The sequence below is a fragment of the Cupriavidus sp. WS genome (assembly GCF_000395345.1).
Taxonomy (GTDB): Bacteria; Pseudomonadota; Gammaproteobacteria; order Burkholderiales; family Burkholderiaceae; genus Cupriavidus; species Cupriavidus basilensis_B.
Genome location: NZ_AQPL01000133.1, coordinates 1 through 57,671, shown reverse-complemented (window position 1 = coordinate 57,671; position 57,671 = coordinate 1). Strand labels below are relative to the sequence as shown.

Genomic DNA, 57,671 nt, shown 5'->3' with positions numbered 1-57,671 from the left:
GGGGCGCCGCAGGCGGGAGAGGAAGGCAAGGCGGCCGGCGGCGAAGGTCTTGATCTGTTCCAGATTCATGAAGCGAGCGGCGGACGGCGGCGCGGCCCGGCGCGCGGCCGTCCAGCCGTCAATGGAAAGGCCTGCATCCTACCAAAAACGCACCGCGGCGCAGCGGGGTGGCGCCGGCGCCGCCTAATCGAAGCGATGCTCGACCAGCATCAGGCTTTCGTCCGTCTTTTCCCAGCGCGTGGCATAGGTGGCATCGAAGCGCACCACGCGCCGCAGCTCGGGCGCGTACCACGCCACCGCCGTGTAGAGCACGGAACTCTGCGCGCCGCCGGAGGAAAAGCCGTAGAAGGGCCGCATCACATAACCCTTGTAGCTGATGCGCAGCACGCGAAAGCTGCCCGCCGGCACGGTGATGGTGGACTCGCCGGTGGCCTCGCCGCTGAGTTCGGTGCTCAGCTCGGAGCCGGGCTGCTTGTAGCTGTACTTCCAGCGCTGGCCCGGCTTGACGTTGTCGGGCACCCAGCCGTGCGGCGGCGAGGCGGCATCGAACTCGCCGCCGCTGGGCGTGACGAGCCGCTCCAGGCGGCCATCGCGGCTCTCGATGCGCGCGCCCTGGTTGAAGGTCACGCGCTCGCCGTCGATCCTGTCGACGCGGTAGACCACCTCGCGCCGCTTGCGGGTGAGCTTGTCGAGCAGGTCGTAGCGCCAGACCTCGCCCACCGCCGGCGACTGCTTGCCGGCCACGACGGCGCCCGCTTCGTCGACCGCCGCTGCCGCCGCCGGCCCCGGCGAAGCGGCGGGAGCGGCGGGCGGAGGCGACTGCCGGTAGCTGGCCATCGCCGCCACGCCGCGCTCCCTGGCCGCCGCGATCCAGCCCGCGGGCACGGCCTTGAGCAGCTTGTCGCCCGCATCGGCGCGCCCCGCGATCACGCCCACCAGCCGGCCGCTGTCGTCGAACACGCCGCCGCCGGACGAGGCCGGCATCTGCGCCGTGACCTCGATGCGGTCCAGCTTGCCGTCCGCGCCGGCATGCAGGCCCGCCACGCTGCCTTCCTGCAGCGCGACGCCCGCGGCGTCCGGGCTCGCGGCCGCCACCACCTTCTGGCCAAAGGACGGCGCCGCCGCCGTGGAGACGGCCACCGCCGGCGCGCTGAAATTGGCCACGCGCAGCAGGCACAGGTCGCGCTCAACGTCGGGCGCTTCCAGCGTGGCGTCATAGCTCACGTTGTCGCGGCGCACGGCGATGCCGCGCGCGCCGGCCAGCACGTGGCAGGACGTGACGAGTTGCCCGGCCCCGATCACCACGGCCGAGCCCGAGGACAGCGGCGCGTTGTTCTGGCCCGTGGTGCGCACCCCGTAGACGCTGGGGGCGAGCCTGACGAGCAGTTGCGCGCTGTCGAGCGCGTGGGCGCTGGCGGCGGCAAGCAGGAGCGCCGCGGGCGCGAGGGACAGCGCGGCGCGGCGCGGGGTGCGGGTCGTGATGGTCATGGGCGGGGAAAGAGAAAACCGTGGTCCCTGGATGGGAGAAGCGAAGCGCCGCCTCATCGGGCCGGCATCAGGTAGCGCAGGTCGTCCATGCGCACCGTGCCGGCGTCCGCCGGCGCGGAGGGCGCCGAGCGCGCGGGAACGACAGCGGCGGCGACCGGCGCCGGGACAGGCGCGCGGACAGGCGCCGGAATAGGCACCGAGACAGGCACAGAGACAGGCACCGGAACAGGCGCAGCGGGAACCGCAGCGGCAACGCCGGCCCCGGCCGTGCCGGCCGGCGCGGAGCCGGTGGCTGACATCGACACAGGCAGATCGCCCGTGTAAGCCAGGCTGGCCAGTTCCGCGCGCGCGCCGTCGGGATATTCCTCCCGCAGCACCACGTGGCCGGCGAACAGGCCAAAGTCGATCGAGGTGCGCAGATATTTGGTCTCGCCCGCGGCCAGCCGGAAAGACAATGTGGTTTCGACCTCGGTCGTGGCCGAAGCGACGAAGCTGCCGGGCTTGCGGTCGACGAAGAAGAAGCCGCCGGGACGGCTGCGCCCCACGACCTCTTCGTCGATGCGCAACTCCGGCTGGATGGCGGCCCCCATCATCGACGCGGAGCGCAGGAAGAAGATCCGGCCTTCGCCCGCGCGCAGGGGCGGCATGGCCTGTTGCACGTCCTGGAAAGACGGCCCCGAGGCGCAGCCCGACACCAGCCATGCAGCCGTGCCGGCCGCCAGCAATACCCCTTTGATACCCATGTCCCGATACCCGCCCGTCTGGTCTGGTTCTGCGTTTTTCGTTGTGGCCGTATTCTGCAGCGGCCATGCGGATTGGACAAGGGCGCGGCCGGCCGCGGCTGCCTCACTCCCCGGCGAAGGCGGCCTCGGCACGCTGCGCGAGATAGCCGCGCAGGTCGGCCGGCCACGGCGCGAGCAGCTGGTCGAAGCGCGCGCGGTCTCCCGCGAACAGGGCGCGCGCCACTTCCTCGAAATTGGCCTCGCCGCCGGCGGCCGCGGCCATGAAGCGATAGCCGGCCTCCTGGGCGTGGCGGATGCGGTCCTTGCCCGCGCCGGCGCGGCGCGCCTCGTCCACCAGCCTGCGCAGCACCACCGAGGCCCCACCCGGCTGCGCGCCGAGCCATTCCCAATGGCGCGGCAGCAGCGTGACCTCGCGCGCCACCACGCCCAGCCGGGGACGGCCGGGGCCGCGCGTCGCGCCGGCTTCGTCCGCCGGCGCGACGGCGGTAACGACGGTGGCGGCGGCGGACGCGGCCTGCTCCGCGGCGGCGATGCGCGCGGCCACCTCGTCGGCGCCGCCGCGGAAATCGACTTCCGCCTGCTGGCAGTCGTCGTCGCAAAAGATCAGCACGCCGGCGACCGGCTGGTCCGCGAAACGTTGCCTGACCTGCCGCGCCACTTGCGCGAGCGGGCCCGCGGCGATGCGCCGGCTGCCTTCGAAGGCGGTGTACTGGACTGGCTGGTTCTCACTCATGACGGACTGGCGTTGCCGCGGAAGATGGACGATGGCGCCAATATTACCCGGGTGAAATTGGATCGTCAATATTACCCGGGTAAAAATAGAGGGACGGCACGGGTACGCCAGGCCGCACAGGCGGCCACATTCAAATTACCTCAATGACTTGTTGATATTTCCGTCACGCACGCCCGCGCCACCTGCCTAAACTTGCTTTCACCGGCGGGCAACACAGCCAGCCGAAGCCAGATCCCGCAGTTCAAAATTTCGCAATCATCGAGGACATCGCCATGAGCGCCATCGCCACCAAGATCGCCATCGTCTACCACAGCGGCTACGGCCACACCGCCAGGCAAGCCCAGGCCGTCGCCCGCGGCGCCGCCGGCGTGGACGGCGTGGAAAGCCTGCTGATCAGCATCGACGACATCGACCAGCACTGGGACACGCTGGAAAACGTGGACGGCATCATCTTCGGCGCCCCGACCTACATGGGCAGCGCGTCGGCGCAGTTCAAGGGCTTCATGGACGCCACCTCGCGCAACGTCTTCGCCAAGGGCGGCAAGTGGGCCAACAAGGTGTCGGCGGGCTTCACCAACTCGGCCTCGCGCTCGGGCGACAAGCTGGCCACGCTGCAGCAGTTGTCCATCTTCGCCGCGCAGCACGGCATGCACTGGGTCAACCTGGGCCTGCCCCCGGGCCACAACAACTCCAAGTCGACCGAGGACACGCTGAACCGCCACGGCTTCTTCCTCGGCGCCGCGGCGCAGTCGAACGCGGACGAGAGCGCGGACGTAGTGCCGCCGCTGGCCGACCTGCGCACCGCCGAACACCTGGGCGCGCGCGTGGCGGAAGTCGCGCGGCAACTGGCCGTCGGCCGGCGCGCGCTGGCGGCGGTCAAGCAGGCTGCCTGAACCTGACGCACGGGCACCCGCGGGCACGCCACGGGCGCCGCCGCCGCGCATGGCGGCGGTGAAGGCAGGGGCCGGGCACCGGACAATACCGGTGCCCGGCCCCTTGTCCGTTCAGAACAGTTTCGAGAACAGCCAGAACAGGCAGCCCGACAGCAGGATCGCCGCCGGCAGCGTCAGCACCCAGGCCATCATCAGGTTGCGGATGGTGGACATCTGCAGGCCCGAGCGGTTGGCCGCCATCGTGCCGGCCACGCCCGACGACAGCACGTGGGTGGTGGATACCGGCAGGCCGAAGGCATCGGCCGCGCCGATGGTGGCCATCGCCACCAGTTCGGCGGACGCGCCCTGCGCGTAGGTCAGGTGAGTCTTGCCGATCTTCTCGCCCACGGTGACGACGATGCGTTTCCAGCCGACCATCGTGCCGAGGCCGAGCGCGATGGCGACGGCCACCTTGACCCACAGCGGGATGAACTTGGTCGCGGCGTCGATCTCCTGCTTGAACGCGGCCAGGTTTTCCCTGGTGGTGGCGTCGAACTTGACGGTGCTTTCCTTCTCCAGCAGGCGGATGGCCTCGGAGGCGAGATACATCTCGTTGCGCACGTTGGCCACCGCGGCGGCCGGCACGCCCGCCAGGCTGTCGTGCGCGCGCACCTGGTCGCCGATCCCGCCGGCGACGACGGCCAGCGCCGGCACCACGCCGGCGTTGAACTCGTGGGTGCGCAGGTAGGTCGACAGCACGCCGCGCGGATCGGACGGCGCCGCCGCCGGCGCGGGCACGCTGTGCCGCAGGGCTTCGCTGGTGACCTGGGCCACGGCGGCGAAACGGGTCGTCTCCTCGACCGGCATGGCGCGGTTGAGCGCATACGACAGCGGCACGGTGCCGACCAGGATCAGCATGATGAGGCCCATGCCCTTCTGCCCGTCGTTGGAGCCGTGCGCGAACGACACGCCGGTGCAGGTGAGCACCAGCAGGCCGCGGATCCACAGCGGCGGCGCCTTGTTGGCGACCGGCTCGGCATACAGCTCGGGGCGCCGGACCAGCGCGCGCAGCAGCAACAGCAGGATGGCCGCGCAGCCGAAGCCGACCAGCGGCGAGAGCAGTAGCGAGTAGCCGACCTTGATCGCCTGCGGCCAGTCCACGCCGCTGGTGCCGTCGCGTCCGTGCATCAGCGCATTGGCCACGCCCACGCCGATGATCGAGCCGATCAGCGTGTGCGACGACGACGCCGGCAGCCCGAGCCACCACGTGCCGAGGTTCCAGATGATGGCGGCGATCAGCAGCGCGAACACCATCGCGAAGCCGGCCGCGGAACCCACCTGCAGGATCAGCTCCACCGGCAGCAGCGAGATCACGCCGAACGCCACCGCGCCGCTCGACACCAGCACGCCAAGGAAGTTGAACACGCCCGACCACATCACCGCGAACTGCGGCGGCAGCGAGTTGGTGTAGATCACCGTGGCCACGGCGTTGGCGGTATCGTGAAAGCCGTTGACGAACTCGAAACCCAGCGCGATCAGCAGGGCAACGCCGAGCAGCAGGAAGGGCAGCCACGTGGTCGGCATCGACGCCGCCGAGGACAGGTCGTGGACCAGGCTCATGCCGGTGTAGGCCACGCCCGCGGCGACCAGCAGCAGGAAGGCCAGGCCGGTGAGCTTGCCGGGCCGGTGGTCCAGGTTGGGGCGCATGCGCCCCGCATCGGCGATGGGCGCCGTTTCGATCGTGTTGCTCATGTTCCGCTCCCCCTTGCGCAAAGATGAAGCGCCATCCTCCTGCCGGAGCATGACACTCCCATGACGCGCGTCTCATGCGCATCACAAAGGGGGCGGACTATTTCCAGGCGGAACCGGGTGCGCGGCCGGCCTGCGGCCGGCATTTCCGCGGCGGTTTCAGGGCGTGGGCCCGGGGCGGGCCAGCAGGCGGATCAGCCCGTCGATCTCGCCCGCGCAGGCCTTGGCGGCGCGCGCCTCGGCGGCGCGGTAGAGGCGGATCACTTCCTCGCCGACGGGCGTGAGCACCGTGCCGCCGCCCTGCGAGCCGCCGTGCTCGGAATCGACCGCCGGCTGGGCCAGCGAGCGGTTGATCTCGTTGAGCAGGTCCCACGCCCGCTTGTAGGACATGTCGAGGCGCTTGGCCGCGGCCGAGATGGAGCCGCAGGCGCGGATGGCTTCGAGCAGGGCGATCTTGCCGGGGCCGATGGCGATGGTATCGCCGAGCATGATGCGCATGCGCAGGAGCGCCTGCGGTGCGTCCGGGCTGACGGTGGTACGGGAGCGGGCTAGTTTGACCATGACGCGATGGTAACTCGGCGCGGCCCCGCGGCGGTATCGATGCGCACCCGGAACGCGCCCGCCGCCGTCCCGATATGTGCGCCGGGCGCTATGTTAGAGTCGACATAACGCCGGCCGCGCCCCCGCGAGCGCCGCGCCGGCAGCCGGGAACGCCGCCACGCGGCGCGCCCGCGGAACCACGGGAGGAATCCAGATGCGCAAGCCGAACGGTCCGCTGTCCGCATTGTTGTGCGCCGCCCTCGTGCCGCTGCTGCTGTCGGCATGCGGCGGCCCCAACATCTCCGGCGGCGCGGTGGCGCCACCGGCCCCGGCCGATGGCCAGTTGCAGGTGGCCGGCGCGCTCGACCGCCCGGCAACGCTCACGCTGCCCCGACTCCGCGCGCTGCCCGCCGTCACCCAGACCGTCAGCTTCGCCAGCAGCCGCGGCACGCAGACCCATACCTACGTGGGCACGCCGCTGTGGAACCTGCTCGACGGCATGGGCATCCAGGCGGACCCGGCAGCCAGGAACGACGCGCTGGCGCGCTATGTGCTGGCCACCGGCGCGGACGGCTACCGGGTGGTCTTTTCCCTCGCGGAACTGAAGCCGGACTTCGGCAACCGCGCCAGCCTGGTGGCCTATGGCGAGGCCGTGGACGGCGCGGCGGCGCCGCTGGCCGCCGGCGGCCCGCTGCGCGTGACCGCGCCCGGCGACGGCGAGGGCGGGCGCTACGTGGCCGGCCTGCGGCGGCTGGAAGTGCGCGCGTCCGGCTCCACGGTGGCCGCGGCGGGCGGCGCCCCCTCGACCCGGATCGCGGTGAGCGGGGCGGTCAGGCAGCCCGGCAGCTTCGACCTCGCCGCGCTCAAGGCACTGCCGGCGGTGACGCGCACGGTCGGCGCCCACACCTATACCGGCGCGAGCCTGTGGGACCTGCTCGATGCCCGGGCCGGCCTGGCGCCCGGCGCGGCGAAGAACAGCATGCTGGCGATGTACGTGGTGGCCACCGGCAGCGACGGCTACAAGGCGCTGGTGGCGCTGGGCGAGATCGCGCCCGGCTTCGGCAACCAGCCGGACCTGATCGCCTACGAGATGGACGGCGCGCCGCTGGGCGCCGGCGGCTTTGCCCGGCTGGTGATTCCGGGCGACGGCAAGCCCGGCCGCCACGTCTCCAGGCTGGTCAGCCTGGAGGTGTTCGCGGCGCCGCCCGCCCGCTGAGCCCGCGCCGGGCTCAGGCGCGCACGGCCAGCAGCACGCTGGAGGCCTTGAAGATGGCGACGGCCGCGCCGCCCTGCTTCAGGCCGAGGCCGCCGACGCTCTCGTTGGTGATGATGGCCACGATCTCGCCGCCTTGCGGCAGGCCGATGGCGACCTCCGAATTGACGGCGCCGGTCTTGATGCCCGACACCGTGCCCACGAGCTGGTTGCGGGCCGACAGCAGCGTGCCCGGATCGGGCACGCCGACGATCACCGACGAGGCCTTGATCAGGGCGGTGGCGTCCTTGCCCACGGCCAGCCCCAGCCGCCTGGTGCTCTCGCCGGTGATGCTGGCGACGATGCGCACGCCGCCGGCAATCTCCAGGTCGATCTCGTCGTTGACCGCGCCCTGGCGGATGGCGCTTACCTTGCCGTCGAGCTTGTTTCTTGCGCTGATATTCATCTTCCCCTCGATTGGTCGATTGATCGATTGGTCGTTTCGGCGGCCATCGCTCTGGCCGCAAGGACGCCGGCGCGCGCGCCGGCGGTGAGCCGGGCACCCAGCCAGCAGATATTACCGCCTTTGCGCGCGGCTTCCGCCGGTCCGGCGCGGCTCCGCACATCCGTTATATTCAATGGTATATTTCGCCGAGACGGCGGGACCCCGCGCCTGGCTGCCACGCGGCGCGGTGCCGGGCCTGCCCTTTTCCACGCGAGGTATCGCATGCACGCTCCACCGTTTCGCCTGGCCCGCGCCAACGGCATCGAGACGGCGCTCGGCAACCAGCCGGCGCCCCTGGCCTGCTGCGCGCCGGCGGCGCCGCAGGCACGCCCCGCGCGGCGCCGCGCGCGCCTGGCCGAGCTGGACTCGCACCTGCACTGCTCGATCATCGGCACGTGCATGACCACCGGCGAGCTGCGCAAGCTGGTGCCGCGCTTCGTGGCGCTGGACCGGCAGCGCGCCACCGACCTGGAAATCCACCACGAGGCGGTCAAGCTCGCCGGCGCGGGCGGCGACGGCTGCAAGGCCCTGCAGAAAGCGCTCGACGAGCGCTATGCGCAGGCCCTGCGCCACTTCAACGCGGCGCGCGACGCCGACGCCGTGCTCAAGCTCTGGCAGGAAGCGGTGGCCAGCGGCGACATTCCGCCGGCCTACTGGGCCGTGATGACCCATCCGGAAGCGAGCAGCCCGGTGCGCCAGGCCGCCTTCGGCGAGGTGCACATGCTGTCGCACCTGGTGGGCGCCGCCAACCGCGCCGACATCCGGCGGCTGATGGCGCTGGAGGAAGACAACGCCGCGCTGCGCGCCAAGCTCGAGCGGCAACAGGAACGCCTGCAGGAAATGAGCGCGCGGCATGACGCGCAGGCGCGCGAGCTCGCGGCGCTGGGCGAGCGGCTCGCCCACGCCAGCGCGCGCGCCTGCGCCGAGGGCACGCCGGCGCAGGCGGAGCTGCGCGCGCTGCGCGACGCGCTGGCCGAGCACGAGCGGGCCGCCGCGCTGCACGCGAGCCGCCGCGAGGCCGCGGAGCAGCATGCGCTGCGGGAGCAGGAAGCGGCGCAGGCGCTGCGCGCGCAGCGCGACGACGCGCTGGCGCAACTGGCCGCCAGCCACGCCGAGACGCGCGCGCTGGAGCAGGCCGTGCTCGCGGCCGGCGGCCAGGACGGCGAGCCGCGCGGGCGCCATCCGGGGCTGCGCCACCTGGAGGGCAAGCGCATCGTGTACGTGGGCGGCCGCCCCGGCTCCAACAACGCGCTCAAGGCGCTGGTCGAATCGACCGGCGGCCACCTGGTGCTGCACGACGGCGGCATCGAGGACCGCAAGGGCCTGCTGGCCGCGACGGTGGCGCGCGCCGACATGGTGGTCTTCCCGGTGGACTGCATCGACCACGATTCGATGAACATGATCAAGCGCGTGTGCGAGCGCCACCAGGTCGCCTACCATCCGCTGCGCACGGCGAGCGTGGCCAGCTTCGTGGAGCTGGCGAGCCGCGTGGCCGTGCCGCCATCCGGCCACGCGGACACCACCGCCGCGTCGCGCGCCGTGGCGCTTGCCGGCGCGCAAGCGCCGTGATGCGTCTCCCGCATCCTTGCTATCCTTCGGGCCGGCGCGCCATGCGCTTGTCCTCTCCGGCCGCGCCGGCGGCCTGAATCCGGCCGCCATCCCGGGCCGGCGCGTGAACGCCCGCCTGCGGCCCGCCGCGCACCCGCTTCGCCACACCCGCCCGCGGCGCATGCATTGACGCGCGGCCGGCGCAGCTGGCCGGCGCGCGGCCCCGCCCTCCCCGCTCCGGCGCAGGCCATTCCGAATGGCATCGGCGCGGCGCGCGCCGCGCCGGAATGCGCGAGCTGCCTGCCCGTTGGCGGAACGTCCCTCGCCGCGCGCACAGGCGGCAAACAGGGCCTTCGCATTGCGATTGGCCGACATGCCGCGCCGCTGCGCGAGCATCTCGGGAGATTCCTACAGCACAGCAATGTGATTGGGAATTTTCCCCTCCTACATTGGGAAATTTCCCAAAATCATGTCGGAAATGGCGGGATAAAGTCCTGCGTGTTATCGGCATGTTCCGCCCGGACCCGCTCGCGCGCCGTTCTGGCGACCCCACATGACAAGCCACCCGTCCTTGACCGCGCCGCGCAGCCGACAGGCATTGCGTGGGCTTCCGGCGTGCCTGTCCGCCGTCTTTCGCCGGCGAACGCACGAGCCGGCCTCCCACTCCAGGCCGCCGTCGCGCCACGGACGGCCCGGCGGACGTGGCCGGCACATTGCACTGCCCCGGCCACGCCATCGGCAATGACATGTGCTCACGAGGCGCCGTCAGCACAAGTACATAACCGCACCTGAAACAGCACATGCGCATTGACCGACGCTTCCGGCTGGTTGCCGCCTTCATCTTCGTGACCACGCTGGGTCTGGCGGGCTACCTGCTGCTGCTGGAATGGCGGACCTACAACGATGCGCAGGAGACCGGGCCGATGCTGAACCTGTTCCGCGCGGTGCTGGTCGCGGCCGAGAAGGCCTCGGCGGAGCGCGGCCCGTCCAACGCCGTGCTGGGCAGCGACACGCCCGCGCCGGAGAACAAGCTGCACGACCTCGAACGCGCGCGCGCCGAGACGGACAGCGCCATGATGGCAGCCATCGCGGGCCTCGAGGCTTCTCAGTGCGACCATTGCTCGGCCAGCGCCAGGCAGATGCGGCAGACGCACGCGCAACTGCGCGCCGCGCGCGCGCACGTCGACCGGCTGGTGCAACTGCCGCGCCCGGGGCGCTCCACCGACCGGCTGTGCACGGTGCTGAGCACCATGTTTACGGCCACCACCGACATCATGCAGATCTCCGACGAGGTCATGTTCGACCTGATCCGCGCCGAGCCGCTGACCGCCGAGCATGCCGGCATCGCGCGCCTGACCGCCGAGCTGCGCGAGCAGGCCGGCCGCGCCGGCTCCGTGTTCACCCCGGCGCTCACCGCGCGCCGGGCGCTGTCGGTCGACGAGCAGCGCGCGCTGTGGACGGAGACCGGCAGGATCCGCGCGCTGGGCGAGCTGGTGATGATGCGCACGCGCGACGACAAGGCCGCGCGCCGCGAATCGCTGCTGGCCATGCATGAAATGGGCTCGAGCTATTTCACCGACGGCCTGGCCTATCTCAACGAGATCGCCACGCTGCCGCCGCACGACCTGCGCTACCCGACCACCGCGGATTTCGCCGAGCGCTACGTGCCCACCATGAGCGCCATCATCCGCGTGCGCAATGCCGAGCTCGCCTCGGCCGAGCACATCATCCAGGCGCAGGATGCCATCGCCGGCAGCCGGCTGCGCGTGCTGTGCGGCGTCATCGGCATCGCGCTGCTGGCGCTGGCCGTCATCATCGTGCTGTTCGCGTACCGCGTGATCCGCCCGCTGTCGGGCGCGACCGACGCCATCCGGCGCATCGCCGGCGGCGACTACAAGGTGTCGCTGCCGTCGGCGCGGCGCAGCACCCAGATCGGCGCGCTGCTGCATTCGGTGCAGGTGCTGCGGCGCGCGGCCATCGCCAAGGACGAGCTGGAGGCCGACCGCGACCTGCTGATCCGGCAGTTGCAGGAAGCCGCCGCGCAGGAGCGCGCGCAGGCCGAGGCGCTGATGCAGGCGAGGGATGCCGCCGAGGCCGCGCTGCACGCCAAGGACAGCTTCCTGGCCATGATGAGCCACGAGATCCGCACGCCGATGCATGGCATGCTGGGCCTGCTGGAGATGCTGATCGACACCGGGCTGGACGAGCACCAGCGCCACCTCGCGCAGGTGGCCAACAGCTCGGGCGAGGCGCTGCTGCAGATCCTCAACGACATCCTCGACTACGCCAAGATCGGCGCCGGCAAGATGAAGATCGTCGAGGCCGAGACCGACATGCGCGAACTGGTCGAAGGCGCGGTGTTCCTGCTGTCCGGCAATGCCTACGAGAAGGGCCTGCGGATGAACATCTGCATCGACTCCGGCATCGCGGCGCGCTACCTCGCGGACACCGCGCGCATCCGCCAGATCCTGCTCAACCTGATCTCCAACGCCATCAAGTTCACCATGCAGGGCAGCATCAGCGTGAGCGCCACGCTGGTGGAGAGCGCCGGCGCGCACGAGACCATCGAGATCACCGTGAGCGACACCGGCATCGGCATTCCGGCCGAGTCGCTGCGCCGGCTGTTCGAGCCGTTCGAGCAGATCGACGGCCATTCCACGCGGCGCTTCAGCGGCACCGGCCTCGGGCTGACGATCTGCCGGCAACTGGCCGAACTGATGGGCGGCCAGCTCGAGATCAGCAGCAACGAGGGCAACGGCACCTCGGTGACGTTGCGGCTCGCCCTGAAGGTCGATTGCGGGCGCCATGCGTTCCCGCAACTGGCCGGCCGCGACATCGCCATCGACGTGAGCGACGCGGCCGCGGTGATGGCGCTCAAGCACTATGCCAGCGCGGCCGGCATGCGGCCGCTGCTGACGGGCGAGGCGGGCGCGCACGGCAAGCCGGATGGCCACGACGCGCCGCTGCGCATCGTGGCCGCCCGCGGCGCCCGCGCGCGCGCCGGCGACATCCTGCTGGCCCACCAGGGCAGCCAGCCGGCCGACGCGCCGGACGGCGGCCCGGTGGTGCTGCACGACAACCCCATCGCGTGGAGCGCCTTCGTCGCCGCGTGCCAGGAAGCGCTGCTGCGCGGCAAGGGCGGCAACGCGGTCGCCGCGGCGCCACCGGACAACGGGCCGGCGCCGTCGGACAAGAAGACCGCGCGCATCGTGGTGGCCGAGGACCATCGCGTCAACCAGTTGCTGCTCAAGATCCAGTTGCGGCAGCTCGGCTACGACAACGTGGTGATCTGCGACGACGGCGAAGGCGCCTGGAAGGCGCTGCACGCCGAGCCGGCGGACCTGCTCATCACCGACCTCTACATGCCCGGCATGGACGGCTTCGACCTCGCCCGGCAGGTGCGCGCCACCGAAGGCGGCAGGCACACGCCGATCATCGCGGTGTCCGCGTCCACGCTGGCCGAGGAGGAACACCGCAGCCGCGCCGCCGGCATCGACATCTTCCTCGGCAAGCCGGCCTCGATGCAGGAGCTGAAGCAGGCGATCCGGCGCGCGCTCGCGCTGCACTGAGGCGACGCGCGCGCGTCATCGCCATCATCTCGCCGCCGTCCTTGCCTGCCCCGCCGCCCTGCCCGTCCCTCCCTATTCGGCCACCGCGCCCGAGAAGCGCGCCGGCATGATCCAGCGCTCCAGGCAGGCGCGCAGGACATGCAGTTGCGCGGGCTTGAACAGGCATTCGTCCATGCCGGCGTCCAGGCAGCGCTGCATTTCCTCCGCCTCGGTGCTGGCGGTGATGGCGACGATGGGCAGGTGGCGCCGCCCCTCCGCGTCGTCGCCCGCTTCGGCCGCCTCCTGCGCGCGCACCCGCCCCGCCAGTTCGTAGCCGTTCATGACCGGCATGTGGCAGTCGGTGATCAGCAGGGCGTAGCTGGTCCTGCCGAGCGCGGCCAGCGCCTCGCCGCCGTCGCCGACCGCGTCGCTGGCGTAGCCGAGCACCTTGAGCTGGCGCTGCAGCAGGATGCGGTTGGTGGGATGGTCCTCGGCGATCAGGATCAGCCGCCCCTGCGCCAGCGCCAGCTCGCGCGACACCGCGGGCACCTGCGCCGGCGCGGCGGCGGGCTCCGCGCCGCGCGCCGCCTGGCTGCCGACGGCGGCCAGCGAGGCCGCGCGCAACGCGCGCCACGTCAGCGGATTGGCGCTCAGGCGCACGTCCGAGCGCGTGAGCCGGTAGCCGGCCAGCTTGGGCTTGTCGGTGATGCGGATGGCGCCGGACGCGGGCGCCTCCGTGCCGTCGTCCAGGAACAGCAGGTCGAAGCCCGGCTCGCCGGCGCCATCCACGGGCGCCGGCTGCCGCTGCTCCACGGTCTGCGCGCCGGCGGCGCGCAGCAGGTGCGCGATGCCGCGCGAGACCTGCGCATCGGCCACGCGGATCGCGGCGCGGCGCCCGGCCAGCGGGCGGACCGTATAGGCCATGTCCCTGACCGGCAGCGCGAGCCGGACTTCGGCCTGCGTGCCCGCGCCCGGCGCGCTGGCCAGCGTGATCTCGCCGTGCATCAGCACCAACAGCCGGCGGCAGATCGACAGGCCCAGGCCGGTGCCGCCGAAACGCCGCGTGGTCGACGAGTCCGCCTGCATGAAGGGCTCGAACAGCCGCGCCTGCTTGTCCAGCTCGATGCCGACGCCGGTGTCGCTGATGCGGAACACCACGGTCTGCCTGCCGTCACGCTCGCCGGCCGCCTCCACGGCAAGCGTGACGGTGCCGTGCTCGGTGAACTTGATGGCGTTGCTGAGCAGGTTGAAGAGGATCTGGCGCAGGCGCACGCTGTCGCCCAGCACCACCGCCGCCACGTCGTCGCTGACGTCCAGCCGCATCAGCAGGCCCTTGTCGTGCGCGCGCGTGGCGAGCAGGCCGAGGGCGTTGTCGCACAGCTCGCGCAGGTCCAGCGGCAGCCATTCGATGTCGATGCGGCCGGCCTCGATCTTGGAGTAGTCGAGGATGTCGTCGAGGATCTGCAGCAGCGCGCCGGCGGAGTCCTCGATCATGCCGACCGTGGAGGCCTGCTCGCGGCTCAGCTCGGTATGGCCGAGCAGCTCGACCAGTCCGAGCACGCCGCTCATGGGCGTGCGGATCTCGTGGCTCATCATGGCCAGGAAATTGTCCTTGGCGCGCGAGGCGGCCTCGGCGATGTCGCGCGCGCTCGCCAGCGCGGCGGCGCGCTCGTGCTCCTCGGTGGTGTCGGTCCAGTAGCCGTTCCACAGCGTGGTGCCGTCGTCCTCGCGGCGCGGCACGGCGTGCAGCCGGGCCCACTGGAAGCCGCCGCGGCCGCGCAGGCGGACCTCGTGGTTGACCGCCTGCAGCGCCGCGCCGGCGCGCGTGACCGCCGCGCGCAGCGGCTCGGCGTCGTCCGGATGGACGCAGGCGCGCACGCGCGCGCTGTCGGCCATCATGTCCTCGGCATCGAGCCCGAACAGTTCCTGCGTGTTGCCGCTGACCCAGACGAAGGCGAAATGCCCGTCGCGCGCCTGGCGCATCTGGAACACCGTGGCCGGCAGATGGCGCGTGACGTCGGTCAGCCGCGCCTCGGCCTCGCGCGCCTTGAGCTCGGCGCGGCGGATCTCCGAGACCTCCACCGCCGAGAAGATGACGCCGCCCGCCTCGGACTCGTTCGGGGCGAACGGCTGCAGCCAGCACAGGAAGTGCCGCGCGTGCCCGGACGCGGCCTGGAAATCGAGCGCGATATGGTGCATCTCGCCGGCTTGCATGGCGTCGCGGATCGCCTGGTCCAGCGTGGCGCTGATGTCGGCGCCCCACACCGCGGCCTCGTTCTGCAGGCGGCCGACGAGGCGCTCGCGCGTCACGTCCAGCAGCGACAGGAAGGCCGCGTTGATCGCCAGGTAGCGCCCGTCCTTGTCCATGACCGCGATCGGCAGCGGCACGGCGTCGATCAGCGTCGACTGGAAGCGCTGCTGCACCGAGACCTTGCGCTCCACCGCGCGCCGGCCGGCCGCCTCCTTGCGCAGCAGGTACTGCGAGCGCAGCAGGACGGCGACGATGCACAGCAGCGCCGCGATCGGCAGCCCGGCGCGCTCCAGGATCTGCCGCCACGACGGCTCGAGCACGTAGCTGGCCGCCATGTAGCGCTTCTGGATGTCGAGCCGGCGCTGGTCCTGCAGCGCCGACAGCGCGCGGTTGACCAGCGGCAGCAGCCGCTCCGACAGTGCCGGCGACACCGCGAAGCCGATGTCCAGCAGGCGCTCGCCCGAGCCGATCACGCGCAGCTTGCCGGCGAAGCTGCGCTGCAGCTCGACGTCCGCCGAGGCAAGGTCGTCGACGTAGACGTCGGCGTCGCCGTCCGCCACGCTTTGCAGCGCGGCGTGCACGCTGGGCGCGGTGGACAGCAGCGCGCCCGGCACCCCGCGCCTGACCACCCCGCCGGCGCCGCCGGCCGCGGTGACAACCACGCGCAGGCCGGCGAGTTCCCGCAGATGCCCGACCGCGGGCGCCGACTGCCGCCCGACGATCACCACCGGGAACGCGGCGTAGGGCCGCGAGACCGGCAGCCGCCGCAAGCCGGGGTCGTTCGGGGCCGCCACCGCCATCAGGTCGAGCGCGCCGTCGTGCATGGCGTCCACGGTCTTGCCGAAGTTGCCGGACGGCACGCGCTGGAAGCGCAGGCCGAGCGCCTCGCCGAGATAGCTCAGGTAATCGAGCGCGATGCCGCTCGGGCGGCCGCTGTCGTCGAGATAGCTGTAGGGCGGCAGGCCCACGTCGAAGCCCACGCGCAGCGGCGGCAGCGCGTTGAGGAAGGCGCTTTCCTCGGGCGTGAGGAAGAACTGGTCGGCGTCGTCCTGCTGCACCAGGCGCGCGTTGATCCATTTCGCCAGCAGCATGAGGCGGCGCTCGCGCGGCACGCGCGCGAGCCCTTCGTCCACCCGGTCGCGCAGCGCGGTGGCCGCGGGCGGGAAGGCGAAGTGCACGGCGCTGCCCGGTTCGCGATAGGCGTTCACCACCGAGAGCGCGTCGAACTCGCGGCGGGCCAGCGCGTATTCCGCCACCGGCTGCACCGCCGAGTAGAAGTCCGCCTTGCCCGCCACCACCGCGCGCAGGCCGTCGGTGACGTCGCCCACCGGCACCAGCGTGGCGCCGGGATACCGCGCGCGCACCACGCTTTCCATGTAGAACCCCGGCTCGGCCGCGAAGCGGACGCCTTTCGAGCCCGGCGACAGCACGCCGGCCACGTGGTCGGCGGTGCGCCCCACCACCACGGTGTCGCCCTCGAAATACGGCGCGGAATAGAGCAGGCAGCGCGTGCGCGCATCCGTCTTCGCCATGCTGATCAGGAGGTCGATCTCGCCGGCGCAGGTGGCGGCGATCAGCGCCGGGATGTCGGGATAGGCGTGCTCGACCAGCTCGAGCGCCGGGTTGCCGAGCGCCTCGCGCAGCAGGTCGACGCCGTATCCGCTCGGCTGCGCGCCGCGCGCGAACAGGAAAGGCGGCAGGCCCTGCCTGACCGTGCCGATGCGGATGACGGCCGGCACCGGCCCGGGCGCCGCGGCCGGGCCGGCCGCGCCAGCGGCCGCAGCCGCCGCGCCGAACGCCGGGCCGGCGCAGCACGCCAGCAAGACAAGATGAACCAGCCACCGCCGCCAGGCCTCGCCCGAGGTCCAGGTTTTTTCCATGAGTCGGTTGTCCTATGTCGCCGCGGCGCGTTGCGCTCCCGCGTGGCCGCCCGCTCCGTGCGCCGGGAGCCGCATGGCCGATGGCTTTGCATGATAGCGCCTCCGCCGCGCCGATGGCCGGGCTTCCCGGCACGGTACGAAGCCGCGCCGGCGCGCCGCGCGGACGCCGTTTGCGGCGGCGGCGGCGCCCGCGATCTGATCTTGCGCAAGGCGCGGGGAGAAAACCGAAGTATTCCGACTTGTTTACGGAAATTTCCGGGCTCGGTACGAAGGCATTGACGCTACCTTGTACCTCGGCCGCCGGGCGTCATCGCGCATGCGACGCCGCGCGCGGGCCGACAGACTCAGAGGTTGTCTTATATGAAAGTCGCACTACTGGATGCCAACCCGGCAAGCTCGCAGCCGGTCGCCGAGCTGGTGACAGGCGCCGGATTTCCCTGCCACTGCTATGAAGAACGGGCCGCGCTGATCCGCGACCTGCGCGACCACGTCTTCGACATGATCCTGGTCGCCGGCGAGCTGCCGGACGGCAACGGCACCGAGGTCGTCAGGATGATCCGCTGCACCTTCGCCTTCCAGACGCCGGTGATCGTGGTCTCGCCCGGCGCCAGCCACCACGAGATCATGGAGACGTTCGCGGCGGGCGCCGACGACTACTGCTGCGCGTTGCGCCCGGCCGAGCTGCTGGCCCGCATGGTGTCGCACTACCGCCGCCACCACAGCGCGCAGCCCTCCCGCCAGCGCCTGATCCACCTCGGCGACTACGTGCTGAACATCGACCGGTACAGCGCCACGCTGCGCGGCAAGGACATCCGCCTGACGCCCAAGGAATTCGGCCTGGCGTGGCTGCTGTTCTCCTCGCCTTCGCAGGTGCTGCCGCGCAACCACATCGAGACGATGGTGTGGGGCCACGTGCTGCCCGCCATGTCGCGCGCGCTGGCGGCGCTGATCGCGCGCCTGCGCCGGGTGCTGGAACTGCGTTCCGCCAACGGCATCACCATCGCGTCGATCCACGCCCTGGGCTATCGCCTCGACGTCCAGGAGGCGGCTCCGGCCGGATGGCATCCGGCCGGGCGCGGCGCGCCCGGCGACGTGCCGGCGCGCATGCCGCCGCCGACGCCGGCGCCCGGGGAATACGCGCTGCCCGCCGGGCTCGGCGCGCCCGGGTAGCTGGCGCAGCGGCGCCGACAACCGGCGCGGGCGCGCGCCGGACAGAGTTTCTTAACCAAGGGAATCAGCGAGGAAATCAGGAAATGAAGAAGACAATCGTTGCGACGGCGGCCGCGGTCCTGGCAAGCGGCGCGTGGGCGCAGAGCGCCGTCACGCTGTACGGGGTGGCCGATGCCGGCCTGGAGTTCGTCAACCGGCAGAACGGCAACGGCGACAAGGTCTACCGCCTGCAGTCCGGCAGCGCGCTGACCGGCTCGCGCTGGGGCCTGCGCGGCGCGGAAGACCTGGGCAGCGGGCTGAAGGGCATCTTCGTGCTGGAAAGCGGCTTCGACCTCGACGACGGCAGGGCCGGCGACCGCCTGTTCGGCCGGCAGGCCTACGTCGGGCTGGAGACCCCGCAGGGCACCGTCACGCTGGGCCGCCAGCAGACACCGATGTACGACTTCGCGCTGCAGTACGACCCGATGGCCGCCGTCAGCAGCTATTCCATCTACGGCATGGACAGCGACTTCGGCGCGCGCGCCGACAACGCCATCAAGTACCGCGGCCAGTCCGGCGGACTGACCGTGTCGGGCCTCTACAGCTTCGGCTACGACGGCCAGGGCGGCACGAATGGCGAAGTCCCCGGCCACTGGAAGGTGGGCCGCGAGTATGCCTTCGGCCTGAACTATGCCGTGGGCCCGCTGGCCGCGGGCGCGGTCTTCGACCAGAAGAACGGCGACACCATCGCCTCGCGCAACCGCCACGACCAGCGCGCCACCATCGCCGCCAGCTATGCCTTCGGCCCGGCCAAGGTCTTCGCCGGCTACCGCTGGCAGCACCTCGGCTTCACCTCGGCGCTGGGCAACGGCACGGCTCACCTGGGCTGGGCCGGGGCCAGCTACCGGCTCACGCCCGCGGTTTCGTTCAGCGGCGCGGTGTACTACCAGGACAACCGCGGCACCAGCGCGGACCCGTGGCTGCTCTCCGCCGGGGGCAACTACGCCTTGTCCAAGCGCACCGACCTGTACCTGAACATGGCCTACGCGCTGAACAAGACCGACCGCTCGCGCGGTTTCATGTCGGACACCAGCGTCAACGGCAACGGCCAGGTCTCGCCGGGCGACAACCAGTTCGGCGCCAGCTTCGGCATGCGGCACCGCTTCTGACGGCACGGCCCCGGCCTGACGGATTGGCCGGGTTGCCGCGGACGCCCCGGTGCGATGCCACGGCATGCACCGGGGCGTGCGGCTTTCGGCGGTCCGGCGGCGGTATCGGCGCCGGCACGCGCAATGCGCGCAACATGCGCCAGCCATCACAGCGGCGGCGCGCGGCATGTGCGCCTTGTCGCACCGCCCCCCCGCCCGCTATCGCTCCGCCAGGCAGTCGTTCATGTGCTCGATGGCCGGCTCGAAGAGCGCCAGCAGGGCCAGCACGCCGTCGGCGTCGCGCCGGCGCGCGGCCGCTTCCAGGCGCGCGCAGAGCGACACCACCGCGCGGGACTCGAGGATGCGCGCCGAGCCCTTGAAGCGATGCGCCAGCGAGGCGGCCTCGTCCCAGCGGGACGCGACGCAGGCATCGCGCAGCAGCACGAGGTCGTCGCGATTGGTGTCGACCAGGCTTCTCACCAGCTCCGCGATCATGTCGGGGTCGCCATCGGACAGCGTCTCGATGGCCGGCCAGAATGCGGCCTCCTCCTCGGCGCTGATCGGCATGAGCCGATGCCGCACCAGTTGCCGCACGAGTTCGTGCTCGCGCACGGGTTCCGCCAGCGTGCCGCCGAAGCGCGGGTCGGCCGGCCCCGCCGACACCGCCAGCCACAGGGTCGGCCCGGCGCCGTCCGGGTCCGGCGCCACGCCGGCCGGCAGCGCGCCGTCGGCGGGCAGCCGCACCACCACCAGCCGCCAACCCTCGCCCAGCGGGCCGGGCGAGGACAGCGCATGCGCGGTCGCCTGGAAACCCAGGCCCTCCATCAGGGTGGCGAGGCCGCTGTCTTCCGCCCAGTCCGTCGTGTCGCCGATTAGCAATGCGCGATGCATGATCCGTAGTCCTTGAAGCTGCGTCGATGAAATTCCGGCACCGTCACGGCACCACATGACAGCGCCGTGCGAAGTCTACCAACTCCACCAGCGTCGCGACACGCAGCTTGGCCATGATGTGGATCTTGTGGCTGCTCACGGTCTTGTTGCTGATGAACTGCAGCTTGCCGATGGCGGCATTCGACAGCCCCCGCGCCAGCAGTTGCAGGATGACGATCTCCTTGTCGGTCAGCTGCTTGAGCCGGTCGTTGTCGTCGCGCAGGTCGGGCGGCACGGCCTCGGCGTCGCCCACTTCCGGCGGGAACAGCGTGTAGCCGGCCATCACGGCATCGACGCAACGCATGATCTCGTCCACGTCCTGCAGCTTGCTGACGAACCCCTTGGCGCCGAGCTGCATGGCGCGCGGCGCGAACGTCAGCGAATCCTGGCCGGACAGCACCAGGATGCGCACGTGCGGATGCATCGCCCGCAGGCGCGGGATGACCTCCAGGCCGTTCACCTTGGGAATATCGAGGTCGAGAATCACCAGGTCGGCCGGGTACTCCTTCGCGATGTCCAGCGCGGACTGACCATTGTTGGCCTCCAGCACCCGGCTCACGCCCAGCACCTGCGAAAGCCGCGTGCGAATGACCATGCGCATCGCTGGATGATCGTCAACTATCAACACCGTTGTCATTGCGCAGTCTCCGTTCAGAAAAATTTGCGCTATCTGCCGCGGAAGCACGCGGAATGCGTGATCCTTGTCTTCCGATTCTGCGATAAAGCGCCTGAGGCAAGTATGGGAAACCCCTGCTTTCGCTGCGGAAAGATCGCCATATGGCATGCGGCATGTCGCGTCCGCACGGACGGCGCAGCGCTGCGCCGCAGCGGCGGGCGGAAAGCGCCGCATGCCGGCACGGCACCTTCGCCCTGGCCCGGCAGAATCCTCCCGCCTCTGTTCGGGAAATGTCCGAGCCCGGCTGCAAGGCCGCTGCGACATACTTCATCCCTCGACTTTTCACGGCCGCGGGGCGGCCCCATCGCGGCGGTCCCGCCGGACGCCAGACGGCCACCAGGGACGCGCGCACGCGCGGCATGCCCCGGGCCTTTCGAAACGACCGCCAAGGAGCCAGATGAAGAAAAGCAAATCTGCAGGGCCGGGAAACCACGGCGACCCGCTGCGCGCGACCCGCGGCAGCATCTCCGACCTGCGCATGGTGGTGACGCTGCGCCCCGACCAGGAAATGACCATCGACAGCCTGGCCGACGCCCTGCGCCACAACGGCGAGTGGCTGGCGCGCGCCAGCATCTGCCTGGCCGCGTTGCGCGAGGCGGGCGCCGTGCCCGTGCGCGCGGTGATCTCGGACGTAAGAAAAGGGGCCGTCGCGCTCGATTTCTACGTCAACGACGACATCGCCCACTGCGCGCGCCTGACGCGCTCGGTCCACGCCGTGCTGGCCAGGGAATTCAACCGCGTGCTGCCACCATCACTGCTGATCGCGGTGCGGCCCCTGCTGGACGCCGCGCCGGAGCGGCGCCGCGCGCGCAGCCGGCCGGACGAGCTCGCCGCCTCCGCAGTCATGCTGGCCGAATCCGCCTCGGAGGCGAACCGGCGCATGTCGGCCATCTGCGCCTACCTGGCCGCCTTCCACGAGGCCAGGCAGGTCGGCGAGATTGCGTGTCCCGAGCAGCAGAACCTGCTGGCCGACCACCACGAAGCGGTGGACTGGCGCCTGCGCCTGCACCAGTCGGAGCAGGCGCGCTCGCTGGCCGAGTCGCTGGCCTTCCTCCAGCGCACCTACAACGAGGCCGCTTTCGACCTCGACACGCCGTTCCGCGAATACCAGGCCCTGCTGCAGCGGGAAGTGATGCTGGCCTTCCGCGAGGACCTCGCCTCGTTCTCCGCCGGGCAGCGCGCGTAGCGGCGGCACGGTTGCCGGGCGACGCCTTTGCATGAGGGCGCCGGCATACGCAGCGCCGGCATTTGTTTCGTTATCGGCACGAATATGAAATCATTGAGTTAGGAATTTCCCTCAATAACTAGGATAAATCCTATATTTCTAGTGCTTCCCGCAGCGTAATATTTTATTCACACGCATTGCGCATGCGACTTGCCAAATTTCTGCAATGGCTAGCTGAAATCGCTCTCCCCTTTTCCCCCGCCAACATCCGCCCCTCCCGGGCGGATTTTTTTGAGATTTCCGTCCTTCCCATGACCGCATGGATGGCCTCCTATCCTGTCTCCTGGCGCCGTACGCGCCTTCTCTTGGTTCCGACTTCCGCCGAAATCGCCGCCCCGAAGGCAACGATCTGTCCCAACACAAACCCATCCCATATTTAGTACTTGTACTACGTTTAAAGTCAAAATCTCGTTCTGGTCAGATAGTTCGGAACATTGACTTATCCGAAAATTCATTCAGAGCACCGCAGCAGTACTACCTCTGTACCAAGCGGGGCTTTAACGGGTAGTTCCGGATCTTCCACTTTTCCCATTTCTTGTCATGAAAAATACCCTTCTTGCTTCTGCCATCGCCGCCGCAGCAGCAGCGGCTGCATTCGCCCCGGTCGCCAACGCCTACGACGGCACGATCGAAATCACCGGCAACATCGTCGCCACCACGTGCCAGATCAATGGCAGCAACGGCCCCACCGACGTGACGGTGCCGCTGCCCCCGGTATCGGCCAACGCGCTGTCGACCCAGGGCGCCACCGCCGGCCGCACGCCGTTCTCGATCACGCTCTCCGGCTGCCAGGGGGGTTCGGCCACCAAGGTTTCCACCAGCTTCGAAGCCGGCCCGACGGTCAACAGCACCGGCCGCCTGACCGTGGACGCAGGCGGCGCCAGCGGCGTCGAAATCCGCCTGCTGAATGCCACCCAGGGCGTGATCAACGCGGGCACCGCGCTGACCGGCCAGAACTCGCCGGCCGTGAACATCGTTGGCAATGGCGCCACGCTGAACTACTTCGCCGAATACTTCGCGACCGGCACCGGCACCGTCACGTCCGGTGCCGCGAACTCGCGTGTCCGGTACTCGCTGGTCTACGAGTGATCGACAGCCGGCCGGCGTTGCGCGGAAGACGGTCCGGCGCCTGACCCCGCCGCCGCAAGGCGAGGCCTTTCAAGCCGTCTCGGCAATGCCGAGACGGCTTCTGAGGAAACGTGTTGCCCAAGTAAGCAAATCAATCGGTAGCAAAGATGAAACCCTCCATTTTTCTCGGGCCTCTCATGGCGGCGGCCTTCACCGTGGCGGGCGGGCTGGCCACCCCGGCGCAGGCGAGCGTGGTCATCACCGGCACCCGCGTCATCTTTCCGGCGCAGGAGCGCGAGGTCACGGTCAGGCTCACCAACGACGGCAAAATCCCGGCGCTGGTGCAGAGCTGGATCGACACGGGCGACGCCGACGCCTCGCCCGACCAGATCGACGTGCCGTTCGTGCTGACGCCGGCGATGTTCCGGCTCGAGCCCGGCAAGGGCCAGACGCTGCGCGTGATCTACAGCAAGGAGCCGCTGCCGCAGGACAAGGAATCGCTGTTCTGGCTCAACGTGCTCGAAGTGCCGCCAAAGCCGGAGCTCGGTGAAAACACCAACCGCCTGCAACTGGCCTTCCGCACGCGCATCAAGATGATGTTCCGCCCGGCCGCGCTGGCCGGCAGCGCCGACGACGCGCCGGCGAAGGTCACATGGGAGCTCGTGCGCGGCGAAGGCGGCAAGGGATATGCGCTGAAGGCGACCAACCCGAGCCCGTATGTGGTGAACCTCGGCAGCATCTCGCTCCTGGCCGACGGCCGGGACCTCAACGCCGGCAAGGGCTACGTCCTGCCCGGCGGCTCGCGGACGTTCGCGGTCGAAGGCCTTGCGGCGCCGCCGGCCTCGGCCGTGTCCGTCAACTACAGCGCCATCAACGACTGGGGCGGTGCCGTGCAGGGCAAGCAACCGTCCGCGGTCAGGCTGGCGCAGTAGGCGCGTGCGGGCGGGGCTGGCAACCATGCCAGTCCCGCCCGGACCGCGCGGACGCTTCCCGCTTTCCAGACAGATCCAGTCCGTATCCGCCGCGTGCAGCCAGGGCTTTCGTGAACAGCCCGCACCGGCAGGCGGCGGCCAGGTCCCGGAGGACCCTGGCAAGCCCCGCTCGGCCGTGCATCCGGTCATGCCGATGCCAACGGCTTTTATCAAGGAGCAAGTAGTCATGACCCCCGCCCGCGATGGCGCCTTTCATTTCCGCCTCAAGCCATTGTGCGCGCTGGTACTGTCGAGCCTGGCCGCGTGGCAGTCCGAGGCACTGGCCGAGGCGGGCGCGCCCGCGGCGAGGCAGGTCGCGCAGGTCGAGTTCGACAGCGGGTTCCTGGTGAAAGGCAACGCCCGGCACGTGGATCTGTCGCGCTTCGAGCACGGCAACGTCGTGCTGCCCGGCGTCTACAGCCTCGACATCTACGTCAACGGCAGCCGCGTGAGCCGCGCCGACGTGCCGTTCAGGCTCCTCGGCGACGGCGACCGCGACGCGCAGGCCTGCTTCGACGGCAAGCTGCTGCAAGGCATCGGCATCGATTTCCGCAAGCTGTCGCCCGAAACGGCGTCGCGGCTCGCGGTCGCGGGCGCGTGCCTGCCGCTTGCCGAGGTAGTGCCCGACGCCAGCGTGAGCCTGGACTTCGGCGACCAGCGCCTGGACATCGGCGTGCCGCAGGTTTCGCTGAGCCGCAGCGCGCGCGGCTACGTGAGCCCCGACCTGCTCGACTCCGGCGTGACGACCGGCATGCTCGGCTACAACCTCAACGTCTACAGTTTCAAGAGCCGCGGCGCCAGCATGCAGACGCAGGGCTACCTCGGCCTGAACGCGGGCTTCAACGCGGGCAACTGGCATTTCCGCCACAACGGCTCCTACAACTGGGACGCGAACGGGCGCAGCGTCTACCAGAACGTCGCCACCTATGCCCAGCGCGACCTGACGAAGCTGGCTTCGCAACTGACCATCGGCGAAGCCTACACCAGCGGCGAACTGTTCGACTCGACCGCTTTCCGCGGCGTGCGCATCGCCACCGACGACCGCATGCTGCCCGATTCGCTACGCGGCTACGCGCCGACGGTGCGCGGCGTCGCCAACAGCAATGCCCGGGTGACGATCCGCCAGAACGGCATGACGATCTACGAGACCACGGTCGCGCCCGGCGCGTTCGAGATCGACGATCTCTACGCCACCGGCTACGGCGGCGACCTGAACGTCGCCGTGACCGAGGCGGATGGCTCGGTGCGCTCGTTCTCGGTGCCGTATGCCGCCGTGCCGCTATCGCTGCGGCCCGGCGTCAACCGCTACAGCGTCGTGGCCGGCACGGTGCGCGACCCGTTGAGCTCGCGCAACCCGCTGTTCGCCCAGGCCACCTGGCAGCGCGGCATCAGCAACCTGCTGACCGGCTACGGCGGCGTGACGCTGGCGCAGGGCTACGGCTCGGCGATGCTGGGCGGGGCCTTCAACACGCCGTTCGGCGCGCTCGGCGCGGACGTGACGCAGGCGCTCACCTCGCTGCCCGGCCAGGGCCGCTTCAGCGGCACGAGCACGCGCATCAGCTATTCCAAGCTGGTGCCGCAGACCCGCACCGACGTGGCGATCGCCGCCTACCGCTACTCCACGGGCGGCTACTTCGGCCTCAACGAGGCCATGCTCGCGCGCACGCGCGCGGAGAACGGCCAGAGCATCGACAGCGTCTGGCGCCAGCGCAACCGCGCCTCGGTCACGCTCGGCCAGCAGCTCGGCGAGCGCGGCGGGCGGCTCAACCTGACCGCGTCGACCGCCAACTACTGGAACCGCAGCGGCTCGGACATCAATTATTCGGTCGGCTACGCCAACACCTACAGGAACATCGCCTTCGGCGTGTCGGCCATGCGCCAGCGCAGCGTGGACGGCCGCATGAGCACGATGTACTACGCCAACATCACGATCCCGCTGGGCAAGCAGCGCCCGCTGACCGTGACGGGCAGCGTCTCGCACGACAGCCGCGGCAGCACGCAGGCACAGACCTCCGTGTCGGGCTCGGCCGGCGCCGACAGCAACTTCTCGTATGGCCTGAGCGTGAACCACAGCTCGGGCGCCGGGCAATCCAGCACCGACGGCAGCGCCAACGTGCTGTACCGCAGCGCGTATGCGGATTTCAGCGGCAGCATGGGCGCCGGCGCCGATCGCCAGCAGGCCTCGCTCGGCGTGCGCGGCGCGGCGGTCCTGCACCGCGGCGGCATCACGCTGTCGCAGCCGCTGTCCGACACCTTCGCGATCGTCGAGGCGCCCGCCGCCGCGGGCGCGCGCGTGGCCAACGCGCCCGGCGTGCGCATCGACAGCCGCGGCTACGCGGTGGTGCCGTACCTGACGCCGTACAGCATGAACACGGTGGCGCTCGACCCGAAGGGACTGTCCACCGACGTGGAACTGCGCGAGACCAGCCAGCAGGTCGCGCCGCGCGCCGGCGCGGTGCCGATGCTCAGGTTCGAGACCATTTCGGGGCGCTCGGCGCTGATCCGGGCGCTGCGCGACGGCAATGCACCGCTGCCGTTCGGGGCGTCGGTGCGCGACGAGACCGGCCAGGAAGTCGGCGTGGTCGGCCAGGCCGGCAAGATCTTCGCGCGCGGGCTCCGGGACAAGGGCGTGCTGAAGGTCTCGTGGGGCAGCGGCGATGCGTCGGCCTGCCGCATCGACTACACGCTGCCGGAGCGCAAGAAGACGGACAAGGGCAGCAGCTATCAGCAGATCAAGGCCGGCTGCGCGTCCATCGCCACGGCGGCGGCCACCGTGACCACCGGCGCGCCGGTGGTACGCCGATGAGCGCGCCGTGCGCGGCGCGTGCCTCCTGGCTGGTCATATCGAAACCTGGGCAAGGACATCATGAAAAGACTCTTCTTCTGGCTGGCGTTGCTGAGTTCCGCGCTGACGACGGTCGATGCGATGGCCGACTGCAATGTGATTCCGTCAACGGATCACAAGCCGTTCCGCTACAGGCTGAGCAACTTCAACCCGCCGGCCTTCAATCCGAACGTGGCGGACGGCACCCTGCTCTACTCGGGGACGCACGACTTCATCCCGGAAAACAGCGGACCGACCGGTTGGACCTGCGATCTCCGACTGGTCAATTACGGCGGCCGGGGAAGCCTGGGACCCCACGACACCTTGTCCACACCGCTCAAGGGTATCGGCTTGCGGATGCGCTATGCCTTCGACCCCAGATGGTGGCCGTACTCTGAATCAAGCGCGGCCGTCGGCCTCAGTGAAGGCTACACCGTGCAGTTGGTCGTCGAGCTCGTCAAGGTCGGCCCGATCACCGCGGGTGGCACGCTGAACGGCGTGGTTGCGGCAAAATGGATTCATGACGGCACGGTGAAGGCAGCCGAATACCTGATCGACAATGCCCCCATCAGGCCGCTCGTGCCCACCTGCTCACTGCAAAACAACCATATCCCGGTGTCGCTGGACAAGGTCGACATCAGTCGTTTCAAGGGCATCGGTTCGGCTTCGGACGACCAGCCATTCCACGTCAGGCTATCCTGCGCCGGCGGCAGTGCCGGGACCGAGACCAACATCCATGCGACGCTGACCGACGCGAACGATCTGGCCAACCGCGGAGATACGCTCAAGCTGTCGCCGGGATCGACGGCGAAAGGCGTGGGCATCCAGATACGCAAGGACGGCACCGTGCTCAAGTACGGCGCCGATTCCCGCGACCCGGCCAATCCGAACCAGTGGCCCGCCGGCCTGGCGGCGAACGGCCCGTTCGACATTGCCCTGACCGCACGCTACATACAGACCGAGGCCGAGGTCGGGGCGGGCACGGCAAACGGCCGGGCAACGATCACCATGAGCTATCAATGATGGTCATGCGGCACGGGCATTTGCCGCCGTATTGAAAGACGAATCCGATTGCTCCGGCCGCCCGGCCGGACGGACATGGCGCCCCGGGACCACGTTCCCGGCCCCACGGATTCGGCATCGCCCCGGCATCTTTTTCCTCCAGTGCCCGCCCCCTCGCACGGCGGACCTCTTCTCCCCCGGCTCCCCGACTTGCGCCGGCGCACGTTTGCCGGTCCCGGTCAACCAGCCGGCCCCATCATCGAACTTGTCCGAAATCGGTTCTTGCGCAAAGCGCGCATAGCCATCGATTTCATACTCACCCTATATGGACGCCATAAATATCGTTCATGTCAGATAGAAAGGGAAACGTCATTGACCGAAACTCTGTGCTTGAGCCTGCCCTTGGCAACACGGCAGCCCTCCCCGTCGACAGGCGCTCTGGCCCGCTTCCGGACAGGCCTGGAACGCATGTCGCCGCCGTTGCCCGCGCGCGTTTGCGCCGGCATCGCCCGCGCAGGCAGCGCGCGCGGCCGGACCACTCATACCAAGAACGATCGATGAACCCTATGAAGCCACCACCCCTGACCGGCCTGCCCGCGCCGCCATTGCCGGCGCAGGGCCCATCCACGGAAACCGCGCCCTCGCCATGCGCCGCCGCCATGCCGGGCTGGACATCCATTCCATCTCACCACTGAGACACCGGCAATGCGTGAAGACTCCAGCTTTCCGCCGGAAGGACCTGCCGTGAAAACGCAACAACCCTTGACTGTGTATCGCGTGCTGCTCGAATTCTCCGACCTGAGCAAGGTGAATCAGCAGGTCTTCATCGAACTGATGAACGACTTCCTGATGATCTCGCCGCAGCGGCGCCGCGAATTCATCGAGCAATGGCGCGTGGCGCTGGACCGCCACGCCACAGCCGACACCGAACACAGCAATTGAATTGAGGATGGCGTCTCCCGCTGCGGCGGCGAGCCGCGCCATCCGGGACGCAAAGCAGCAGCCGGCCGGCAGCCAGGCTGCGCAGCACAGCCTGGCCAGCAAGAGAGCAACAAGAATATTCCTAAGCCAGCCGCCGCCAGAGCCGCGTCTCGCCCATCGATGAAACAATTTCTTGGACTCTTCCTTGATTGTTTCTCCTTTTAACCTTCGCACGGGGATGACCGCCGCCCCCGGAGGGAGCTTGCCAACGGTTTAGGGGAAATTCCCGTTAAACTCGTACAGTCATTTAGGATTTGTCAGACGGCTGCTCCCTCGGTCATCATGCGTCCGCCCTCGCGCCCGAAGTCAAACCCGCCATCATTGCCACGTTCCGCGCCGTGGCAGCCGGGGTCAAGGAGTGAAAACATGCAAGAATTTTCCATCAGAGTGATCGTCGCGGACGACCATCCGGCGGTGGCCCTGGGAATCAGTTATGAACTGCAGAAGATCGATGCCGCCAAGCTGGTGGCAACCGTGAGCAACTCGACCGAACTGATCGCCACGCTGGACGCGCATCCGTGCGACGTGCTCGTGACCGACTACGTCATGCCCGGCGGCAAGTACGGCGACGGCCTCGCGCTGGTGTCTTTCCTGCGGCGCCGCTACCCGGCGCTGCGGCTGGTGATCTTCACCATGATCGACAACCCCGGCGTCATCCGGGCCATCCTGCAGCAGGGCGTGAACTGCATCCTGAGCAAGTCCGACGCCATGTCCCACCTGCTCGCCGCGGTCCATGCGGCCCATGTGGAAGGCAAGTATTTCTCGCCCTCCATCAAGGAAATGCTGGAGGACGACCAGCCGGCCACGCAGTCGCGCCCGCTGACCCCGCGCGAAGCCGAGGTCGTGCGCCGCTTCGGCTCGGGGCAGACCATCAACGAGATCGCCGCCCAGTTGCATCGCAGCAAGCAGACGGTCAGCTCGCAGAAATCCAGCGCCATGCGCAAGCTCGGCATCAAGCGCGACGCCGACCTGATCCGCTACGCCACCGACGGCAACCTCGCCGCGTCGGAGAACTCGCTGGCGGGATAAGCGGCCGCGCCGCAACACCGCCCTCATGGGAAGGTAAACGTGAATTCCGCCGAGCCGCCGGCATACCCGGCCTTCATCTCGGCAACCGTGCCGGTGCGGAGGTATTGCGCCTGCAGTTGAATCGTCGCCGTATCGCCCGAGCGCGTCATCACGTACTTCGTGGCCACGTTCGGATTGTCGAAGGCGATGCGCGCACCGCTCGACCTGTTCGTCATGATGATGCCGAAGCCCTCGGCCAGGCTCTGCCCGCCGGGCGCGTAGAGTTGCAGGATGGTCTTGTCGGTGGTCGGCTTGTTGGACTTGTCGCGGAAGCTGATCGTGGGCTTGGCGTTTGCCGTGCAATTGTTCAGCGTGATGGCGAACGGCACCGGCGTCGAGGTGCTGTTGGCGCTCGGGAAATCCCTCACCGAAAAGGTACCCAGGTTGACCGGAATGATCTGGTTGGCCACCACGTCGCACTTGTTCGGAATCGGCGGCGGCGGGCCGCCGCCGAGGTTGACGATGCCCGTGCTGTCGTAGACACGCTCCAGACTGCAGGTGCCCGAAGTCGCCTGGCTGAGGTCGACGATGGTGCCAAGCGCCGGCGCCGCCGCGGTCAGGAAATCCCGGGCATAAAGCTTCACCTCCCGGTTATCCGCGATCCTGGTCACCTGGAGCGCACCCGGCGGCAGCAGATTCGCGGGCTTGGTCAGCACCAGGTATTGCCTGTAGCCGGAGAGACGCCCGGAGCTTCCAGAGCCCACCGCGTCATTTATCATCAACGCAAGTTTGTCGGCGGCCAACGCCGTCGGATACGAACTGAAGGGCAACGGTGTCTCGCCAGCCCCCGATACCGTCATCCATTTGAGACCGATGCCGTCGATATTGGTCGGCGCAATGCTGTCCGATCCGATCGGTCCCACCGACCAGTGCCCGGCAATGACGAGCGTGTGGGGCACTGTAGCCGGCTTGTAGGCAAATTCGGTATGCAAGCTGAAGTTCCGCGCCATCAGGGGTGTGCCGACCGGCGTGCTGCTGGTCAGCGGATTGACGATCGTCCATGGCTGCACCATGTCGTCGGAGAGCCGCGTAAGGCAACCGGTTGTCACGGCGTCCACCCATGCCGCCCGCACGTCCGCGCTGGCCACGCCCAATGCAACCCCGAGTGCCAGCAGCGGCACGGCAGCGAGCCCGCGCGGTGACGGGGCGCGCCCGGCGCCCGGCAATTCGTTCCTGTTCATGCCATTCTCCATGGCCTCCTTACTGCGAGGCAATTTCAGGGGCCGGCGCGCCCGTCCGGCCTGCACCAGGCGGACAGGCGGCCAGCCAGCCTCGGCGCCTTACTCGATGGTGCCGAAGTTGCGGCCCGCCAGCGGCACCAGCGCGGCGTCACCGGAGACGGCGTTGTAGCTCATCCGGCCATAGTTCACGCCGACCAGCCCACCGCCGTTCTGGCCGTAGTAGGCCGTGGCGTTGACCTTGCCGCTCGCCTGCGAATACTCGACCACGCCGTTGTTCACGCCGACCAGCCCGCCCAGCGATGCATAACTGCCGCCCTTGACCGAGCCCGAGGCCGAGGCGCCGAGGATGCGGCCGTTGTTCTGGCCGACCAGGCCGCCTACCATGCTGTAGTTTTGGCCTGTGACGCTGCCGCTGGCCACGCCGGAAATCGCCATGGCGGTCGGGTCGAGGCTCGTGTTGTTGGTGCCGACCAGCCCGCCGACGTAGCTGTTGCTGCCGCTAGAGACATTGCCGCGGGCTTCCACCCCCTGCAAGTCGCCGGCGTTGTAGCCGACCAGGCCACCGACGTGGCTGTTGCTGCCGGACCAGACATTGCCAGTCGCCAGCGCGCCGACGATGGCACCACCATTGCTGCTGCCAACCAGCCCGCCCACGCGGGCGCCGCTGCCGCCGTAGACCTCGCCGGCGGCCTCGGCATTCAGGATGGTGCCGCCGTCATGCGTGCCAACCAGCCCGCCCACGCTGACGCCGCTGCGGTTCTCGACGACGCCGCTGGCCCGGACATCGGTCAGGTTGCCCGCCTGATTCCAGCCCACCAGGCCACCCACCGTGGCCGCGCCGGAACCGGTCACCCTACCGCTGGCGTAGGAGCCGGTAATCGAGCCGCCCTCATTGCGGCCGACCAGGCCACCGAGATAACCGCCGGTGGCATTGACGGAGCCAGTGGCGAAGAAGCTGCTCGCGATAGTGCCGCCACGGTTGTAGCCGACCAGCCCGCCGTAATTGGCTCCGCCCGCGTAGTTGGTGATAGTGCCCAGGCTCGAGGAGTCGGCGATGAAACCAGCGGCACTGCCGCCCGTGCCGTCGCCGTTGTTGATCCCGACCAGTCCGCCCACGCTGCCGGACAGGTTGTGCGACATGCGGTTCATCAGGCTGACGTTGGTCTGGCTGTTGATCACGCGGCCGAAGTTCTCGCCGACCAGACCGCCGACGGCCTGGCTGTAGTCGTTGCCCGACGCGGTGCCTGCCACCTTGGCGGTGTCGATGGTGCCGAAATTCATCCCGACCAGGCCGCCCGTCGTGGCGCCGCTGCTGCCGTAGACGTTGCCGTCCACCTTCACGCCGGTGACGTTGACGTTGTTGATCTGGCCGAAGTTCACGCCCGCCAGTCCGCCCACCAGCGCAATCCCGCCCGCGGGCCAGCCGGAGGGGCCGACGGCCGTAAGCGAAGCCAGGTTCAGGTTGCTGATGCGGCCGGACGAGATGCCGAACAGGCCGACATACGGCCCCGTGCCGCTCACCCTGATGTCGCTCAGCGTATGGCCCAGGCCCTCGAAGATGCCGGAGAAGACCTGGCTGGAACCGATCGGGGTCATGTAGGCACCGCGAAAATCGGTGCCGACCACGTAATAACCGCCCAGGTTGTTGTTGACGTTCTGCAACTGGGAGAAATTCTGGATCACGTCATAGAAGTAACCGTTCGACTTGAACGAGGCACCGGTGCCGGACAGCGTCACCACGGCGCCGTTGTTCAGCTTCAGGGCATTGCCCGCGCCATAGTTGATCTCCATGCCGGAGCCCGCGCCGCTGGCCGTCAGCGCGACGCCGTTGATGTTGACGTCGCCGGCCGCGGTCAGCGCCAGCTTGTTGCCGCTGCTCCAGGCCACAGGCGCGTTGACCGAGAGATTGCCAGTGTTGCTGACCAGCTCGACATTGGTGGTGCCCAGGCTGCGTGCCAGCGTGTCGGCCGTTACGGTGCTGCCGCCTGCGCTGCCCGTCTGCCTGACGCTGGCCTCGGCCGTGCCGATGCGCCAGGTGCCGGTCTGGCCATAGCTGGCCTGGGTGCTGACCTGCGTACCCACCAGCACCTGCACGTCGGCGCCCTTGGTCTCGACGACGCCGCCGTTGCCCGGGCCGGACAGCGCGCTGGCGTTGAGGCTGCCGGCCACGCGCACGGTGCCGGCGTCGCCGCCGTCCAGCGTGATCCTGCCGGCGTAGCCGGCCAGGGTCTTGGCCTCGACGACGCCCGTGTTGTTGACCACCGCCTGCTGCAGGCTGCCGGCCGCCTGCGCCGTCATCAGTACCTGCCCGCCATTGGCGCGCAGCACGCCGCCGTTCTGCGCCACCGCGCTCAGCGCGGCGCCGTTGACCTGCAGGTTGAGCAGGCCGCTGCCATCGAAGCTGACGGTGAAGTCGTTGCCGGCGCCCAGCGCCACGCGGCCCAGCAGGGCCTGGATCGTGCCGGTGTTGTTGACGTTCGTGCCCAGCAGCGCCACGCTGCCGCCCGGCGCGGCATTGATCGTGCCGTAGTTCCATACCTGCGCGCCGGTGCTGCCCGCGAAGCGGTAATTGCTGTTGAGGAAGTCGGCGTCGCTGATGCCTTGCGCCGAGGCCACCAGCCCGCCGACGTTGACCTGGGCGGTCCGGCCGAACAGCATGCCGTTGGGATTGACCAGGAACACGCGGCCATTGGCATCCAGCGCGCCATCGATGTTGCTGGTAGCCGCCGTGACCACGCGGTTCAACACCACCGAGGTATTGGCGGGCTGGTTGAAGGCGACGCGCTCGGCCGCGCCGATGTTGAATTCGTTCCAGTTGACGATCAGCTTGTCGGACTGCTGATTGACCGTCATGTTCCTGCCGCCGTTGTAGACCTGCACGTCGCCGCTGCCGGACACGATCGACTGCCCGGTCGGCAACGCATGCGCCGTGGCCAGCGCCCCCAGCCCGAGCACCACGGCGGCCGCCGCGATGGCGCGCTTTGCGCTGCCCGGCTTGCCGTGGCGGCGCGTTCCTTCGCTGGCGACGTTCCAGCAACCCTGAGATTGGTTCCAGACCAATGCGTAGTTCTTGTTCATGACTTCTTCCTTGTTTGTCAGACACTGCCATCTGCCCGGCAGCATGGGTACGACATCGATGCCGCGCGGCGGACATCCGCCGCTCAAAAGTACTGCGCCCCCTGCACCCAGATCCGCGGGCTGCGCACCGGCCCGCCGCTTTCGTCGCGCTGGCCCACCGGCCACGCGAGCGCCACGCTGACCTGATGCCCGTCGCCGGTCCAGCCGGCACCGACTCCAGCGGCGGTCAGCCGGCGCTGGTTGTTCCCGGTGGACCAGGGATGGCGGTTGATGTCGACCTCGCTGCGGTCGACGAAGGCGCTGAACTGCCAGCCGGCAAAGGGCATGTAGCGCAGCTCCAGGCTGGCCTGCCAGCCCTGGTCGCCGGTGCCCGCGCCGAGCGCGTAGCCGCGCACGCCGTAGGGCCCGCCCATGCCGAATTTCTCGGAGCCGTCGAGATTGCCCGAGGCCCATTGCGCGTTGAACTGGCCATAAAGCTGGAAGCGCTGGCTAAGCCGCTGCAGCCGCGCGGCGTTCAGGCTCAGCTTGCTGAAGCGGCCGGCGGCGTGGGCGGTGAAGCCGTCCACGTAACTCGTGTAGGGATCGTCCAGGCGCAGCCGCCCGCGGCTGACGCTCACCGACACCATGCTCTGCCCGCCGCCGAACAACCCGTCCTGGTTGTTGGCGTTCACGCCCAGCGTCCATGATTCGACGCGCTTGGGGTTGGTCACCTCGAACAGGTCCATGTCGTCGCGCAGCCGCTTGTCGTCGTATTGCAGTTGCGCGTTCACGTTGAACGCGCGGCCGCGCAGCAGCGGCTGGGTGATGAAGGCGCTGCGGATGCTGGCCTTGCCGTGCGCATCCAGCACCGCGAAGTCCCGCGCCAGGTGGTAGCGCATCTCGGAGTACGCCACGCCCGCGCGCGTGAGCCAAGGGCCGAACGGCACCTGGTAGCCGGCGCGGTAGTAGCGCTGCCGCTTGTCGCTGCCCAGCACGCGCAGGCTCAACTGGTCGCCGAGCCGCAGCGGGCTGTTGAGATAGAGGCTGCCACCGAGGCGGTATTCGCCGGTGTAGTAGCCGCCGTAGTTGTCCGCCTCCACGCTGCCGCTGACCAGCGGCAGCGGTGCCGCGTCGACCACGAGGTCGGTGGCGCCGCGCTCGGCGCCGGGGCGCAGCGTGCCGCGCACCTGCACGCCAGGCAGGTCATTGAGCAGCAGCAGGCGGCTTTCCAGCGCGGCGGCCTGCACGGCGTCGCCGCCCCTGAGCGCCGCGAGCGGCTGGCGCAGCACGCCGTCGAGCACGCGCGACTGGTTCTGCAATTCGACCTGCCCGTAGCGGCCCTCCATCACTTCGATCAGGACCACGCCGTCCTCGATGTCCTGGCGCGGCAGGAACGCGCGCGCCAGCACGTAGCCGTGTTCGTGGTAGTACGCGGTGATGCGGTCGGCCGCGGCGCGCAGGCCGGCAAGGTCCTGCTCGCTGCCGTGCAGGTCGCGCAGCAGCGCCAGTAGTTGCGCCGACGCGAACGCCTGGTTGCCGGTGATGCGGAAACCCTGCACCGTCATGCGCAGGCCCGGCTCGGCGGGCGCGGCCGGGCGCGCCGGCGCCTGGGGCATATCCAGTTCCAGGTCCGATGGCGCCGGCAGGCCGGGGCGCACCGTTTCCAGGTCGCGCATGGTCTGCCCGGCGTTGGGAATATTGGGTGCGTTTGGAGCACCGGGCGCCTGCGCCCACGCGGCCACCGGCAGCGCCAGCGCCGCGCCGAATGCGCACAGGCCCGGGATACCAATCATTTGTCTTGCTTTCACATTGACCATCGTCGATTCACCTGCGCCGCGCGGACCATCCGGGCGGACCTACGGCCTGGCGCTCGCGCTCCCGCCGACCAATTCCCCACCGTCCTTCGCCACCTCGTAGCGCACCTGCGCTCCGCCGCTCCCCTTCAGGCCGGGCAGCGCGATGCGCGTGACGCCGAGCGGCGCCAGCGTCTGGCCGTCCAGTTCCACCGCGGCAGCGCCGCGCGTGACCGTCATCTGCGCGAGCGAGACGTAATACGGCGTGGGGTTGTCCGCCTCCAGTACCGCGTCGCCGGGCGCGGGCGCGCCGCCGAGGCGCCACGTCACGCGCGAGACCGCTTCGTCGGCGCTGCCGGGCAGGCCGGCGGGCCGGTACAGCAGCTTCATGCGCGAACGGTACGACAGCCGCAGCAGGTTGCGGCTGTCCTCGGGCAGCGTCGGCACTTCGAGGAAGTTGAGCCAGAACACCGATTCGCGGTCCCCCGGCAGCGGCTCGCCGGTATGCCTGAGGCGCAGCACGGACTTGTGCTCGGGGTCCAGCCGGAACATCGGCGGCGCCAGCACGAACGGCACGCTGAGCCTGGCGGGATCGGCATCGGGGTCGCCGCGATCCAGCCAGGCCTGCACCAGGATCGGGCTGCGGCCCTTGTTGCCCACCTGCACGGTCAACTCCTTCGCGCCGGCGGGATAGATGAAGCGCGTGCCCACCACCGACAGCGCCGCCGCGGCCCAGCCCGGCGCCAGCAGCGACAGCGCCACCAGCACCGCCAGCACGTGCCGCCGCCGTATGCCTGTCTTCGTTCCTGTGTTCATCGCGCCTCCGGGTCCGTTGTCTGCCTACTGCCGTGCCGCGACCTTGCCGCCCTCGGCGCCGCCGGCCGGAATCGGCCTGCACTCGAGGTCCAGCGTTGCGTAGCCCTTGCCGGCGCCGGTTTCGCGCGCCGGCAGCGTGTAGTCGATGGCGCAGCGCTGGTCCGGCTTGCTGCCCCATTCGACGCGGATCGTGCCGTGGTCCTTCTCGCTGCGGATCACCAGGCGGCTGCCCTGGCCGACCGCGCCCACGGATGCGTTGGTCTCGGTGTCGATCACGCTGGCGGCGAACGGCAGCGGCTCGCCACTGGGCATGCGGCTGTCGATCAGCACGGCGCGCGCGCGGCGCGTCTCGTAGGAGAGCATCACCACCGCGCCGGCGCGCGGCGCCACGCTGCGCGAGGTGGTCTTCAGTTCCACGTCGTCGGCCATGCCCTTCGGATCGAGGTCGACGCTGTTGAGCTGATAGGGCGTGAGGCTCGGCACGATCGCGTAGCCGCGCCCGTCGATGGTCGCGCCGCCGGAATTGACCGTCGCGCCGGTGGCGTCGGGCGCCTTCACCACGCCGATGGTCTCGCCCAGCGTCTGGGCCGCCGAAAGGCCGCCCGGGTGCAGGACCAGCGCGCCCATGGCATTGGCCGACGCCTGGCGGTAGCCTTGCCCCTGCGCGATGCTCGCGCCCACCGTGGCACGCGAGGCGCGGTAGCTGATGCTGGCGTTGCCCGAGGTCGCGTTGCGGTTGTTGTCGTAGGTGCCGGACACCGAATACGACGCCGTGCCGCGCTCGTTGAGCGCGCCCGACACGCCGGTGGACACCTGGGCGCCGCGGTCGCTGTCGTGCGTGAAGAAGGTGTTCATGAGCGGCGTGGTGCGGGAGCCGCCGCGGCCGAGCGGAATCGAGAGATTCACACTGACCAGCGTGCTCTTGGGCGTGACGCTGGGACTCATGAAGCTGCCGCCGCCGGTGTAGGGCACGCTGGTGCCGGCCGACACGTTCTGCACGCGCTGCACGGACACCGAGTAGGTGATGCCGCGCCACTGGTTGCTGTAGCCGAGCGTGAAGCTCAGCGCCTGTCCGCGCTGGTTCCAGTACTGCAGCGAGGAGCCGTTGAGATAGACACTGCCGCCGCTGGCGCCGAGCTGCTGGCTGACGTTGGCGTCCATGCGCGCGCGCATGCGCGCGAACGAGTCGGTCGGCACGCCGCGCTCGGTCAGGTCGTGCAGGCTCAGCGCGTCGCGCAGGCCGAGATAACCGCCGGTGGAGTAGCGGTAGGCCGCCAGCGAGAAATTGGTGCCGCTGTTGGCGATGTTCTTGCTGTACGACAGCCGGAAGCTGGCGCCGCGCTTGCTTTCTCCGTTCGCCAGCCCGGTCCTGGCATAGGTCACGTCGGCGCCGAAGCCGCCCAGCGGCGTGTTGAACGCCGCGCCCACCAGCCCGGACATATAGTTGGTGGCGAAAGCCATGCCGCCGTAGCCGGTCACCATGTTGTTGATGCCGTGCTGCACCGTGCCCTGCACGATGTACTTGCCGCTGCCTTGCAGCGAGAGATCGCTGGCGCGGCCGGCGGTCACGCTGTAGCGCGTGGAGCCGGGGCGCAGCAGTTGCACGGTGGTGGCGAACGGCACCACGAACGTGCGCTCCTGCCCGTTGGCCTCGGTCACGGTGACGTTGAGGTCGCCGCCATAGCTGGCCACCTGCAGGTCGTCGATCTCGAACGGGCCGGGCGCCACAGTAGTCTCGTAGACCAGGTAGCCGCGCTGGTAGACCGAAACCTTGGCGTTGGAAGCCGCGGTGCCGCGCACCACCGGCGCGTAATAGCGCTGCGCCTCGGGCAGCATGCGGTCGTCGCTGAACAGCGACGCGCCGCGGAACGACACCGAATCGAACAGCTCGCCGCTGGTCGCGCTCTCGCCCACGAGCAGTTGCGAGCGCAGTGCGGTCACGTCGGTCTGGCCGTAGATGAAACCGCGCTGGTAGTGCGTGCCGGTCTGCGGCGACCACGTCACGGCGCCGTTGTGACGCACCCGCACCGGTCCCAGGTTCATGCCCAGGTTCACGCCCGCGTAGCCGTTGGTGGTGTTGTGCCCCTGGCTCTCGGTGGTGAAGACGTTGGTGTTGTAGTTCAGCAGCAGCGCGGGCACGCCGCTGTCCCACTGCTGCGGGTCGACGTAGTTGGTGAGCCCGGTCAGCCGCAGGAAGTATTGCGGCACGGTCAGGTAGGCGCGCTGCTCGGCCTGGTCGTAGCTCAATTCGGCGCCGGGGATGTAGCGCGAGATCTCGTCGCAGACCGCCCCTTCGGGCACCGGGTCCGGCACGTGCTGCGGATCCTGGCCGCGCGCCGCCTTGGCGAGGTCCACGCCGGCACGCGTCAGCAATTCGCGGCTGTAGCACGGCTGCGCGCTTTCCTTGCCGGGCACCTGTCTGAACTCGATGTCCTCGGTGCCGCGCCATTGGCCGTTGACCAGCAGCTCCGTGCGGTAGCGGCCGGGCGCCACGATGTCGGGCCGCTCGAAGCGGCTGGTGTCGATGGCGAAACCGTCGCCGCCCTGCACCAGCATGTAGGAATCGAACAGCACCGGCCTGGCGGCAAGCTGAAGCGCCGCGGTATCGGCCGTATCGGTGACGGCGGCGGCATCGCCGTCGCCGCGGTCCTGGCCGCGCTCCGCGCGCTCCTCGCGCGCCAGCCGCTCGCCCACCTGCGCGGTGGTATCCACGGGCTGGCGCGGACCCGCGCCCTGGCCCACCATCGTGGCCGCGGCCCATGCGGTCGGCGACATCGCGATCGCCGCCGCGGCGCTGACCAGGCGTGGCACGAAACGCTCGAGCCGAGACGGCGGCGGAGCGGCCACCGCGCGGGACCGCTGGGGCCGGCGAGGAAGGACGATGTAGGCAGGACGGGGAGAATACATGGCCGACGGGACTTTCCTGGATTCGAATTGGGAGTCCGCCATGTTGCGCAAGCGGCGGAAGGAGCGGGGCGCGATAGCTTCAGTTCGCCAGGGTCCGCTCTTCTATCGAGCGGCCGCCATAGTCGTTGATGACCTCGAAGCGGACCGACGCCTTGGCATGATTGCCAGGCTTGGTATCGGGCAGGGCAATGGTCTGCGTGGCAAGCGGCGCGACCATGCCGCCGGGCACCAGCACGGACTTGCCGTCCAGCGTAGCTTCGACGAACCCGAACGAAACGTAATACGGCGTGGGATTGCTCGCTTGCACCGCAAGCTGCTTGCCGGACTTGCCGTCGGTCCGGTCCACGCTGGCCAGCTTCCAGGTGAGCCTGGCGGCGGCGGCGTCCACGTCCTTGAGCTGCACCGGCCGGAAGAACACCTTGATGCGGCTGCGGAAAGCGAACTGCAGCACGTTCTCCGCGCCCTCCTGTTTCGAAGGCACTTCCAGCACGTTGAGCCAGAACAGCGACTCGCGGTCCGCGGGCAGCGCCTCGCCCGTGTAGGAAATGCGCAAGACCATGCCCTTGCTCGGCTCCACGCGGGAAACCGACGGCGCGAGCACGAACGGCACCCGCACCTGCTCGGGCGGAACGTCCGCGTGGCCGTCGTCGACCCAGCTTTGCACCAGCACGGGCGCGGCGCTGGGATTGTTGATGCGCAGCGTGACTTCGCGGGAGTCCGCGGGGAACACTACGCGGGTCCCCTGGATGACAATGGCCGCCTGCGCCGGCGCGGCGAGGGCGGAGAGCGCCATGACGCCGGCTGCGGCGAGGCGGGAAGACAGGTGTGCGACCGACGTCATGGCGTTCACGGGATCAGGATCCTGACCCGGCTCAGTTGTAGACCATCGTGTAGCGGATGAACGTGTTGGCGGCGCCCGGCGTGATGGAGCCAGCCGTCTGCACGTACACGGCGCTGTAGGTCAGCGTGGCGGTGTTGCCCGAGATCGTGGCCGTCTGCGGCGTGGTCTGCGCCACGTTCAGCGGGATCTTGCCGGACGCGCCGTTGCCGGCGTCGCTGACCTCGACCTGCACGCCCTTGGCCGCGCCGGTGCCCACCAGGATCAGGTTGCCTGTGTTGGGATCGATGTTGGACGAACCCGTATCGAAGGAGACCAGTGCCTTGCGGCCGTCGATGCAGTTCGTGCCGCCGCCCAGCGCCAGGCTGAACGGCACGGCGGTGCTGCGCGCATTCAGCCCGGTAAACACGTTCGGATTGATCGTACCCAGATCGACCAGGGTGTGATTGCCACCGCCCGGCTGATGGCCGTTGATGGTGCAGCTCACGTCCGTGATGCTGCCGGTGAAGTCGATCTGGCCGTCGAACGCGTGCGACAGCGACGGCGTCAGGGCGGCCAGGGCCACGCAGGTGGTGGCGAGGGATGCAACGATTGTGCGCTTCATGTGATTACCTTTTCAGGTTGAGGTGAGTGGAGCTATGACCGTCTTCGCCGCATCGCTCTCATGACCGCGCGGTGGCAACCGAACCGCTTCGCCGGCCATGGAAAATGGCCATGCCCGGTCTGGCATCTCGGCATTCGACGCTTCATTTCCGGGGAGATCCGCGGTGGCAACCACATCACTCTCCGGTAATGAAAATGTACTGTCCGGCGCGCATGAAGATTCCACGAAGCATCTCTTTGATATCGAGAAACGTCATTTTTTGATTGGTACTAATTCCAATGAATGCATAGGACGCGTACGACATAACGTGTCGATTCTTCTGAGACGCGCTTCGTAAACGTCTGTCTTTCTTGCGGCCGATGCGACCTTTACGTCGTCCTGTCTCACTGCTGCCAGTTGTCCTCGCGCCCAAAAGGAGACGACAGGCAGATATGCAGAAAATGGAAATCGAGATCAGAAGATTCACAGTGAAAAATCGAAACTTCCGAGTTATCCGCCGCATCGCCAAATTCATCATGCGTTGGCAGACTTCGGGCTCGCAGCGCGGCCCGGCGCGCTGCCCGACATGGAAAGACAACCAGGGGAAACAGGATGAAGACAGAGATGCTTGCCGCGGCGCTGTGCGCGCTGCTTGCCGCTCCCGCGGCATTCGCCGGACACGAGGCGCACTGGAGCTACTCGGGCCGCACCGGCGCCGAGCACTGGGCGGACCTCGACAAACGCTTTGCCGGCTGCCGCGGCGGCGCGGCGCAGTCGCCGGTGGACCTGGGCGGCGTGCAGGAGAAGGAGGACGGCGGCGCGGCGATGGCCTTCGCGTACCGCGGCGGCGCGGCGGAACTGGTCAACAACGGCCACACCATCCAGGCGAACCTGCGCGGCGCGGGCACGGCGCGCATCGACGGCGCGGCCTACCAGTTGCTACAGTTCCATTTCCATACGCCCAGCGAAACCACGTTCGACGGCAAGGCCTATCCGCTGGCCGCGCATCTGGTCCACAGGGATGCCGAGGGCCGGCTTGCGGTGGTGGCGGTGCTGTTCAGGCTGGGCGAGGAGAACGCGGCCCTGAAGCCGGTCTTCGCCAGCCTGCCCGCCCATAAGGGAGAAAAGCGGAAGCTGGCCGCGCTCGACCCGGCGCTGCTGCTGCCTGGCGCGCGCGGCTATTACGCCTACATGGGTTCGCTGACCACGCCGCCGTGCAGCGAAGGCGTGCGCTGGCGCGTGTTCAGGACGCCGCTGGAGATTTCCGCGGCGCAACTGGCGGCGTTCCGCGCGCTGTACCCGATGAACGCGCGCCCCGCGCAGCCGCTCAACGGACGCGAGATACGGTCCGGCGGCGCGGACTGAACGACAGCCCGCGCCGCCGAAGCGCTGGCCGGGCTAGCCCGCCAGCGCCCGCCCGACGATCAGCGGATCGGTCGGGCCGACCGCCTCGACGTCGCGGTTGGCGTAGGGAAAGCGCAGCAGCACGTGCCGCATCGCGTTCAGGCGCGCCCGCTTCTTGCAGTCGGAGCGGATCACGGTCCACGGCGAATCGGCGGTGTCGGTGCGCGCGAACATCGTTTCCTTCGCCCGCGTGTAGGCATCCCACTTGTCGAGCGAGGCGACGTCGACCGGGCTGAGCTTCCACTGCTTGAGCGGATGGATCTCGCGCTCGCGGAAGCGCCGGCGCTGCTCTTTCTGGCTGACCGAGAACCAGAACTTGAACACGTGGATGCCGCTGCGCACCAGGTGCCGCTCGAACTCGGGCACCTGCATCAGGAAATCCTGGTATTCCTGCGGCGAGCAGAATCCCATCACGTGCTCCACGCCGGCGCGGTTGTACCAGGAGCGGTCGAACAGCACGATCTCGCCGGCCGAGGGCAGGTGCTGGACGTAGCGCTGGAAGTACCACTGGCCGCGCTCGGATTCGGTGGGCTTTTCCAGCGCCACCACGCGCGCGCCGCGCGGGTTCAGGTGTTCCATGAAGCGTTTGATGGCGCCGCCCTTGCCGGCCGCGTCGCGCCCCTCGAACAGGATCACCACGCGCTGGCCGGTTTCCTTGACCCAGGCCTGCAGCTTCAGGAATTCCACCTGGAGCCGGTATTTCTGTTTCTCGTAATTGCGCCGCGACATCAGGTTCTGGTACGGATACAGGCCCTCGCGCCAGCCCGGCGACAGCTCGTGGTCCGGATGCCTGCGCTTGCCCACCTGCCAGGCGCCGGGATCGCCTTCGAGGATGAGGCTGCGCAGTTGCGCGGCTTCGTCGGGAGACATGCCGTCCATCAGCGTCCTGACCACGCCGAGCATGCCTTCCTCGCCCTCGACGGCGGCCTGCGCGAGGATGTCCTGCATGCTGCTGGCCGCCAGTTGCGCGGCGGCGTCCACGGCGTCGATGACGGTGTTGCGCTCGGCCGAGCGCGGCGTGCGGGTCGGAATCACGTCGCCCTTGGCGACCGGGCGCGCATCGGCTGGCGGGTTGGCGGAATCGGGCTGGCCGGAGGGGGACGAATCGATGTTATGTACGTGTGCTGCCATAGCGGGTATCGGAAGGGTTGCGCGGTAGCGCGATGCCCGGGAACCCGGCAGCAACTCCGGCGGGAATCGGGAATCGCGAGTTTGATTATGCGCAAACACCGCCCGGCGGCTCTTGATGCAGATCATCAGCCGCCCCCAACGGCGCTCAGTCCGGCTGGATATGCGCCTCGGCGATGATCCTGGCGGCCTTGTCCATCTCCGACTTGATATGCGCGGCGAACTGCTCGGGCGTGCCGGCCACCACCTGCAGGCCGGCCTTCTCCAGCGTCTCGACCGACGACGGCTGGCGCAGCGCGGCCACGATCTCGGTGTTGAGCTTGGCCAGGATGTCCTTCGGCATGCCCGCCGGCCCGACGAAGCCGTACCACGACGACGCCGTGAAGCCCGGCACGCCGGCCGACGCCACCGTGGGCACGTCGGGCATCTGCGGCAGCGGCTTGTCGGCCGCCGTCGCCAGCGCCAGCAGCTTGCCGCTGCGGGTGTGCGGCGTGGCCGTGGGCAGCACGTCGAACTCGACCGAGACGCGCCCGCCGAGCAGGTCGGTATAGGAATTGGACGAGCCCTTGTAAGGCACGTGGACCATCTTGATGCCGGCCATGTACATGAACTGCTCCATCGCCAGGTGCTGGGACGAGCCGCTGCCGCCCGAGGCGTAGCTGATGCTGTCCGGGTGCGCCTTGGCCAGCGCGATCAGCTCGCGCACGCTCTTGACCTTGAGCTGCGGGTTGGCCACCAGCAGCATCGGCGCGTTGACCGCCAGCGTGACCGGCGTGAAGTCGCGCACCGTGTCGTACGGCACGTTCTTGTAGAGGCTGGCATTGGCCGCGTGCGTGCCGGGCGAGGCGATGCCGAGCGTGTAGCCGTCCGGCGGCGCCTTGGCCACGAACTCCGTACCGACCATGCCGTTGGCGCCCGGGCGGTTCTCCACCACCACCGGCTGGCCCCATTTCTCGGTCAGCTTCTGCCCGACCAGGCGCGCCAGCAGGTCGGTGCTGCCGCCGGCCACGTAGGGCACGATGATGCGGATCGGCTTGCGCGGGAAATCCTGCGCCGTGCCCTGCGCCGCGGCCAGCGGCGGCGCGGCCAGCGCGATGGCGGCCGCGGCCGCCAGTAGCGTCTTGATGTACATGTCTGTCTCCTGTCTGTAGTTATGTTGTCCTGCATTGCCGCGCCGGCGATCCGGCGCGGCTAGCCCGCTCCCCTACACATAGGCCGGCCCCTCGATCACCGGATGCGCGCGCAGGAAATCCTCGTCCACCTCGATGCCCAGCCCCGGCGCCTCGCCCGGCATGACGTTGCCATCCGCGTCGAGCCGGTCCGGCCGCGTGGTCAACTGGTCGCGGAACAGGTTTTCGCGAGCCACGTCGGCCTCGAAGTAACCGGGGTTCTCGATGGCCGACAGCAGGTGGATGCTGGCCGCCATGTTCAGCCCGCTGGCGGACGTGTGCGGATGGATGGCGAGCTTCTCGCCCGATGCCATCGCCGCGATGCGTAGGCCTTCGGTGATGCCGCCGGTCTTGGACAGGTCAGGCTGCAATACCTGCACCGATTCCTCGCGGATCAGGCGGTTGAACTCGAAGCGCGTGTAGTGGTTCTCGCCGGCGGCCAGCGGCACGCCGCCCAGCGCGGCGGCGTGGCGGTAGTCGCGATAGTCCTGCGGCGGGAACGGCTCCTCCAGCCACGCCACGTCCATCGCCACCAGCGCCGGCATCACGCGGCGCACGTCGTCGAGGCGGTAGCCGGTGTTGGCGTCCACCATGATCTTCAGCTCCGCGCCGAAGGCCCGGCGGATCGCCTCCAGCCGCTCCACGTCGCGCGCCACGCTGTCGCCGAAGCGCAGCTTCACCGCGCGGTAGCCCTGCGCGCGCAGCGCCGCCACCTCGTCCACCAGCGCCGCCGGCGGCTGGAAGCCGAGCGAGATGCCGCCGGCATAGGCCGGCACCGGCTTGCGGCTGCCGCCCAGCAGCTTGTACAGCGGCCAGCCCACCGCCTTGCCGCGGATGTCCCACAGCGCCTGGTCGATGCCGCTCATGGCCAGCGCGCACGCGGTGCCCATGCCGTGGCTGGCAAGCTGGCGCACGTAGATGCGCGCCCACGCGCCGACCACGTCGTGCGCCTCCATGCCCGTCACCAGTTGGCGCAGCGTGGTGTTGATCAGCTGGGCGATCGCGCCCGGGCAGCGGCCGTGGTGCGATTCGCCCCAGCCCACCAGCCCGCCTTCGGTGATCACCTTGACGATCAGCGCGTCGCGCTTGACCGCGCGCCCGATGCCGAGCGTCACGCCCTGCCTGACCGGGAACGAGGTGGCAAACCCTTCCACGCTGACGATCTTCAGGCTCGATTGGGTATCAGGCACGTTGCACCTCCACGGCCCGGCGGCTGGCATGGCCGTCCCAGACCTGCGGGTTGACCAGGAACTCGGGACGCTCGCCGGCAATGAGCTGCAGCAGCTGGCGCGCCGCGCCCGTGCTCATCTTCTCCGAGCTCTCTTGCGTGAGCGACGCCGCGTGCGGGGTGAGCATCACGTTGTCGAGCGCCAGCAGCGGATGCGCGGGCGCCAGCGGCTGCCGCGCGAACACGTCGAGCGCAGCGCCGGCGATCCAGCCTTCGCCCAGCGCCCGCACCAGCGCGGCCTCGTCGACGACCTCGCCGCGCGCGGCGTTGACCAGGAACGCGCCCGGCTTCATCGCGCGCAGCCGCGCCGCGTCGAGCAGGTGATGGGTCTGCGGCGTCAGCGGACAGTTCAGCGAGACGAAATCGCTTCGCCGCAGCAGTTCGTCCAGCGTGACCCGCGAGACGAAGTCCGGCAGGCCGGCCTCGCCGGGCTGGCTGGCCAGCACGGTCATGCCGAACGCCCCGGCGCAGATGCGCGCGAGCCTGCCGCCGATATTGCCCAGGCCGACGATGCCAACCGTCTTGCCCGCCAGCTCGACGGTCGGCGCGCTGAGCGCGCGCGCCTCGGCCCAGCCCGCGCCGCGCAAAGCCGCGTCCATCATGCCGAAGCGCCGCGCCAGCGCGAGAAAGGCGCCGATGCAGTATTCGGCCACCGCCTGCGCGTTGGCGCCGGGCACGTTGGCCACGGGAATGCCGAGCGCGGTGGCGGCATCGACCGGAATCATGTCGAGCCCGGTGCCGTTGCGCACCACGCCCTTGAGCCGGGGCGCGCCGTCGAACAGGTCGGCGGGCAGGTGGCTGCGCACCAGCAGGTAGTCCGCGTCGCGCACCATGCGGCGCAGCGTGTCGGCGCCGGTGTCGGGCGCCACCACCAGTTCCGCCACCGGCGCCAGCAGGGCGGCGCCGGATGCGTGCATGGGCAGCGTGCAGAGAATGAGAGGTCGCGTCATGTGCGTTCTCCCGCTTCAGGCGACACGATATTTGCGCAGGACTTCGCGGTCGATCTCGATGCCCAGCCCCGGCCCGGTCGGCACCGCGACGATGCCGCGCGTGTGCGTGAGCGGCGTGGTGCTGAGCTCGTCGCGGAACGGGTTGAAGGTCTGCTCGTACTCCAGCATCGGATGCACCGGCACCAGGCAGGGCGGGCAGTTGGGCAGCGAGGCCAGGAAATGCATGGTGGCCGCCAGCCCGATGGCCGTGCCCCATGCGTGCGGCACGCACTGCACCGAATGCGCCTGCGCCAGCGTGGCGATCTTCTTGCACTCGGTGATGCCGCCGGCCGCGCACACGTCCGGCTGCACGATGTCCATCGCGCGCTTTTCCAGCAGATGGCGGAAGCTGAACTTGGTGAACTCGTTCTCGCCGCCGGCGATCGCCATGTCCAGCCGGCGCGACACCTCCACGTAGCCGTCCACGTCCTCCGGCGAGATCGGCTCCTCGAACCAGTGCACGTCGAGCTTCTCCAGCTCGCGGCCGATGTTGATGGCCTGCGGCACCGTGAAGCAGTGGTTGGCGTCCACCATCAACTGCACCTTGGGGCCGATGGCGTCGCGCACCGCGGCCACGCGCTCCAGGTCCTTGTGGATCGAGCCCAGGCCGATCTTCATCTTGATCGCGCCGAAGCCCTGCTCCACGTAGCCCTGCGCTTCCTCCACGGCCTCCTCCACCAGGCGGTTCATGTCGCGGAAGTACAGGCCGGTGGCATAGGCCTGCAGCTCGGTGCGGAAGGCGCCGCCGATCAGCTTGTGGACGGGCTTGCCGCAGGCCTTGCCGATGATGTCCCACAGCGCGATGTCGATGCCGCTGATGGCCGAGATGTTCATCCCGGTCATGCCGTAGTCCTTGACCTTGTTGTACAGCTCTTCCCAGATCACCTCGACATCGAACGGGTCGCGCCCGATCACGGCGGCGCGCAGCACGGTCTCGACGATGGCGCGGTTCACGGCCGCCGGCCCGTAGCAGTCGCCCCAGCCGACGATGCCCTCGTCGGTCACGATCTCCACCACCAGCGCGCCCTTGGTCTTGTAGTACCAGCCGCGCGAGGAGGTGAAGGGCTCGTCCACGTTCACCAGCAGCTGGTGCGTGATGACATCGGTAATTTTCATGTTCGCTTCGCTTCAGGACAGGTAGGCGGGCTCTCTGGCCCAGGGGGAAAACGCGGCCGGCACCAGGATCTTGTTCTCCTGGGTCAGCACCAGCGGCTGCACCTTGACGGCGTAGGCCTGCCACGCGGGATCGGCCAGCAGGCGCGCGCGCCGGGCGGCGCGGTCCTCGAGGTCCTGGTAGGCCCACAGGTGCACCACCTGGTTGAGCGGGCCCAGCTCGCTGGTGAAGTAGCCCAGCAGGTGGCCCAGGATGGGGCGCTGGATGGCGAGGCCCTCGGCCTCGTACATCCTCACGTAGGCCTGCGCCTTGCCGCAGTGGCAGGTGTAGACCCGCTCTTCCACAATCATCGTCGTCTCCTTTGTCTTCGCGTCGGTTCCTGGCGGTTCCCGGCAGTACCGCGCGAAGTCTATTTAAACTATAAACCTATATAGGACTACAGTGCTGCTAGTATAGACACGGAAACGAAACTGTCAAATGGCCATTGATGTGGCCGTTGATGGTTGCTTGAGACGAGGCGGTCCGGGCGCGGCAAGGCGCGCGCCGGCAGGATGGCCCGCAAGAAGAGGAAGAAAAGATGATGGAAGCACCTGGCGTGGATGCCATCGCGCAATGGCTGCCCGACACGCTGCGCGCGCGCGAGCGCTCCGGCCTGCCGAAATACCTGCAACTGCGCGACGCCGTGTCCGACGCGATCGACGACACGCGCCTGCGCGGCGGCGACAAGCTGCCGGCCGAGGAAACCCTGGCGCAGATCAGCGGCTTCAGCCTGGGCACCGTGCAGCGCGCGCTGGCCAGCCTCGCCGAGGACGGGCTGGTGGTGCGCCGGCAAGGCTCCGGCACCTTCGTGGCCGCCGGCGAGCGGCCCATGACGGCGCCCTTCTATCACTGCCGCTTCCTCGACGAAAGCAGCGGCGAGATCCTGCCGATCTTCTCGCACGCCATCGGCAAGCAGACCGTCACCGAGAGCGGCCCGTGGTCGGCGCACCTGCCCGGCGCCGCGTGGCACCGCGTGGACCGCATCTTCTCGGTCAACAACGAGTTCGACCTGTTCACCAGCTTCTACGTGGTGCAGGGCCGCTTTCCGGAACTGGAAGAGGAGCCGGTCGAGGCGCTCCAGGGCATCAACCTGAAGGAATTCCTCGCGCGCAAGGCGCGCCAGGCGGTCACGCACTTTGCCGAGACGCTGACGGTCGGCGTGTTCCCGCCGGCCGCGTGCCGCGCCATCGGCGTCAAGCCGGGCACCGCGGGCGCGACGCTGGAGATCCGCGCGTTCGACAAGCGCGGCGACGCGGTCTATTTCCAGACCATCGCGATCCCGCCCAACCCGCGCCGGCTGCTGCTATCCAACTGAGCGCCCGGCCACCGGCAGCTCGAAGCGGAATACCGCGCCCGCGCCTTCGCGCTCGAGCAGGCGGATCTGGCTGTGGTGCAGCTGCAGCATGCGCTGCACGATCAGCAGCCCCAGCCCGCCGCCGCGATGCGCGCCCGCGCTGAAGGCGCGCTGGAACAAACGCTCGCGCAAGGCCGGCGCGATGCCGGGGCCGGTGTCGCTGACCGTGACCGACACCTTGCCGTCGCCCACGGCGAGATCGACATCGACGGCGCCATGCGCGGGCGTGTGGCGGATGGCGTTGTCCAGCAGGTTGGTCAGCACGCGCTCGATCATGCCGAGGTCCGCCGTCACCGCGGGCAGCCGCGGCGGGATGCCGGCGCGCAACTGCACCTGGCGCGCCTCGGCCGGCAGCTCGAATTTCTGGAACACGTCCTGCAGCAGGTCCGCCAGCGAGAACGCTTCCAGCGCGGGCTGCACGATGCCGTGCTCCAGCCGCGCCAGCTCGAACAGCGACTGCGCCAGCCGCCCCACCTTCACGCTCTGCGCCAGCGCGATGGCGAGGTAGCGGCGGCGCTCGGCGTCGCCGAGCGTCTCGGCCTTGAGCGAGAGCGTTTCCAGATAGCCCTGCAGCGAGGTCAGCGGCGTGCGCAGGTCGTGCGAGATATTGGCCACCAGCTCGCGCCGCTCCTGGTCCTGCTTGGTCAGCGCGCGCCATTGCTCGGCGATGCGCCCGGCCATCTGCGCGAACGCGGCTTCGAGCGCGGCGATCTCGTCGCGGCTGCCCGCGGCGGACGCGCGCAGCAGGCCCGGCTGCGCCGCGGGCGCGGTTTCCGGGTCGGCGTCGGCATTGAAGCGCCGCATGGCCTCGGTCAGCCGGCGCAGCGGCCGCGTGATCAGGCCGAACGCCACCAGCCCGGCCACGAGGCCCAGCGCCGCCACCAGCGCCATCGACCACAGCGTGGTGCGCAGCACCGAGCTGGCCGACACGCGCGCGGCCAGCTCGTCGTGCGTCTCGCCCAGCAGCACCACGTAGATATAGCCGCCCGAGCGCAGCGGCGCGGCGCTGAACACCTTGCGGCCGGTGGCGCTGCGCGGGTCGTCGCCGAGGATCGGCAGCGCGCCGCCGGCCAGCAGGCGGCGCACCGGCTGCAGGTCCACCTGCTCGCGCTGCAGGCGCCCGGCCGGCGCGTCGTGGCCCACGACATGCCCCTGGCCGTCGAGCAGGTAGACCTCCACGCTCGGGTTCACCACCATCAACTGGCCGAACAACTGGCGCAGCGCCTCGGGCTTGAGACCGTCGGCATCCATCAGCACGGCGTTGCGCGCGATGTGCGCGGCCAGCCCGCGCGAGAGATCCTGGATGACCTCCTTCTCGTGCATGTCGTTGGAGCGGACCTGCAGCCACGCCGAGGCGCCGCAGCAGGCCAGCAGCAGCACCGAGAACACCAGCGACAGCCGCTGCGTGAGCGTGAGGCCGAAGCGCGGGCCGCGGCGCGCGGGCCGCTCCTGCGCGGCGCCGGTGGTTTCGGCCGCGCTCTCGGTGAGGGTGTTCATGTCGCGTCTCCCGGCGCGCCGGCAGGCCCGGCCGCCAGCTTGTAGCCGTGTCCCCACACCGTGAGGATGCGGCCGGGCTGCGCCGGATCAGCCTCGATCTTGGTGCGCAGCCGGTTGATGTGGGTGTTGACGGTGTGCTCGTAGCCTTCGTGCTGGTAGCCCCACACGGCGTTGAGCAGGTCCATGCGCGAGAACACCTTGCCCGGGTGGCGCGCGAAGAAATACAGCAGGTCGAACTCGCGCGGCGTCAGCTCGATGCGCCGGCCGTCCACGGTGGCCTCGCGCGCGATCGGGTCGATCGACAGCCCGCCCAGCACCAGGCTGCCCGCGTCCACGCGCAGGTCCTTCGCCAGCGCGTCCACCCGGCGCAGCAGCGCCTTGACGCGCGCCACCAGCTCCAGCACCGAGAACGGCTTGGCGAGATAGTCGTCAGCGCCCAGCTCCAGCCCCAGGATGCGGTGCACCTCGCTGGAGCGCGCGCTGGTGATGATGATGGGGGTGTAGCGCGCCATCGCGCGGGCGCGCCGGCAGATCTCCAGCCCGTCCACGCCGGGCAGCATCAGGTCGAGGATCAGCGCGTCCCAGTTGCCCTGCTCGAGCAGGCGCAGGCCCTCGTTGCCGTCGGCGCTGTGCACGACTTCGTAGCGCTCGTCGCGCAGGTGCAGGCTGAGCACGTTGGCGATGTCGACGTCGTCTTCGACGATCAGGATGCGCTTGGGATGGTCCATTGGCGGCGATAGGAACGGTGAAAAGACGGAAAAGACGGAAAAGACGGAAAGGCGGATGGCGCCCGCGCAGCCATTGTGCAGAATTCCGCGCCGCCGAGTTATCACATTTAATTTAACCTTTCGTGAGGACTCCGGGATCGCGCCGGCCATAGGATGCGTCCATCGATTCGTGGAACCCACGCAAGGAGTGCATCATGGGCAGCAGAAGGCGCTTTCTATTGTCGGGCGGTGCCGCCGTGGCGACCATCGCCGTGGCGGGCGGGTGGCGCGCCCTGGCGGCCGGCCCCGCCGGCGCGGGCAAGCCGGCCGAGGTCTTCGAGGTCATGAAGACCGACGCGCAGTGGCGCCAGCTGCTGACCCCGGCCCAGTACGAGGTGCTGCGCCAGGAAGGTACCGAGCGCCCCTACAGCAGCCCGCTCAACAACGAGCACCGCGCCGGCGTGTTCGCCTGCGCCGGCTGCCAGCTCGACCTGTTCTCCTCGCGCGCCAAGTTCGACAGCCATACCGGCTGGCCCAGCTTCTGGGCGCCGCTGGAGCACGCCGTGGGCACCACCGAGGACCGCAGCTTCGGCACCACGCGCACGGCGGTGCACTGCCGCCGCTGCGGCGGCCACCTCGGCCACGTGTTCGACGACGGCCCCAAGCCCACCGGCCTGCGCTACTGCATGAACGGCGTGGCGATGACCTTCCGCCCGCAGGCCGCCTGACGCGCCCGGCATACCATCACATCTGGACCACGCCATGTTTCTCATCGTACTCGCCTATCTCGGCGGCGCGCTCACCATCCTGAGCCCGTGCATCCTGCCCGTGCTGCCGTTCGTGTTCTCGCGCGCGGACCAGCCTTTCCTGCGCAGCGGCCTGCCGCTGCTGGCCGGCATGGGCCTGACCTTCGCCGCCGTGGCCACGCTGGCCGCGGTGGGCGGCGGCTGGGTGACGCAGGCCAACCAGTACGGCCGCTGGCTCGCCATCGCGCTGCTCGCCGTGTTCGGCCTGACGCTGCTGCTGCCGCGGCTGGCGGAGCGGCTGATGCACCCGCTGGTCAGCGCCGGCAGCCGCCTGTCGGCCTTCGCGCAGGCCGACGGGCAGGTGCGGCCCGGCTCGTCCTTCCTGCTCGGCATCGCCACCGGCCTGCTGTGGGCACCGTGCGCCGGCCCCATCCTCGGCCTCGTGCTGACCGGCGCCGCGCTGCGCGGCGCCAGCGCGGGCACCACGCTGCTGCTGGTGGCGTATGCGGCCGGCGCGGCCACCTCGCTGGCGGTAGCGCTGCTGATCGGCGGGCGCGTGTTCACCGCGATGAAGCGCTCGCTGGGCGCGGGCGAATGGCTGCGGCGCGGCATCGGCGCGGCCATGCTGCTGGGCGTGGTGGCAATCGGGCTGGGGCTGGACACCGGCGTGCTGGCGCGCGTGTCGACCGTGGCCACCGGCGGCATCGAGCAGCACCTGGTGGACCGGCTGGCGGGCAGCCCCGCGCCGGCGGCCGACACGGCTGGCGGCCCGGCCATGATGGCGGCCTCCAGCGCGATGATGCGCGCGGTCGGCGCAGACGCCGCCCCGGCGCTGCCGGTCGAAGGCCAGCTCCCCGCGCTGACCGGCGCCGTGCAGTGGCTGAACTCCCCGCCGCTCACCGCCGAAGCGCTGCGCGGCAAGGTGGTGCTGGTGGACTTCTGGACCTACTCCTGCATCAACTGCCTGCGCACCCTGCCCTACGTCAAGGCATGGGCGCAGAAGTACCGCGACCAGGGGCTGGTGGTGATCGGCGTGCACGCGCCGGAGTTCGCCTTCGAGCGCAACGTCGGCAATGTGCAGAAGGCCATGCGCGACCTCGGCATCGACTACCCGGTGGCCATCGACAACAACTACGCCATCTGGCGCGCCTTCAACAACCAGTACTGGCCGGCGCACTATTTCATCGATGCCAAGGGCCAGATCCGCTTCCACCATTTCGGCGAAGGCGAATACGCGCGCTCCGAGCAGGTGATCCGGCAACTGCTGGCCGAGGCCGGCCACGCCGGCGCGGCCACGGTCGCCACCGGCATCGGCGCGGCGTCCGAGCAAGGCGTGCAGATGGCTTCCGACAAGGCCGACGTACGCTCGGGCGAGACCTACATCGGCTACGAGCGCGCCGAGCACTTCGCCTCGCCGGGCGGCCAGGCGCAGGACAAGCCGCGCACCTACGCCGCGCCGGCCCGGCCCGCGCTCAACGACTGGGGCCTGGCCGGCGACTGGACCGTCGGCGCGGAGCACGCCACGCTGGCCGGCAAGGACGGCCGCATCGTGTACCGCTTCCACGCGCGCGACCTGCACCTGGTGCTGGGCCCGGGCCAGGACGGCAAGCCGGTGCGCTTCCGCGTCAGCATCGACGGCGCCGCGCCGGGCGGCGCGCGCGGCATGGACGTGGCGGCGGACGGCAGCGGCACGGTCACGGAGCAGCGGCTGTACCAGCTCGTGCGTCAGCCCGGCACGGTCGCCGACCACACGTTTTCCATCGAATTCCTGGACCCGGGCGTGGAGGCGTATGCCTTTACGTTCGGCTGATTCAACACATCTCCTGCTGCCGGTGTTCTCCCCTCTCCCGCGTGCGGGAGAGGGGGGCAAACCACCAGCAACAAGCTGACTTTCCGCCAGCAACCTGATCTCACCAAGGACAGACCATCATGCCCACGCAATCGACCACCTTCTTCTCCCGCCTGACGCGCTCGGCCGGAGCCAAGCTTGCCGGCGCAGCCATGCTCGCCGCGGGCCTGGTAGCCTGGCAAAGCGCCAACTCCGCCGAGGATGCCGTCAAGATCCCGCCGCCCGCGCAGGACGAAAAACCCGCCGCGCAGACCGAGACCGCGGTCTTCGCGGGCGGCTGCTTCTGGGGCGTGCAGGGCGTGTTCCAGCACGTGCGCGGCGTCAAGCAGGTCACTTCCGGCTACGCCGGCGGCGCGGCCGGCACGGCGCAGTACGAGACCGTGAGCGGCGGCAACACCGGCCATGCCGAATCGGTGCAAGTCACCTTCGATCCCGCCCAGGTCAGCTACGGCCGCCTGCTGCAGGTGTTCTTCTCGGTGGCGCACAACCCGACCCAGCTCGACTACCAGGGCCCGGACCACGGCACGCAATACCGCTCGGCCGTGTTCCCGCTCACCGCCGAGCAGCGCAGCGTGGCGCAGGCCTACATCGCCCAGCTCGGCAAGGCGCGCGTGTTCGGCGGCCCCATCGTCACCCGCGTGGAAGACTACAAGGCCTTCTACCCGGCCGAGGCCTACCACCAGAACTTCCTCACGCTGCATCCGGCCCATCCGTACATCGTGGTCAACGACCTGCCCAAGATCGGCTACCTCAAGCAGATGTTCCCGGACCTGTACCGCAACGACCCGGTGCTGCTGAAGGTGGCCGGCTCCTGACGCGCTGGCCGGTGCGCGCCGCCTTCAGCCCCGCGGCTGGAAGGCGGCCGCGCCCGCGTAGCGCGCCCGCGCGCCGAGCGCGCGCTCGATGCGGATCAGCTGGTTGTACTTGGCGGTGCGGTCCGAGCGCGAGACCGAGCCGGTCTTGATCTGCCCGCAGCCGGTCGCCACCGCCAGGTCGGCGATGCTGGTGTCCTCGGTCTCGCCCGAGCGGTGCGACATCACCGCCGCGTAGCCCGCCGCCCGCGCCACGCCCACGGTATCGAGCGTCTCGGTCAGCGTGCCGATCTGGTTGGCCTTGACCAGGATCGCATTGGCGACGCCGGCCTCGATGCCCTGCCGCAGCAGCGCGGCATTGGTGCAGAACACGTCGTCGCCCACCAGCTGGCAGCGCCCGCCCAGCCGCGCGGTCAGCAGCTTCCAGCCGTCGAGGTCGTCCTCGGCCATGCCGTCCTCGATCGAGAGGATCGGGTAGCGCGCCACCAGCCCCGCGAGGTAATCCACCTGTGCCTCGGCGCTGCGCGTCACGCCCTCGCCGCGGTAGACGTAGCTGCCGTTCTCGTGGAACTCGCTGGCGGCGGGGTCGATGGCCAGCGCCACGTCCGTGCCGGCGCGGTAGCCGGCGCGCTCCACCGCGCGCAGGATGAAGTCCAGCGCCTCGTCCGCCGCGCGCAGGTCCGGCGCGAAGCCGCCCTCGTCGCCCACGTTGGTGTTGAAGCCCGCCGCCTTCAGGTCCAGCCGCAGCGTGTGGAAGACCTCCGAGGCCATGCGCACGCCTTCGGCAAAGTCCGGCGCGCCCACCGGCACGATCATGAATTCCTGGAAATCGATGGCGTTGTCCGCATGCGCGCCGCCGTTGACGATGTTGATCATCGGCACCGGCAACACATGCGCCTGCGGCCCGCCGAGATGCGCGAACAACGCCTGCCGTCCCGACGCCGCCGCCGCGTGCGCCACCGCCAGCGACACGCCCAGCAGCGCGTTGGCGCCGAGCCTGCCCTTGTCCGGCGTGCCGTCCAGTGCGGTCATGATGCCGTCCACCCGCCGCTGGTCGCGCGCGTCCACGCCGGCCAGCGCCGCGCGCAGCTCGGTATTCACCGCCGCCACCGCGCGGCTCACGCCCTTGCCGAGATAACGCGCCGGGTCGCCGTCGCGCAGTTCCACCGCCTCGCGCGCGCCGGTGGATGCGCCCGAAGGCACCGTCGCCCGGCCTGTCGCGCCGTCGGCCAGCGTGACCTCCACCTCCACCGTGGGATTGCCACGGCTATCCAGCACCTCGTATCCCTGCACCTGACTGATCTCGCTCATCCTGCCGCTCCGTTGCCTGAAAGAAACCGCCTGCGGCGCCACGGCTTCGTGAGCAATCTTCACGCTGACGGATGTTCCGCCGCGTGGGAGAAGCGCTCCTTCCCGCCACAACGCACTCGATGGATGGCATGTTAGGGAGAACAAGCCTCCGGCAAAACCAAGTTATTCTTCCCAATTCGTCAGTTTTTTGCATATTCACGCTATGCGGACCCTGCCCCCGATGTCCACGCTGCGCGCCTTCGAGGCCACCGCGCGCACCGGCTCCATCACCCGCGCGGCCGAGGAGCTGTGCCGCACGCACGGCGCCGTCAGCCGCCAGTTGCGCCAGTTGCAGGAACACGCCGGCACCACGCTGTTCGACAAGGACGGCACCGGCGTGCGCCTGAACGCGCGCGGCCAGGCCATGTACGACGTGGTGCGCGCCGTGTTCGACCAGCTCGAGCAGGGCTACGGCCGCCTGCTCGACCAGGCGCGCGGCCCCAGCCTGCACGTGGCCTGCAGCGCCACCTTCGCCATGCGCTGGCTGGTGCCGCACCTGGTGGACTTCTACCGGCTGCGGCCCGACATCCGCATCCGCCTGTCCATGACCTCCGCGCGCGAGATGCGCACCGAAGGCGCCGACGTGGTCATCGCCTGGGACCTCAGCGCCTACGCCGAGGCCGACCGCCGGCGCGCGCTCTACCTCGCGCCGGCCACCTTCGGCCCGGTGCGCGCGCCGGCGTACAAGACCCCGCTGCGCGCCGCCGTGCGCATCGCCCACGACTTCACCTCCAGCGCCTGGGACCAGTGGCAGCGGTTGTCCGGCAAATCCATCGCGCACGGCGGCGAGCTCACCTTCCCGCACACCCACCTGTGCATCGAAGCCGCGCTCGCCGGCGCCGGCGTGGCGCTGGTCGAGCAACGCCTGATCCACAAGGAACTGCGCGACGGCCAGCTCGTCGCGCCGCACGGCTTCGTGCGCTTCGCGGGCGGGCTGATGGCGGTGCCCGCCGCGCGCGAACTGCCGCGGGACATGGATGTGTTCATCGGGTGGCTGCGGGGGACGTTGGGGGCGGAGG

Annotated in this window: 45 protein-coding genes (1 of these 45 running past the window's edge); 19 read left to right on the top strand and 26 right to left on the bottom strand. The window is 69.6% G+C overall.

Annotation, left to right across the window (positions count from 1 at the left end; translation table 11 throughout):
* From K206_RS38120 to K206_RS0112680, 4 genes are all read right to left on the bottom strand, one after another.
* Window positions 1–69 carry part of the coding region annotated (locus K206_RS38120) for a penicillin-binding protein 1A (protein WP_020202791.1) on the bottom strand (this coding region is incomplete at its 3' end). 2,285 nt of the annotated region lie to the left of the window's left edge, so 69 of the 2,354 annotated nt are shown.
* Window positions 70–183: 114 nt separating this feature from the next.
* Complete coding sequence (locus tag K206_RS0112690) at window positions 184–1,488, bottom strand: serine protease (protein WP_020202790.1); 1,305 nt, start codon at window positions 1,486–1,488, stop codon at window positions 184–186.
* 53 nt (window positions 1,489–1,541) lie between these two features.
* Window positions 1,542–2,231 carry a DUF2846 domain-containing protein gene (locus tag K206_RS43675; RefSeq protein WP_196812867.1) on the bottom strand — a complete coding sequence of 230 codons (690 nt, stop codon included), beginning with the start codon at window positions 2,229–2,231 and terminating at the stop codon, window positions 1,542–1,544.
* Between the two features lie 103 nt (window positions 2,232–2,334).
* Window positions 2,335–2,964, bottom strand: coding sequence for a DUF2239 family protein (locus K206_RS0112680; RefSeq protein ID WP_020202788.1), 630 nt, complete (start codon window positions 2,962–2,964; stop codon window positions 2,335–2,337).
* Window positions 2,965–3,236: 272 nt separating this feature from the next.
* On the opposite strand from K206_RS0112680, the gene K206_RS0112675 reads away from it, so the two are divergent.
* Window positions 3,237–3,857 (top strand): flavodoxin family protein, encoded by a 621-nt coding sequence (locus K206_RS0112675; protein ID WP_020202787.1) that lies wholly within the window; start codon window positions 3,237–3,239, stop codon window positions 3,855–3,857.
* Window positions 3,858–3,968: 111 nt separating this feature from the next.
* On the opposite strand, the gene K206_RS0112670 is transcribed toward K206_RS0112675, so the two are convergent.
* Window positions 3,969–5,588, bottom strand: a complete 1,620-nt coding sequence (locus K206_RS0112670) for an inorganic phosphate transporter (RefSeq protein WP_020202786.1) — start codon at window positions 5,586–5,588, stop codon at window positions 3,969–3,971.
* A 156-nt stretch (window positions 5,589–5,744) separates the two neighbouring features.
* Window positions 5,745–6,146, bottom strand: coding sequence for a winged helix-turn-helix domain-containing protein (locus K206_RS0112665; protein ID WP_231401599.1), 402 nt, complete (start codon window positions 6,144–6,146; stop codon window positions 5,745–5,747).
* 193 nt (window positions 6,147–6,339) lie between these two features.
* Between K206_RS0112665 and K206_RS41535 the strand changes: the two genes are divergently transcribed.
* Entirely contained in the window at window positions 6,340–7,341 is a 1,002-nt protein-coding gene (locus K206_RS41535; RefSeq protein ID WP_020202784.1) for a molybdopterin-dependent oxidoreductase, read from the top strand.
* Window positions 7,342–7,354: 13 nt separating this feature from the next.
* On the opposite strand, the gene K206_RS0112655 is transcribed toward K206_RS41535, so the two are convergent.
* Entirely contained in the window at window positions 7,355–7,783 is a 429-nt protein-coding gene (locus K206_RS0112655; protein ID WP_020202783.1) for a TOBE domain-containing protein, read from the bottom strand.
* Window positions 7,784–8,044: 261 nt separating this feature from the next.
* Between K206_RS0112655 and K206_RS0112650 the strand changes: the two genes are divergently transcribed.
* Entirely contained in the window at window positions 8,045–9,391 is a 1,347-nt protein-coding gene (locus K206_RS0112650) for a DUF2325 domain-containing protein (protein ID WP_020202782.1), read from the top strand.
* A gap of 779 nt (window positions 9,392–10,170) precedes the next feature.
* Window positions 10,171–12,939, top strand: a complete 2,769-nt coding sequence (locus K206_RS40850; RefSeq protein ID WP_052165871.1) for an ATP-binding protein — start codon at window positions 10,171–10,173, stop codon at window positions 12,937–12,939.
* A 72-nt stretch (window positions 12,940–13,011) separates the two neighbouring features.
* Here the strand turns inward: K206_RS40850 and K206_RS0112640 are convergent, their stop codons facing one another.
* Window positions 13,012–17,049, bottom strand: coding sequence for a transporter substrate-binding domain-containing protein (locus tag K206_RS0112640; RefSeq protein ID WP_020423766.1), 4,038 nt, complete (start codon window positions 17,047–17,049; stop codon window positions 13,012–13,014).
* 360 nt (window positions 17,050–17,409) lie between these two features.
* Between K206_RS0112640 and K206_RS38105 the strand changes: the two genes are divergently transcribed.
* Window positions 17,410–18,219: a response regulator transcription factor gene (locus tag K206_RS38105; protein WP_020202780.1), complete on the top strand. Its 810-nt coding sequence runs from the start codon at window positions 17,410–17,412 to the stop codon at window positions 18,217–18,219.
* 83 nt (window positions 18,220–18,302) lie between these two features.
* A complete protein-coding gene (locus tag K206_RS0112630; RefSeq protein WP_020202779.1) occupies window positions 18,303–19,367 on the top strand; it encodes a porin in 1,065 nt (354 codons plus the stop codon).
* Between the two features lie 198 nt (window positions 19,368–19,565).
* Here K206_RS0112630 and K206_RS40845 read toward each other — a convergent pair whose 3' ends face one another.
* Entirely contained in the window at window positions 19,566–20,237 is a 672-nt protein-coding gene (locus tag K206_RS40845) for an Hpt domain-containing protein (protein ID WP_196812866.1), read from the bottom strand.
* Between the two features lie 43 nt (window positions 20,238–20,280).
* The gene (locus K206_RS0112620) at window positions 20,281–20,913 is read right to left on the bottom strand and encodes a response regulator transcription factor (RefSeq protein ID WP_029043558.1); all 633 of its coding nucleotides are present in this window, start codon (window positions 20,911–20,913) and stop codon (window positions 20,281–20,283) included.
* Between the two features lie 436 nt (window positions 20,914–21,349).
* On the opposite strand from K206_RS0112620, the gene K206_RS40840 reads away from it, so the two are divergent.
* The 7 genes from K206_RS40840 (at window position 21,350) to K206_RS0112585 (ending at window position 30,052) form a co-directional block, all read left to right on the top strand.
* On the top strand, window positions 21,350–22,138 hold the full coding sequence (locus K206_RS40840) for a hypothetical protein (RefSeq protein WP_020202776.1): 789 nt from the start codon (window positions 21,350–21,352) through the stop codon (window positions 22,136–22,138).
* A gap of 579 nt (window positions 22,139–22,717) precedes the next feature.
* A complete protein-coding gene (locus tag K206_RS0112610; protein WP_020202775.1) occupies window positions 22,718–23,266 on the top strand; it encodes a fimbrial protein in 549 nt (182 codons plus the stop codon).
* Between the two features lie 146 nt (window positions 23,267–23,412).
* Window positions 23,413–24,177 (top strand): molecular chaperone, encoded by a 765-nt coding sequence (locus K206_RS0112605; RefSeq protein ID WP_231401598.1) that lies wholly within the window; start codon window positions 23,413–23,415, stop codon window positions 24,175–24,177.
* 226 nt (window positions 24,178–24,403) lie between these two features.
* Window positions 24,404–27,022, top strand: a complete 2,619-nt coding sequence (locus K206_RS0112600) for a fimbria/pilus outer membrane usher protein (RefSeq protein ID WP_020202773.1) — start codon at window positions 24,404–24,406, stop codon at window positions 27,020–27,022.
* Window positions 27,023–27,082: 60 nt separating this feature from the next.
* Window positions 27,083–28,063 (top strand): fimbrial protein, encoded by a 981-nt coding sequence (locus K206_RS0112595; RefSeq protein ID WP_020202772.1) that lies wholly within the window; start codon window positions 27,083–27,085, stop codon window positions 28,061–28,063.
* 723 nt (window positions 28,064–28,786) lie between these two features.
* Window positions 28,787–28,984, top strand: coding sequence for a hypothetical protein (locus K206_RS42790; protein ID WP_029043556.1), 198 nt, complete (start codon window positions 28,787–28,789; stop codon window positions 28,982–28,984).
* A gap of 405 nt (window positions 28,985–29,389) precedes the next feature.
* Window positions 29,390–30,052: a response regulator gene (locus tag K206_RS0112585; RefSeq protein ID WP_020202770.1), complete on the top strand. Its 663-nt coding sequence runs from the start codon at window positions 29,390–29,392 to the stop codon at window positions 30,050–30,052.
* A gap of 23 nt (window positions 30,053–30,075) precedes the next feature.
* Here the strand turns inward: K206_RS0112585 and K206_RS0112580 are convergent, their stop codons facing one another.
* The 7 genes from K206_RS0112580 to K206_RS0112545 all read right to left on the bottom strand — a co-directional run bounded on the left by K206_RS0112580 (window position 30,076) and on the right by K206_RS0112545 (window position 41,287).
* Window positions 30,076–31,272, bottom strand: coding sequence for a fimbrial protein (locus K206_RS0112580; protein ID WP_196812865.1), 1,197 nt, complete (start codon window positions 31,270–31,272; stop codon window positions 30,076–30,078).
* Window positions 31,273–31,371: 99 nt separating this feature from the next.
* On the bottom strand, window positions 31,372–34,350 hold the full coding sequence (locus tag K206_RS0112570) for a GLUG motif-containing protein (protein WP_020202768.1): 2,979 nt from the start codon (window positions 34,348–34,350) through the stop codon (window positions 31,372–31,374).
* Window positions 34,351–34,433: 83 nt separating this feature from the next.
* Window positions 34,434–36,122 carry a ShlB/FhaC/HecB family hemolysin secretion/activation protein gene (locus K206_RS0112565; RefSeq protein WP_020202767.1) on the bottom strand — a complete coding sequence of 563 codons (1,689 nt, stop codon included), beginning with the start codon at window positions 36,120–36,122 and terminating at the stop codon, window positions 34,434–34,436.
* 63 nt (window positions 36,123–36,185) lie between these two features.
* Window positions 36,186–36,938 (bottom strand): molecular chaperone, encoded by a 753-nt coding sequence (locus K206_RS0112560; protein ID WP_052165870.1) that lies wholly within the window; start codon window positions 36,936–36,938, stop codon window positions 36,186–36,188.
* 24 nt (window positions 36,939–36,962) lie between these two features.
* The gene (locus K206_RS38090) at window positions 36,963–39,749 is read right to left on the bottom strand and encodes a fimbria/pilus outer membrane usher protein (RefSeq protein ID WP_020202765.1); all 2,787 of its coding nucleotides are present in this window, start codon (window positions 39,747–39,749) and stop codon (window positions 36,963–36,965) included.
* 175 nt (window positions 39,750–39,924) lie between these two features.
* Window positions 39,925–40,686 carry a fimbria/pilus periplasmic chaperone gene (locus tag K206_RS0112550; protein WP_043366437.1) on the bottom strand — a complete coding sequence of 254 codons (762 nt, stop codon included), beginning with the start codon at window positions 40,684–40,686 and terminating at the stop codon, window positions 39,925–39,927.
* 31 nt (window positions 40,687–40,717) lie between these two features.
* A complete protein-coding gene (locus tag K206_RS0112545; RefSeq protein WP_020202763.1) occupies window positions 40,718–41,287 on the bottom strand; it encodes a fimbrial protein in 570 nt (189 codons plus the stop codon).
* Window positions 41,288–41,878: 591 nt separating this feature from the next.
* Between K206_RS0112545 and K206_RS0112535 the strand changes: the two genes are divergently transcribed.
* On the top strand, window positions 41,879–42,631 hold the full coding sequence (locus K206_RS0112535; protein ID WP_020202762.1) for a carbonic anhydrase: 753 nt from the start codon (window positions 41,879–41,881) through the stop codon (window positions 42,629–42,631).
* A 33-nt stretch (window positions 42,632–42,664) separates the two neighbouring features.
* On the opposite strand, the gene ppk2 is transcribed toward K206_RS0112535, so the two are convergent.
* From ppk2 to K206_RS0112505, 6 genes are all read right to left on the bottom strand, one after another.
* Window positions 42,665–43,801 carry a polyphosphate kinase 2 gene (ppk2, locus tag K206_RS0112530; protein ID WP_020202761.1) on the bottom strand — a complete coding sequence of 379 codons (1,137 nt, stop codon included), beginning with the start codon at window positions 43,799–43,801 and terminating at the stop codon, window positions 42,665–42,667.
* Between the two features lie 145 nt (window positions 43,802–43,946).
* Entirely contained in the window at window positions 43,947–44,930 is a 984-nt protein-coding gene (locus K206_RS0112525; RefSeq protein ID WP_020202760.1) for a tripartite tricarboxylate transporter substrate binding protein, read from the bottom strand.
* Window positions 44,931–45,002: 72 nt separating this feature from the next.
* Window positions 45,003–46,157, bottom strand: a complete 1,155-nt coding sequence (locus K206_RS0112520; RefSeq protein WP_020202759.1) for a mandelate racemase/muconate lactonizing enzyme family protein — start codon at window positions 46,155–46,157, stop codon at window positions 45,003–45,005.
* Window positions 46,150–47,145: a hydroxyacid dehydrogenase gene (locus K206_RS0112515; RefSeq protein WP_029043551.1), complete on the bottom strand. Its 996-nt coding sequence runs from the start codon at window positions 47,143–47,145 to the stop codon at window positions 46,150–46,152. Before K206_RS0112515 ends, K206_RS0112520 begins: the two co-directional genes overlap by 8 nt.
* Window positions 47,146–47,160: 15 nt before the next feature.
* On the bottom strand, window positions 47,161–48,300 hold the full coding sequence (locus K206_RS0112510; protein WP_020202757.1) for a mandelate racemase/muconate lactonizing enzyme family protein: 1,140 nt from the start codon (window positions 48,298–48,300) through the stop codon (window positions 47,161–47,163).
* 12 nt (window positions 48,301–48,312) lie between these two features.
* Window positions 48,313–48,648: an NIPSNAP family protein gene (locus K206_RS0112505; protein ID WP_020202756.1), complete on the bottom strand. Its 336-nt coding sequence runs from the start codon at window positions 48,646–48,648 to the stop codon at window positions 48,313–48,315.
* A gap of 227 nt (window positions 48,649–48,875) precedes the next feature.
* Between K206_RS0112505 and K206_RS38085 the strand changes: the two genes are divergently transcribed.
* Window positions 48,876–49,652: a GntR family transcriptional regulator gene (locus K206_RS38085; protein WP_020202755.1), complete on the top strand. Its 777-nt coding sequence runs from the start codon at window positions 48,876–48,878 to the stop codon at window positions 49,650–49,652.
* On the opposite strand, the gene K206_RS0112495 is transcribed toward K206_RS38085, so the two are convergent.
* Together K206_RS0112495 and K206_RS0112490 are read right to left on the bottom strand one after the other, a co-directional pair.
* Window positions 49,641–51,188, bottom strand: a complete 1,548-nt coding sequence (locus K206_RS0112495) for a HAMP domain-containing sensor histidine kinase (RefSeq protein ID WP_020202754.1) — start codon at window positions 51,186–51,188, stop codon at window positions 49,641–49,643. The genes K206_RS38085 and K206_RS0112495 overlap by 12 nt on opposite strands.
* On the bottom strand, window positions 51,185–51,916 hold the full coding sequence (locus K206_RS0112490) for a response regulator transcription factor (protein WP_020202753.1): 732 nt from the start codon (window positions 51,914–51,916) through the stop codon (window positions 51,185–51,187). The genes K206_RS0112495 and K206_RS0112490 overlap by 4 nt, the downstream gene beginning before the upstream one ends.
* Window positions 51,917–52,110: 194 nt before the next feature.
* Here K206_RS0112490 and msrB point away from each other — a divergent pair, with 194 nt between their 5' ends.
* From msrB to msrA, 3 genes are all read left to right on the top strand, one after another.
* Complete coding sequence (gene msrB, locus K206_RS0112485; protein ID WP_029043549.1) at window positions 52,111–52,623, top strand: peptide-methionine (R)-S-oxide reductase MsrB; 513 nt, start codon at window positions 52,111–52,113, stop codon at window positions 52,621–52,623.
* 34 nt (window positions 52,624–52,657) lie between these two features.
* Entirely contained in the window at window positions 52,658–54,451 is a 1,794-nt protein-coding gene (locus tag K206_RS0112480; protein ID WP_020202751.1) for a cytochrome c biogenesis protein DipZ, read from the top strand.
* Between the two features lie 119 nt (window positions 54,452–54,570).
* A complete protein-coding gene (gene msrA / locus K206_RS0112475) occupies window positions 54,571–55,305 on the top strand; it encodes a peptide-methionine (S)-S-oxide reductase MsrA (protein ID WP_020202750.1) in 735 nt (244 codons plus the stop codon).
* Between the two features lie 24 nt (window positions 55,306–55,329).
* Here the strand turns inward: msrA and eno are convergent, their stop codons facing one another.
* On the bottom strand, window positions 55,330–56,613 hold the full coding sequence (gene eno / locus K206_RS0112470; protein WP_020202749.1) for a phosphopyruvate hydratase: 1,284 nt from the start codon (window positions 56,611–56,613) through the stop codon (window positions 55,330–55,332).
* 202 nt (window positions 56,614–56,815) lie between these two features.
* Between eno and K206_RS0112465 the strand changes: the two genes are divergently transcribed.
* The coding region (locus K206_RS0112465; RefSeq protein WP_052165872.1) for a LysR family transcriptional regulator at window positions 56,816–57,671 on the top strand (856 nt) is incomplete at its 3' end.

What these genes read in the sequence shown, in the direction of transcription:
- K206_RS0112595 (WP_020202772.1), top strand. Translation starts at nt 27,083, where the DNA reads ATGAAAAGACTCTTCTTCTGGCTGGCGTTGCTGAGTTCCGCGCTGACG.
- K206_RS0112680 (WP_020202788.1), bottom strand. Translation starts at nt 2,964, where the DNA reads ATGAGTGAGAACCAGCCAGTCCAGTACACCGCCTTCGAAGGCAGCCGG.
- K206_RS40850 (WP_052165871.1), top strand. Translation starts at nt 10,171, where the DNA reads ATGCGCATTGACCGACGCTTCCGGCTGGTTGCCGCCTTCATCTTCGTG.
- K206_RS0112665 (WP_231401599.1), bottom strand. Translation starts at nt 6,146, where the DNA reads ATGGTCAAACTAGCCCGCTCCCGTACCACCGTCAGCCCGGACGCACCG.
- K206_RS0112560 (WP_052165870.1), bottom strand. Translation starts at nt 36,938, where the DNA reads ATGAACACAGGAACGAAGACAGGCATACGGCGGCGGCACGTGCTGGCG.
- K206_RS0112570 (WP_020202768.1), bottom strand. Translation starts at nt 34,350, where the DNA reads ATGAACAAGAACTACGCATTGGTCTGGAACCAATCTCAGGGTTGCTGG.
- K206_RS0112585 (WP_020202770.1), top strand. Translation starts at nt 29,390, where the DNA reads ATGCAAGAATTTTCCATCAGAGTGATCGTCGCGGACGACCATCCGGCG.
- K206_RS41535 (WP_020202784.1), top strand. Translation starts at nt 6,340, where the DNA reads ATGCGCAAGCCGAACGGTCCGCTGTCCGCATTGTTGTGCGCCGCCCTC.
- K206_RS0112675 (WP_020202787.1), top strand. Translation starts at nt 3,237, where the DNA reads ATGAGCGCCATCGCCACCAAGATCGCCATCGTCTACCACAGCGGCTAC.
- K206_RS0112505 (WP_020202756.1), bottom strand. Translation starts at nt 48,648, where the DNA reads ATGATTGTGGAAGAGCGGGTCTACACCTGCCACTGCGGCAAGGCGCAG.
- K206_RS0112525 (WP_020202760.1), bottom strand. Translation starts at nt 44,930, where the DNA reads ATGTACATCAAGACGCTACTGGCGGCCGCGGCCGCCATCGCGCTGGCC.
- K206_RS0112650 (WP_020202782.1), top strand. Translation starts at nt 8,045, where the DNA reads ATGCACGCTCCACCGTTTCGCCTGGCCCGCGCCAACGGCATCGAGACG.
- K206_RS0112605 (WP_231401598.1), top strand. Translation starts at nt 23,413, where the DNA reads ATGAAACCCTCCATTTTTCTCGGGCCTCTCATGGCGGCGGCCTTCACC.
- K206_RS43675 (WP_196812867.1), bottom strand. Translation starts at nt 2,231, where the DNA reads ATGGGTATCAAAGGGGTATTGCTGGCGGCCGGCACGGCTGCATGGCTG.
- K206_RS0112690 (WP_020202790.1), bottom strand. Translation starts at nt 1,488, where the DNA reads ATGACCATCACGACCCGCACCCCGCGCCGCGCCGCGCTGTCCCTCGCG.
- ppk2 (WP_020202761.1), bottom strand. Translation starts at nt 43,801, where the DNA reads ATGGCAGCACACGTACATAACATCGATTCGTCCCCCTCCGGCCAGCCC.
- K206_RS0112640 (WP_020423766.1), bottom strand. Translation starts at nt 17,049, where the DNA reads ATGGAAAAAACCTGGACCTCGGGCGAGGCCTGGCGGCGGTGGCTGGTT.
- K206_RS0112600 (WP_020202773.1), top strand. Translation starts at nt 24,404, where the DNA reads ATGACCCCCGCCCGCGATGGCGCCTTTCATTTCCGCCTCAAGCCATTG.
- K206_RS38105 (WP_020202780.1), top strand. Translation starts at nt 17,410, where the DNA reads ATGAAAGTCGCACTACTGGATGCCAACCCGGCAAGCTCGCAGCCGGTC.
- K206_RS0112490 (WP_020202753.1), bottom strand. Translation starts at nt 51,916, where the DNA reads ATGGACCATCCCAAGCGCATCCTGATCGTCGAAGACGACGTCGACATC.
- K206_RS0112655 (WP_020202783.1), bottom strand. Translation starts at nt 7,783, where the DNA reads ATGAATATCAGCGCAAGAAACAAGCTCGACGGCAAGGTAAGCGCCATC.
- K206_RS0112670 (WP_020202786.1), bottom strand. Translation starts at nt 5,588, where the DNA reads ATGAGCAACACGATCGAAACGGCGCCCATCGCCGATGCGGGGCGCATG.
- K206_RS0112565 (WP_020202767.1), bottom strand. Translation starts at nt 36,122, where the DNA reads ATGATTGGTATCCCGGGCCTGTGCGCATTCGGCGCGGCGCTGGCGCTG.
- K206_RS38085 (WP_020202755.1), top strand. Translation starts at nt 48,876, where the DNA reads ATGATGGAAGCACCTGGCGTGGATGCCATCGCGCAATGGCTGCCCGAC.
- K206_RS0112545 (WP_020202763.1), bottom strand. Translation starts at nt 41,287, where the DNA reads ATGAAGCGCACAATCGTTGCATCCCTCGCCACCACCTGCGTGGCCCTG.
- K206_RS0112515 (WP_029043551.1), bottom strand. Translation starts at nt 47,145, where the DNA reads ATGACGCGACCTCTCATTCTCTGCACGCTGCCCATGCACGCATCCGGC.
- K206_RS0112550 (WP_043366437.1), bottom strand. Translation starts at nt 40,686, where the DNA reads ATGACGTCGGTCGCACACCTGTCTTCCCGCCTCGCCGCAGCCGGCGTC.
- K206_RS0112535 (WP_020202762.1), top strand. Translation starts at nt 41,879, where the DNA reads ATGAAGACAGAGATGCTTGCCGCGGCGCTGTGCGCGCTGCTTGCCGCT.
- K206_RS0112480 (WP_020202751.1), top strand. Translation starts at nt 52,658, where the DNA reads ATGTTTCTCATCGTACTCGCCTATCTCGGCGGCGCGCTCACCATCCTG.
- K206_RS0112610 (WP_020202775.1), top strand. Translation starts at nt 22,718, where the DNA reads ATGAAAAATACCCTTCTTGCTTCTGCCATCGCCGCCGCAGCAGCAGCG.
- K206_RS40840 (WP_020202776.1), top strand. Translation starts at nt 21,350, where the DNA reads ATGAAGAAAAGCAAATCTGCAGGGCCGGGAAACCACGGCGACCCGCTG.
- K206_RS0112630 (WP_020202779.1), top strand. Translation starts at nt 18,303, where the DNA reads ATGAAGAAGACAATCGTTGCGACGGCGGCCGCGGTCCTGGCAAGCGGC.
- eno (WP_020202749.1), bottom strand. Translation starts at nt 56,613, where the DNA reads ATGAGCGAGATCAGTCAGGTGCAGGGATACGAGGTGCTGGATAGCCGT.
- K206_RS0112580 (WP_196812865.1), bottom strand. Translation starts at nt 31,272, where the DNA reads ATGAACAGGAACGAATTGCCGGGCGCCGGGCGCGCCCCGTCACCGCGC.
- K206_RS0112495 (WP_020202754.1), bottom strand. Translation starts at nt 51,188, where the DNA reads ATGAACACCCTCACCGAGAGCGCGGCCGAAACCACCGGCGCCGCGCAG.
- msrA (WP_020202750.1), top strand. Translation starts at nt 54,571, where the DNA reads ATGCCCACGCAATCGACCACCTTCTTCTCCCGCCTGACGCGCTCGGCC.
- K206_RS0112620 (WP_029043558.1), bottom strand. Translation starts at nt 20,913, where the DNA reads ATGACAACGGTGTTGATAGTTGACGATCATCCAGCGATGCGCATGGTC.
- msrB (WP_029043549.1), top strand. Translation starts at nt 52,111, where the DNA reads ATGGGCAGCAGAAGGCGCTTTCTATTGTCGGGCGGTGCCGCCGTGGCG.
- K206_RS0112510 (WP_020202757.1), bottom strand. Translation starts at nt 48,300, where the DNA reads ATGAAAATTACCGATGTCATCACGCACCAGCTGCTGGTGAACGTGGAC.
- K206_RS40845 (WP_196812866.1), bottom strand. Translation starts at nt 20,237, where the DNA reads ATGCATCGCGCATTGCTAATCGGCGACACGACGGACTGGGCGGAAGAC.